The 46,006-nt window shown below is 62.8% G+C and carries 40 protein-coding genes, 1 tRNA gene and 1 pseudogene; 18 read left to right on the top strand and 24 right to left on the bottom strand.

Translation table 11 applies throughout. The features are described 5' to 3' along the window. The 3 genes from JC607_RS20840 to JC607_RS20835 all read right to left on the bottom strand — a co-directional run. On the bottom strand, positions 1 to 517 hold a 517-nt coding region (locus JC607_RS20840; RefSeq protein WP_198838744.1), incomplete at its 3' end, for a hypothetical protein. 193 nt (positions 518 to 710) lie between these two features. Further along, a complete protein-coding gene (locus JC607_RS25845; protein WP_255532626.1) occupies positions 711 to 842 on the bottom strand; it encodes a hypothetical protein in 132 nt (43 codons plus the stop codon). A 205-nt stretch (positions 843 to 1,047) separates the two neighbouring features. Next, on the bottom strand, positions 1,048 to 1,917 hold the full coding sequence (locus JC607_RS20835; RefSeq protein WP_198838743.1) for a neutral zinc metallopeptidase: 870 nt from the start codon (positions 1,915 to 1,917) through the stop codon (positions 1,048 to 1,050). A 248-nt stretch (positions 1,918 to 2,165) separates the two neighbouring features. Between JC607_RS20835 and JC607_RS20830 the strand changes: the two genes are divergently transcribed. After that, entirely contained in the window at positions 2,166 to 2,633 is a 468-nt protein-coding gene (locus JC607_RS20830; protein WP_198838742.1) for a disulfide bond formation protein B, read from the top strand. Positions 2,634 to 2,738: 105 nt separating this feature from the next. Here JC607_RS20830 and JC607_RS20825 read toward each other — a convergent pair whose 3' ends face one another. Next, a complete protein-coding gene (locus JC607_RS20825; protein ID WP_370584911.1) occupies positions 2,739 to 3,944 on the bottom strand; it encodes a deoxyguanosinetriphosphate triphosphohydrolase in 1,206 nt (401 codons plus the stop codon). 87 nt (positions 3,945 to 4,031) lie between these two features. Between JC607_RS20825 and JC607_RS20820 the strand changes: the two genes are divergently transcribed. The 4 genes from JC607_RS20820 to rarD all read left to right on the top strand — a co-directional run bounded on the left by JC607_RS20820 (position 4,032) and on the right by rarD (position 6,594). Further along, positions 4,032 to 4,394 carry an iron-sulfur cluster assembly accessory protein gene (locus tag JC607_RS20820; protein ID WP_233093056.1) on the top strand — a complete coding sequence of 121 codons (363 nt, stop codon included), beginning with the start codon at positions 4,032 to 4,034 and terminating at the stop codon, positions 4,392 to 4,394. 180 nt (positions 4,395 to 4,574) lie between these two features. Then, positions 4,575 to 5,120 carry a pseudouridine synthase gene (locus tag JC607_RS20815; RefSeq protein WP_198838746.1) on the top strand — a complete coding sequence of 182 codons (546 nt, stop codon included), beginning with the start codon at positions 4,575 to 4,577 and terminating at the stop codon, positions 5,118 to 5,120. A gap of 16 nt (positions 5,121 to 5,136) precedes the next feature. Continuing rightward, on the top strand, positions 5,137 to 5,565 hold the full coding sequence (locus tag JC607_RS20810) for a cupin domain-containing protein (protein ID WP_198838745.1): 429 nt from the start codon (positions 5,137 to 5,139) through the stop codon (positions 5,563 to 5,565). 96 nt (positions 5,566 to 5,661) lie between these two features. After that, the gene (gene rarD / locus JC607_RS20805; protein WP_198838741.1) at positions 5,662 to 6,594 is read left to right on the top strand and encodes an EamA family transporter RarD; all 933 of its coding nucleotides are present in this window, start codon (positions 5,662 to 5,664) and stop codon (positions 6,592 to 6,594) included. 77 nt (positions 6,595 to 6,671) lie between these two features. On the opposite strand, the gene JC607_RS20800 is transcribed toward rarD, so the two are convergent. Then, positions 6,672 to 7,643, bottom strand: a complete 972-nt coding sequence (locus JC607_RS20800; protein ID WP_198838740.1) for a DUF808 domain-containing protein — start codon at positions 7,641 to 7,643, stop codon at positions 6,672 to 6,674. A gap of 248 nt (positions 7,644 to 7,891) precedes the next feature. Between JC607_RS20800 and gap (JC607_RS20795) the strand changes: the two genes are divergently transcribed. The 3 genes from gap (JC607_RS20795) (at position 7,892) to gap (JC607_RS20785) (ending at position 10,209) form a co-directional block, all read left to right on the top strand. Next, positions 7,892 to 8,893, top strand: coding sequence for a type I glyceraldehyde-3-phosphate dehydrogenase (gap, locus tag JC607_RS20795; RefSeq protein ID WP_198838739.1), 1,002 nt, complete (start codon positions 7,892 to 7,894; stop codon positions 8,891 to 8,893). A gap of 38 nt (positions 8,894 to 8,931) precedes the next feature. Then, positions 8,932 to 9,075, top strand: a complete 144-nt coding sequence (locus JC607_RS20790) for a hypothetical protein (protein ID WP_092897589.1) — start codon at positions 8,932 to 8,934, stop codon at positions 9,073 to 9,075. Between the two features lie 132 nt (positions 9,076 to 9,207). Then, the gene (gene gap, locus JC607_RS20785; protein WP_198838738.1) at positions 9,208 to 10,209 is read left to right on the top strand and encodes a type I glyceraldehyde-3-phosphate dehydrogenase; all 1,002 of its coding nucleotides are present in this window, start codon (positions 9,208 to 9,210) and stop codon (positions 10,207 to 10,209) included. An 86-nt stretch (positions 10,210 to 10,295) separates the two neighbouring features. Here the strand turns inward: gap (JC607_RS20785) and coaD are convergent, their stop codons facing one another. The 3 genes from coaD to JC607_RS20770 all read right to left on the bottom strand — a co-directional run bounded on the left by coaD (position 10,296) and on the right by JC607_RS20770 (position 12,316). Continuing rightward, entirely contained in the window at positions 10,296 to 10,787 is a 492-nt protein-coding gene (coaD, locus tag JC607_RS20780) for a pantetheine-phosphate adenylyltransferase (protein WP_198838737.1), read from the bottom strand. Positions 10,788 to 10,900: 113 nt separating this feature from the next. After that, on the bottom strand, positions 10,901 to 11,332 hold the full coding sequence (locus JC607_RS20775; protein WP_198838736.1) for a CBS domain-containing protein: 432 nt from the start codon (positions 11,330 to 11,332) through the stop codon (positions 10,901 to 10,903). A 60-nt stretch (positions 11,333 to 11,392) separates the two neighbouring features. After that, positions 11,393 to 12,316 (bottom strand): LysR family transcriptional regulator, encoded by a 924-nt coding sequence (locus tag JC607_RS20770; protein ID WP_198838735.1) that lies wholly within the window; start codon positions 12,314 to 12,316, stop codon positions 11,393 to 11,395. A 123-nt stretch (positions 12,317 to 12,439) separates the two neighbouring features. Between JC607_RS20770 and JC607_RS20765 the strand changes: the two genes are divergently transcribed. Continuing rightward, positions 12,440 to 13,942: a CoA-acylating methylmalonate-semialdehyde dehydrogenase gene (locus JC607_RS20765; protein WP_198838734.1), complete on the top strand. Its 1,503-nt coding sequence runs from the start codon at positions 12,440 to 12,442 to the stop codon at positions 13,940 to 13,942. Positions 13,943 to 14,037: 95 nt separating this feature from the next. Here the strand turns inward: JC607_RS20765 and JC607_RS20760 are convergent, their stop codons facing one another. The 4 genes from JC607_RS20760 to recA all read right to left on the bottom strand — a co-directional run bounded on the left by JC607_RS20760 (position 14,038) and on the right by recA (position 21,833). Further along, complete coding sequence (locus JC607_RS20760; RefSeq protein WP_198838733.1) at positions 14,038 to 14,832, bottom strand: class II glutamine amidotransferase; 795 nt, start codon at positions 14,830 to 14,832, stop codon at positions 14,038 to 14,040. A gap of 142 nt (positions 14,833 to 14,974) precedes the next feature. Continuing rightward, entirely contained in the window at positions 14,975 to 15,265 is a 291-nt protein-coding gene (locus tag JC607_RS20755) for a DUF1330 domain-containing protein (protein WP_198838732.1), read from the bottom strand. A gap of 3 nt (positions 15,266 to 15,268) precedes the next feature. Continuing rightward, the gene (alaS, locus tag JC607_RS20750; protein WP_198838731.1) at positions 15,269 to 17,926 is read right to left on the bottom strand and encodes an alanine--tRNA ligase; all 2,658 of its coding nucleotides are present in this window, start codon (positions 17,924 to 17,926) and stop codon (positions 15,269 to 15,271) included. Between the two features lie 2,836 nt (positions 17,927 to 20,762). Next, entirely contained in the window at positions 20,763 to 21,833 is a 1,071-nt protein-coding gene (gene recA, locus JC607_RS20745) for a recombinase RecA (RefSeq protein ID WP_198838730.1), read from the bottom strand. Between the two features lie 246 nt (positions 21,834 to 22,079). On the opposite strand from recA, the gene JC607_RS20740 reads away from it, so the two are divergent. Further along, a complete protein-coding gene (locus JC607_RS20740; RefSeq protein WP_198838729.1) occupies positions 22,080 to 22,685 on the top strand; it encodes a hypothetical protein in 606 nt (201 codons plus the stop codon). Between the two features lie 36 nt (positions 22,686 to 22,721). Here the strand turns inward: JC607_RS20740 and JC607_RS20735 are convergent, their stop codons facing one another. From JC607_RS20735 to guaB, 4 genes are all read right to left on the bottom strand, one after another. Beyond that, positions 22,722 to 25,052, bottom strand: coding sequence for an ATP-binding protein (locus JC607_RS20735; protein ID WP_370584910.1), 2,331 nt, complete (start codon positions 25,050 to 25,052; stop codon positions 22,722 to 22,724). 154 nt (positions 25,053 to 25,206) lie between these two features. Beyond that, positions 25,207 to 26,376 (bottom strand): RsmB/NOP family class I SAM-dependent RNA methyltransferase, encoded by a 1,170-nt coding sequence (locus JC607_RS20730; RefSeq protein WP_198838727.1) that lies wholly within the window; start codon positions 26,374 to 26,376, stop codon positions 25,207 to 25,209. A gap of 85 nt (positions 26,377 to 26,461) precedes the next feature. Beyond that, positions 26,462 to 26,677 carry a hypothetical protein gene (locus JC607_RS20725; protein ID WP_198838726.1) on the bottom strand — a complete coding sequence of 72 codons (216 nt, stop codon included), beginning with the start codon at positions 26,675 to 26,677 and terminating at the stop codon, positions 26,462 to 26,464. 223 nt (positions 26,678 to 26,900) lie between these two features. Then, the gene (gene guaB, locus JC607_RS20720) at positions 26,901 to 28,349 is read right to left on the bottom strand and encodes an IMP dehydrogenase (RefSeq protein ID WP_198838725.1); all 1,449 of its coding nucleotides are present in this window, start codon (positions 28,347 to 28,349) and stop codon (positions 26,901 to 26,903) included. 187 nt (positions 28,350 to 28,536) lie between these two features. Here guaB and JC607_RS20715 point away from each other — a divergent pair, with 187 nt between their 5' ends. Continuing rightward, a complete protein-coding gene (locus JC607_RS20715; RefSeq protein ID WP_198838724.1) occupies positions 28,537 to 29,232 on the top strand; it encodes a type 1 glutamine amidotransferase in 696 nt (231 codons plus the stop codon). A gap of 4 nt (positions 29,233 to 29,236) precedes the next feature. On the opposite strand, the gene JC607_RS20710 is transcribed toward JC607_RS20715, so the two are convergent. Beyond that, positions 29,237 to 30,247 carry a hypothetical protein gene (locus tag JC607_RS20710; protein ID WP_198838723.1) on the bottom strand — a complete coding sequence of 337 codons (1,011 nt, stop codon included), beginning with the start codon at positions 30,245 to 30,247 and terminating at the stop codon, positions 29,237 to 29,239. A 122-nt stretch (positions 30,248 to 30,369) separates the two neighbouring features. Between JC607_RS20710 and speB the strand changes: the two genes are divergently transcribed. The 3 genes and pseudogenes from speB to JC607_RS20695 all read left to right on the top strand — a co-directional run. After that, entirely contained in the window at positions 30,370 to 31,332 is a 963-nt protein-coding gene (gene speB / locus JC607_RS20705) for an agmatinase (protein ID WP_198838722.1), read from the top strand. A 99-nt stretch (positions 31,333 to 31,431) separates the two neighbouring features. After that, positions 31,432 to 32,412 carry a glucokinase gene (locus tag JC607_RS20700; RefSeq protein ID WP_198838721.1) on the top strand — a complete coding sequence of 327 codons (981 nt, stop codon included), beginning with the start codon at positions 31,432 to 31,434 and terminating at the stop codon, positions 32,410 to 32,412. Between the two features lie 275 nt (positions 32,413 to 32,687). Beyond that, positions 32,688 to 32,894 (top strand): annotated as a pseudogene (locus JC607_RS20695) (transposase); the annotation flags it as partial. 403 nt (positions 32,895 to 33,297) lie between these two features. Here the strand turns inward: JC607_RS20695 and JC607_RS20690 are convergent. Together JC607_RS20690 and JC607_RS20685 are read right to left on the bottom strand one after the other, a co-directional pair. Then, a complete protein-coding gene (locus JC607_RS20690; protein WP_198838720.1) occupies positions 33,298 to 33,957 on the bottom strand; it encodes an alpha/beta hydrolase in 660 nt (219 codons plus the stop codon). Next, the gene (locus tag JC607_RS20685) at positions 33,954 to 34,589 is read right to left on the bottom strand and encodes a DNA-3-methyladenine glycosylase (protein WP_198838719.1); all 636 of its coding nucleotides are present in this window, start codon (positions 34,587 to 34,589) and stop codon (positions 33,954 to 33,956) included. The genes JC607_RS20690 and JC607_RS20685 overlap by 4 nt, the downstream gene beginning before the upstream one ends. Positions 34,590 to 34,692: 103 nt before the next feature. On the opposite strand from JC607_RS20685, the gene JC607_RS20680 reads away from it, so the two are divergent. After that, positions 34,693 to 35,910: an MFS transporter gene (locus JC607_RS20680; protein WP_198838718.1), complete on the top strand. Its 1,218-nt coding sequence runs from the start codon at positions 34,693 to 34,695 to the stop codon at positions 35,908 to 35,910. On the opposite strand, the gene JC607_RS20675 is transcribed toward JC607_RS20680, so the two are convergent. From JC607_RS20675 to JC607_RS20655, 5 genes are all read right to left on the bottom strand, one after another. Next, a complete protein-coding gene (locus JC607_RS20675; protein ID WP_198838717.1) occupies positions 35,911 to 36,678 on the bottom strand; it encodes a squalene/phytoene synthase family protein in 768 nt (255 codons plus the stop codon). Continuing rightward, positions 36,675 to 38,294, bottom strand: coding sequence for a citramalate synthase (cimA, locus tag JC607_RS20670; RefSeq protein ID WP_198838716.1), 1,620 nt, complete (start codon positions 38,292 to 38,294; stop codon positions 36,675 to 36,677). The genes JC607_RS20675 and cimA overlap by 4 nt, the downstream gene beginning before the upstream one ends. A 79-nt stretch (positions 38,295 to 38,373) precedes the next feature. Continuing rightward, positions 38,374 to 39,837 carry a cysteine--tRNA ligase gene (gene cysS / locus JC607_RS20665; RefSeq protein WP_198838715.1) on the bottom strand — a complete coding sequence of 488 codons (1,464 nt, stop codon included), beginning with the start codon at positions 39,835 to 39,837 and terminating at the stop codon, positions 38,374 to 38,376. A 317-nt stretch (positions 39,838 to 40,154) separates the two neighbouring features. Next, complete coding sequence (locus JC607_RS20660; protein WP_198838714.1) at positions 40,155 to 40,763, bottom strand: outer membrane protein; 609 nt, start codon at positions 40,761 to 40,763, stop codon at positions 40,155 to 40,157. A 343-nt stretch (positions 40,764 to 41,106) separates the two neighbouring features. Next, complete coding sequence (locus JC607_RS20655) at positions 41,107 to 42,927, bottom strand: ABC-F family ATP-binding cassette domain-containing protein (RefSeq protein WP_198838713.1); 1,821 nt, start codon at positions 42,925 to 42,927, stop codon at positions 41,107 to 41,109. A gap of 229 nt (positions 42,928 to 43,156) precedes the next feature. Between JC607_RS20655 and JC607_RS20650 the strand changes: the two genes are divergently transcribed. The 3 genes from JC607_RS20650 to JC607_RS25560 all read left to right on the top strand — a co-directional run bounded on the left by JC607_RS20650 (position 43,157) and on the right by JC607_RS25560 (position 45,954). After that, a complete protein-coding gene (locus JC607_RS20650; protein ID WP_198838712.1) occupies positions 43,157 to 45,193 on the top strand; it encodes an ASKHA domain-containing protein in 2,037 nt (678 codons plus the stop codon). Positions 45,194 to 45,265: 72 nt separating this feature from the next. Further along, positions 45,266 to 45,339: transfer RNA gene (locus tag JC607_RS20645), tRNA-Gly, on the top strand. A 459-nt stretch (positions 45,340 to 45,798) separates the two neighbouring features. Beyond that, entirely contained in the window at positions 45,799 to 45,954 is a 156-nt protein-coding gene (locus JC607_RS25560) for an SOS response-associated peptidase family protein (RefSeq protein ID WP_233093057.1), read from the top strand. Positions 45,955 to 46,006: the final 52 nt, after the last annotated feature.

The following is a 46,006-nucleotide window of genomic DNA, read 5'->3' as shown; positions in this document are numbered from 1 at the left end:
CTAGCGGGAAAGGGACACATGCGGCCTCAATCAGAATAGCGCAACAAAGCCGATCAGGATTAGAAACAACCCGAGGCGGCTCAAACGCCCCGGCAGCAGCACCGACGCGAACAGCCCGGCTGCCGAGAGGTGAAACGCCGCCAACAGCGTCCGCAGCCTTACCGGCTTGCAAACGCTCGATTTCAAGCTTTGCGAGATCAAGCTTGAGGTTTTCTTGCTGGCGACGACGATCAGCGTCACCGGAGGTTACATCCCCGATTTCGCGGAAGCCGTCAGAGATCATCTGAAATGACGCCAGCGGCGGGCCATTATTGGCAAGCCCGGTGCCGCCGGGCTGTCCGTATTGCAGCAGGGTCAGACGGTTAAACCCGTAAGCGTCAGCAGCTTCACTCACGCCAGCCGCTTGCGACATGATGTTGTCGCGAGGCGAAGGGTTTTTGCGCTTACTGCCGAAGAGACCGGCCACGCCACCCGCAAGGGAGCCAATGCCGGACATGATTGTGTAGGGATCAGACATCAGGACGCCTTAACTTGCGCCAAGAGTTCAACGTCACGCTGCACTTCACTGATTCTCTTATAAAAAAGACCAGCAAGAAGAGTGCAAGCCGCTTCAAAGGCGAGAGCATCAACGCCTTCATCAGCCCGAGCCGTTTGAACACCACGGGCAATCAAACGAAGCCCGTGACCGTAGCAAGGAACCGGGGCCGTCATCAGACGACCCGCGAGCAGAGAGCGGTGATTTCCGAGGGGTAGACCCCGACGAGAAAACCGCCGAAGGCGGTCAGAGCGGGTATCAACATCTTGCGCACGAGAGGCAAGACGAGCTTGAAGGCTTTCAGCATACGCTTATCCCATTATATCAAGGGGTTAAGCATTCCTTTGGCGCATAATCAGTATTATGTAACACCATCATCAACGCTGGCCAATTCCGAGAGCGCGTGCAAGGCATGGTGTGGATCGTCACAGCGGAGCTGTTTACAGCCCCTTTCACCGACAGAACTGTTGCCGGCGGTGATCCCATTTGCAATCAGCCTGTTCAGCTCTCGGTTACAGAACCTGATCGGTCAGTTTCAGGCATTCGCTGATCTTGCCGCCCCGCAACCCGGTGTTGAACCATTGAGCACGCTGGGCTGAACTGCCATGGGTGAAGGTATGCGGCATCGGGCGTTGGCCAGCATTTTTTTGCAGCGTATCATCGCCGATCTGGCGCGCGGCGTTCAGCGCCTCGTCGAAATCACCACGCTCGATGGTTCCAAGCGTCGTCGCGGCCTCATGCGCCCAGACGCCGGAGAGACAATCGGCCTGGAGCTCGATCAGCACCGAGACCTGGTTCGAGTCAGTCGTGCTCAGCTGGCTGCGCAGCGTATTGGCGCGGCCAAGAATGCCGAGCTCGTTCTGGACGTGATGGCCGACCTCATGCGCCACGACATAGGCTGCAGCGAAATCGCCCTTCGCGCCAAGCTGTTTTTCGAGTGTTACGAAGAAACCGGTATCAAGATAGACCTTGCGATCGGATGGGCAATAGTACGGCCCGGTGGCCTCGGAGGCGCCGCCACAGGGCGACTGGGTGCCTCCCTTAAACAGCACCAGCGTCGCGGGTTTATAGGTTTTCTTCAGCTGGCTGCGGAACAGATCGGCCCAGATCACCTCGGTATCGGCCAAAACGACCGAGACGAATTCGCCGGCCTCCTGGTCCTGGGCGGTCAGCGGCTCACCCGCGCGGCCGCTGTCCTGGCCTGCATCCAGCCCGACCTGGTTCAGCAACTGGCCTGGATCGACGCCCAGCACCAGCGCGATCACGAAGACCGCAACAAGGCCAAGGCCCCCGACCCCAGCCGCGCCGCCCGTACGGATGCCACCGCCCTGCGCGCGGCGGTCTTCGATATTGTTGCTGCCGCGGCGGCCTTTCCATTGCATTGCGGACGCTCCCCTGTCCTGCGGCCCTGTCAGTGATGAGGCCTCGCATCTGTGGCAATCTACCCTGCCCCGCTGTGCCAGAAAAGCCCTGTCGAAAGGCCCAGGCGGCTGGACTGCACCGCGGCTGATCGCGGGCTGATCGTGGGCTGATCGTGGGCTGATCGTGGACGCGCGAAGGCGTTACTTTCCCTTTCGTCACACCGGGCCTAAACCTGACGCCGTATCGCCTGGGAATCGGAGCCCGCCCTATGATCCTGAAAACACCGGCAATCCTGATCGCGGGCCTCGGATCCGCCGCAATGCTGGCTGCGGCCTTTGGGTTTCAGCTGATTGGCGGGCTGGCGCCCTGCCATTTGTGCCTGCTGCAACGCTGGCCGCATGCGGCTGCGGTGCTGTTTCTGGTGCTCTGGCTGGTGACCGGCTGGCGGATCTGGCCCTGGCTGGGGGCTGCGGCGGCGCTGAGCACCGCCGGGATCGGGCTTTTCCATGCGGGTGTCGAGCTGGGCTGGTGGGAGTATATCTCGACCTGCACGCAAGGGTCGATTGCGGGACTGTCAGCGTCTGATCTGATGAACCCGGCTACGGCGGCCCCTGCCCCGGTGCGCTGCGATGCGATCCCATGGTCTTTGTTCGGGATCTCTATGGCGGGGTGGAATGCGATTGTCTCGCTGGTTCTGGCGCTGTTCTGGGGTTTCGGCGCCAGCCGCCGGGACTGAAGCATCGGGAGGGATAAACGGGGAGTGATCCGCGCCTTGCAGGGCGCGCATGCCTCCGGCGGGAGTATTTTGGTCAGGGGAAATGGGGCCGGCCTGCGGGGGCGATCAGGCCCCGTCGGTAACCGGTGCGCAATTGAAGAGGCGCGCATGTTCCTGGATTGCGAAACGGTCGGTCATGCCTGCCACATAATCCGCAACAATGCGGGCAAGCGTGGTTTCATCCTGACCGGCATCACGGATGTCTTCCTGCCATTCAGCGGGCAAAAGCTCAGGCTGGTTCAAAAACAGCGGGAAGAGATCATCCATCACACCCGTCACCCGCGCCCGCACTTCCATCACCGAGGGCGCGCGATACATCCGGTGGAAGAGAAAGCTGCGCACCGCTTTCAGCTCCTGGTAAAGCGGCTTTGAGAAGCGGATGATCGTGGTGCCCATATGGCGGATCTCGTGCACCGATTGCGGCTGAGCGGCATCAAGCCGGTTCTGCGCCACATGGATCACGTCTTCGACCATGCGGCCAAAGACGCGGCGCAGCGCTTCATGGCGGCGGCGCATGCGGTCGAGCCCTGGGTAAAGCTCGTCGACCTTGCGGAAGGCGGGGCCGGCGACCGGCAGCTCCATCAGGTCATCCTCGGAAAAAAGCCCCGAGCGCAGCCCGTCATGCAGGTCGTGATGCGAATAGGCCACGTCATCGGCAATGGCCGCGACCTGGGCCTCGGCGCTGGCATGGGTGGAAAGCTCCAGATCCCAGGCGCGGTTCACCTCGTCCAGCGCATAGGGCAAGTGGTCGGGGTCATGCTTGTGTTTGTCATCGGCATTGGGGCCGATCACCGGGCCATTGTGTTTCGCAATGCCTTCCAGCGTCTCCCAGGTCAGGTTCAGGCCGTCAAAGCCCGCATAGTGACGTTCCAGCCGCGTCACGATGCGCAAAGCCTGGGCATTATGGTCAAAGCCGCCATAGGGCTGCATCAGCCGCGCCAGCGCATCCTCGCCGGTATGACCAAAGGGCGTATGACCAAGATCATGCGCCAGCGCGATGGCCTCGGCGAGATCGGTGTTCAGCCCCAGCACCGCCGAGATCGTGCGCGCCACCTGGGCCACTTCGATCGAATGGGTCAGACGGGTGCGGTAGTAATCGCCCTCATGTTCGACAAAGACCTGTGTCTTGTGTTTGAGGCGGCGAAAGGCCGAAGAGTGGATGATCCGGTCGCGATCACGCTGAAAGGGCGAGCGGAATGTGCTCATTCCCTCATCGAACAGCCTCCCACGCGACTCTTCTGGCTGGCAGGCAAAAGGGGCAAGCATCACGATCCGGTTCCCAATTGAGTAGCGGCGGCTTGTTCGGCGCGGCCCTGCCCCCTATATTCCGGGAAAGCGCTGAAAGATACCGGAACAGCCATGGAACTTATGCTTCCCCCCGATGCCGCCCCCTTTGCCGATGCGCTGCCGCGCGTCACCGACCGCGCCTTCGCGCGGTTGGCCGAAATTGCCGAGATCACCGGCGCGCCACAGCCTTTGCGCGTGGGTGTGCTGGGCGGCGGCTGTTCGGGCTTTCAATATGAGATCGTGCTGGGCGAGGCCGGCCCTGAGGATCTGGTTTTCGAGAAAGACGGCCAGCGTGTGCTGGTTGATCCCGTCTCGCTTCCGTTCCTGCAAAATGCTGTGATCGATTTCACCGAAGAGCTGATCGGGGCGCGGTTTGTGATCGAGAACCCGAATGCGTCGAGCTCCTGCGGCTGCGGCACCTCATTCTCGATCTGACGCTTAAGGGACGAAACTGACCGGGTGATATGCCGGCGGACGGAAGTTGCGAGCTTAGCGTTGCAACAGGCCTGCTCCGGACAAGCCCGGCTGCCTCATATTCGCGTCAGTCCCACATCTCATCGCTGTGCGATGCAACAGCCGCTTTTCGGCGTCACGGCTGCATGGCACTATGGCGCCATGTCCCGCATCATCCTTCTGAACAAACCCTTTGATATGCTCTGCCAGTTCACCGATCTGAAGAGCCCTTCGCCCCGCCCGACCCTCTCGGCGGTGCTGGACCAGCCAGGCGTCTATCCGGCGGGCCGGCTGGATCGCGATTCCGAGGGGCTGGTGGTGCTGACCGATGACGGGCGGCTGCAGGCGCGGATCTCGGATCCGAAGCACAAGACCGAAAAGACCTATTACACCCAGGTCGAGGGGGCGCCCGACGCGGCCGCGCTGGCGGCGCTGGAACGGGGTGTCATGCTCAATGACGGCCCTGCCCTGCCCGCGCGGGCCAGGCTGGTGCCGGCGCCTTACTGGCTCTGGCCGCGCGAGCCGCCAATCCGGGTTCGCAAATCGGTGCCCGATGCCTGGATCGAGCTGACCATCCGCGAGGGCCGCAACCGCCAGGTGCGCCGCATGACAGCGGCGGTCGGCCTGCCAACTTTGCGCCTGATCCGCTGGCGGGTGGGGGATTGGACATTGACAGGCCTCGCGCCCGGACAATGGAGAGATTTGTGAGGAGGAATTTGTGAACATTGCTGCACAAGACATCATCGCCCATCTCGATCTGAGGCCGCATCCCGAGGGCGGCTGGTATCGCGAGACCTGGCGCGGCCCCACCCGCGAGGCGCGCGCCTGCGGCACTGCGATCCTCTTCCTGCTCCAGGCGGGCGAGAGAAGCCACTGGCACCGGGTCGATGCCGATGAGATCTGGCACTGGCATGCGGGCGCGCCCCTCGACCTCGCAATGGGGGACCGCGCGGCGCGGCATTACACGCTCGGGCCGGATATCCTCGCGGGGCAGCACTGTCAGATGATTGTGCCCGCCGGCTGGTGGCAGGAAGCCGTGAGCACCGGCGACTGGACGCTTCTGTCCTGCACGGTCAGCCCGGGCTTTCGGTTCGAGGGCTATGAGCTGGCCCCGGCGGGCTGGAGCCTGCCTGTTGAGCCGGCCCGGACGTAAAACAGACATACCCCCCGCTGGACGGCCATAGCAAATCTTGTATCCATCACAAGATGCGCCCTCGCCGCCAGGGGCGCCCCTGGATAAACCGGTCCCATGGAACACAGCCCCGCCTCCAAACCACAGCCCGCCGGTTCGCAGGACGGAGACAGCCTCTCCGGGTTCCTCTACGCGCTTTCCGCCTATCTTCTCTGGGGATTTCTGCCGCTTTACATGAAGGCGCTGGATCATGTCTCGCCGATCGAAGTGGTGGCGCATCGGGTGATCTGGGCGCTGCCGGTCGCGCTGCTGATCCTTGCCCTGACGCGCCGGACCGCAGATCTGAAGGCGGCTTTGCGCAATCCGGCGATGCTCGGGATGACGCTGGTGACGGCAGGGCTGATCTCGGTCAACTGGGGGTTCTATGTCTATGCGATCACCTCCGGGCGGGCGCTGGATGCGGCGCTTGGCTATTACATCAACCCGCTGTTCTCGATCCTGCTGGGGGCGCTGCTGCTGGGCGAGCGGTTGCGCGGCGTGCAATGGCTCGCGATCCTTGCGGCAGCCATCGGGGTTGCGATCCTGACCTTCGAGGCGGGGCGTCTGCCGGTTCTCGCGCTGGTGCTGACGCTGACCTGGGGCTTTTACGCCTATTTCAAGAAGAGCCTGCCGATCGGTCCGAACCAGGGCTTCACTCTCGAGGTGATGGTGCTTCTGCTGCCGGCACTGGCGGTGATCGGCTGGCTGGCCGCATCGGGTGAGATGCAGTTCCTGCACGGGCCTGGCTGGCAAAGCGCAATGTTGTTCCTGCTGGGGCTGGTGACCGCTGGGCCGCTGATCCTCTATGCCAATGGTGCCAAGAAGCTGCGGCTGACGACCATCGCGATCATGCAATATATCGCCCCGACGATGATTTTCCTCACCGCGGTTTTTGTCTTTGACGAGCCGTTCAGCCGGCAAAAACTGATCGCTTTCGGCTTCATCTGGCTGGGGCTGGTGATCTATTCCCTCTCGATGCTCCGCCGGACAGGCGCAAAGCCGGAGTTTTGAAAACTCCGGTCCGGAGCCTTACTAAGGCTCCGGCGCGAAATCTGTGCAGATTTCGCCAGCGCCCGGTTGCCGAAGTCTCAATGAGCAGATCCTTCCTTGCCGCTGACAAGGCGCCAGAGCGGCGCGATCCCCCTTGTTGCCACCGGGATCAGCAGCGTGCCAAGGATCAGGCCGACCACCCCATCGAGCGCTGCCGTCACCAGCCATTCCACCAGCCCTGCCGCCTGGGAAACAGCTGATGCCGCAGAGGTCGCGATATGGTGGATGGTCTCATAGGGCCAGGCCCAGAGATGCGTCACCTCGAGCCCATGCACGACGATATTGCCCCCGACCCAGAGCATCGCGGCCGTTCCGACCACTGAAAGCACCCCAAGCAGCACCGGCATTCCCTTGACCAGCCCGCGCCCAAAGGCCCTGGTCACGCCAATCCGGCCGGTCGCCGCCATATGCAGCCCGATATCATCCATCTTCACGATCAGCGCCACCGCACCGTAAACCGCCACTGTAATCAGCGCGCCCACCACCGCAAGAACCACCGCTTTCATCCAGAAATCCGGGCTGTCGATCACCGAAAGCGCGATGGTCATGATCTCGGCCGAAAGGATGAAATCGGTCTTGATCGCCCCTGCGACCTTCGCCTCCTCAAGCTGCGTCTCATTCCCTGCCGCGTGATCCGCTTCCGCCGTATCCCCATGCGGGAACACCGCATGGAACAGCTTTTCCGCCCCCTCAAAACACAGATAGGCGCCCCCCAGCATCAGCAGCGGCGTGATCGCCACGGGCAGGAACGCCTCCAGCGCCAGCAAGACCGGCAGGAGGACCAGCAGCTTGTTGCGCATCGATCCGAGCGCGATCCGCCAGATGATCGGCAACTCGCGTTCCGGCTTGAACCCTGTCACATATTTCGGCGTCACCGCGGCATCGTCGATCACCACGCCCGCAGCCTTGGCCCCCGCCTTGGCGGCCGCCGCCGCAATATCGTCGACCGATGCGGCTGCCACTTTGGCAATCGCCGCGACATCATCCAGCAAAGCCAGCAAACCACTCATGTCTCACCCGTTTCAGCGCCTCTCTGCACAAAGACAGGGAATCACCCGGCCAAGGCAAGGGGGAGTTATGGCCGCCCTGGCCGCTTCTTGCTGCACGGGCCTGCTCCTGTTACCGCAAGCGCTAGCGCAAACAGTCGGGGTTTGCGCTAACACAATGAAAATACGTATCTTTTATGCTTTGAAAAGCCTCGGGGCAGCGCTAACCAGCCTGAGACCCGGGATAAATTCGTGCAGCGGAGACACAGGACATGACCATCACAGTCGGTATCAACGGATTTGGCCGCATCGGCCGCTGCACCCTCGCCCATATCGCGGAATCGAACCGCAATGATGTGCAGGTCGTGGCGATCAATGCGACCGGGCCCATCGAGACCAATGCGCATCTCCTGAAATACGACTCGGTCCATGGCCGCTTCCCGGGCACCGTGAAAGTCGAGGGGGGCGCGCTGGATCTCGGGCGCGGGCCGATCCGCGTGATGTCGACCTACAACCCGGAAGAGCTCGATTGGGAGGGCGTGGACGTCGTTCTGGAATGCACCGGAAATTTCAATGACCGCAGCAAGGCCGCCGTCCATCTCGGGCGCGGTGCGAAACGGGTGCTGATCTCGGCGCCGGCGAAGAATGCCGATCTGACGGTAGTTTACGGCGTCAATCACCGGTCGCTGCTCCCGGAGCATCTGGTCGTCTCGAACGGGTCCTGCACCACCAACTGTCTCGCGCCGCTGGCCAAGGTGCTGAATGACACGATCGGGATTGAATCGGGTATCATGACCACGATCCATTCCTATACCGGCGATCAGCCGACGCTGGACCGCCGTCATTCCGACCTCTACCGCGCGCGCTCGGCAGCGATGGCGATGATCCCGACCTCGACCGGCGCCGCGAAAGCGCTTGGCGAGGTCCTGCCCGAGCTGAAAGGCAAGCTCGATGGCTCGGCCATCCGGGTGCCGACCCCGAATGTCTCGGCGGTGGATCTGACCTTCATCGCCGCGAAATCGGTCACCGCAGACGAGGTGAACCAGATCGTACGCGAGGCCGCCAATGGCTATATGGGCATGGTCATGGCCTATGACCCCGAACCCAAGGTCTCGATCGATTTCAACCATACCCCGCAATCGTCGATCTTCGCACCGGATCAGACGCGAGTGGTTGGCCGTTCCGTCCGCGTTCTGGCATGGTATGACAATGAATGGGGCTTCTCCTGCCGCATGGCCGATGTGGCCGGCGCTATGGGGCGGCTCGCAGGCTGAGACCGGGCGCTCTCCCCGGCCAAACCCGGGGATTTCGCGTGACGGATCGTGTCGCTCTCTACATTGCTTTGACGCTTGCTGTGGCAATCGGGCTGGATCTGCTCCTCACTCAGGGGCAGATCCTGATGTTTCTTGCGAAAAAATTCCTCCATCTTGTCGACTGGGTTCAATTCTGGCGCTGATGCTGGCAGGATTCGATTGCATTTCCGCGCGTTCTGCGGTTGTTAGCGCTAGCAGACCGGCACTATCGCGCCGGCATGAGGGCGCTTTCAGCTTTGAAAGCGCGAAAGACACCGCAGCACCGGAGGAAGGTCATGGCTGTCAAGGTTGCAATCAATGGGTTCGGCCGTATCGGGCGCAATATCCTGCGCGCGATCATCGAATCGGGACGTACCGATATCGAAGTCGTGGCGCTGAACGATCTCGGCCCTGTCGAGACCAATGCGCATCTGCTGCGCTTCGACTCGGTCCATGGCCGCTTCCCGGCCGAAGTGACCACCGGTCCGGACTGGATCGATGTCGGGCGCGGCCCCATCCGGGTGACTGCGCTGCGCAACCCGGCCGAACTGCCCTGGTCGGATGTCGATGTCGTGCTGGAATGCACCGGCATCTTCACCTCGAAAGAGAAATGCCAGGCTCATCTGGAAAACGGATCAAAGCGCGTTCTGATTTCGGCCCCGGGCGAGAATGCCGACAAGACCATCGTTTTCGGCGTGAATGACGCTACGCTGACCGCAGAAGACCTGATCGTCTCGAACGCGAGCTGCACCACCAACTGCCTCTCGCCGGTCGCAAAAGTGCTGCATGATGCCATCGGCATCGAAAAAGGCATGATGACGACGATCCACTCCTATACCGGCGACCAGCCGACGCTGGACACGATGCATAAGGATCTCTACCGCGCCCGCGCGGCAGCGCTCTCGATGATCCCGACCTCGACCGGTGCGGCGAAGGCCGTGGGTCTGGTGCTGCCCGAGCTGAAGGGCAAGCTTGATGGCTTCGCGATCCGCGTGCCGACCCCGAATGTCTCGGTCGTGGACCTGAAATTCATCGCGAAACGCGCAACTACGGTGGAAGAGATCAATGATGCGATCATCGCGGCCGCAGACGGCCCGCTGAAAGGCATCCTTGGCTATACGAAGTACAAGAATGTGTCGTCGGATTTCAACCACGACCCGCATTCGTCGATCTTCCATATCGACCAGACCAAGGTGATGGACGGGACCATGGTTTCGGTCCTGAGCTGGTATGACAATGAATGGGGCTTCTCGAACCGGATGGCGGATACCGCCGTCGTGATGGGCAAGCTGATCTGACACAAGTCAGACATTCCCGGATTACAAAGGGTGCGGATTTTTTCAAAAAATCCGCGCCGATTTCTTTGAAGAAATCGGCTCCTTGTTCAGCCGTATTTCGCTTTCAGGGCCGTGGCGACCGGGGCCGGCACGAAGCGGCTCACATCGCCGCCCAGCCTGGCAATCTCTTTCACCAGTTTCGAGGCAATCGCTTGGCGGCGCGCATCGGCCATCAGGAAGACGGTCTCGACAGAATCGTCCAGCGCCCGGTTCATCCCGACCATCTGGAATTCATACTCGAAATCCGCCACAGCCCGGAGCCCGCGCACGATCACATTCGCGCCGACATCGCGGGCGCAGTCGATCAGCAGGTTCTCGAATGGATGCACCAGAATTTCCCCGCCGGTGATGTCAGTGATCGCGGCACATTCCGCGCGCAGCATCGCAACCCGGTCATCAAGGCTGAACAAAGGCCCCTTGTCCCGGTTGATCGCCACGCCAATCACCAGCCGGTCAACCAGCACCATCGCCCGCCGGATAATATCGGTATGCCCCAGCGTTACCGGATCAAAGGTGCCCGGATAAAGGCCGATGCGCATGGGTAAATCCTCCCTGATCCCTCCGCTGCAGGCGCACGCAACAATATTGCCTGCGCCTGCGCAAGATCAAAACCGCCGCAGCGCAGCAAAAGCCGGCGCCGCCGCACCTGCGGTCAATGGCCCATGATCATGCCTTCAAGGGCATCCTTCTCGGCGCTCAGCTCCTGCAACCGTGCCTTCACCACATCGCCCAGGGTGATGATCGCCAGCATCTCGCCATTTTCGATCACCGGCATATGGCGGAACCGGCCATCGGTCATGGTTTGCAGGATATCCATATTCAGATCGCCGCTGGTGCAGGAGACGATTTTGGCTGTCATCAGCTCGGTGACCTTTGCCGAAAGGCAGGTCACGCCGGTGCGCCCGAGCTCCCGGACGATATCGCGCTCGGAGAGAATCCCGAGGGCCGTCCTGCCGTCGGATGAGACGATGATCGCCCCGATCCGTTTCTCGGACAGCAATGCGGCAGCTTCGGCAACGGTAGCCTCAGGGGCAATCGTGATCACCCCTGCCGGTTTTGTCTTCAGGATCTGGCTGACAAGCATGGGCTGTTCCTCACTTTCCCGCGTCTGTCAGAGGAAGGGTCTTTGAGCCCAGGGATTCTGTCAAGCCCCGTGGCCGTAACCGCCGGGCGGAACAGTCTTTTCATGCCTGGCCATCTCGATCTTTGTCTCGCGCACAAGGCTTTGCGCAAAGCGGTTCAACCGCTGAACCCGCCCGTCATCGGCGTGACGGATCAGCCAGAACGACCGGGTCAGCCCTACCTTATCGGGCAGGAGCTGCCTGAGTTCAGGCGCGGCCGGCAGGGCGAAATCGTGAACAATGCCGATTCCCACCCCCTGGCGCAAAAAATTCAGCTGCACCGAGACCGAGTTAGAAGAAATCGCCACCTGGGGCGCGCCAAGCTCGGCCAGGTAGTCCAGTTCCTTGTCAAAAATCAGATCCGGGATATAGCCGACGAATCGCAGATCGCGCAGATCGGCCAGATCCTGCGGCTCGGGGTTGCGCGCGAGCCAGGCCTCGGACGCCGCCAGCACCAGTCGGTAATCGGTCAGCTTTTGTACCGTAAGCCGCCCCGTTTCAGGCCGCGAGACGCCGATCGCCATATCGGCCTCGCGTTTCGAGAGGTTGAAGACCCGTGGCAACGCCACCAGCTGCACTTCGAGCCCTGGATTCTGGTCGCAGATCCGCGCGATCACCGGCGGCAGCAGGTAATTGGCGCAGCCATCGGGGGCGCCAAGCCGGATCAGACCGGTCAGCCCCTGCCCCGGCCTGTCGCCGCTCAGCGCCTCGCCCGCCGCCAGCATCGCGGCCTCGGCGCGCTCGGCCGCCGGCAAAAGCCGCTCACCGGCCTGGCTCAGCTGATAGCCCTGGGGGCTGCGGGCAAAAAGCCGCTGGCCAAGCGCCTCTTCAAAGCGCTGCACCCGCCGCCCGACCGTCGCCGCATCGATCTTGAGCCGCTTGCCGGCGCCCGACAGGCTTTCATGCCGCGCAACTTCGAGAAATATCCTAAGATCGTCCCAATCCATGCCATCCCCGCCATCCCGCACCCTTTTGCGAAAATGCAAAACGCCTTTGGTCTATTGGCGCTTTGATCCGCGAATTCGCAAGGGTAAAAGCGGTATATGCAATTCCATATGGGAGGTTCTGCCATGGTCGCTGAAATCGGTCACTGGATCGACGGCAAGCTGGTGAAGGGCACGTCGGGCCGCTTCACCGATGTCTTCAACCCCGCCACCGGCGAAGTCCAGGCGCGGCTCGCGCTGGCCACGCCGGCTGAGCTTGACGCGGCCATCCAGTCGGCGGCTGCGGCGCAGCTGAAATGGCAGGCGGTCAACCCGCAGCGCCGCGCCCGTGTGATGATGGCCTTTGCGGCCCTGATCAACCGTGACATGGAAAAGCTCGCAGAACTGGTGTCGCGTGAGCATGGCAAGACCATTCCGGATGCGAAAGGCGATGTGCAGCGCGGTCTGGAAGTCGTCGAGGTCTGCATGGGGGCGCCTGCGCTTCTGAAAGGCGAATATACCGACAGCGCTGGCCCGGGGATCGATATTTATTCGATGCGTCAGGCGCTTGGCGTTGTGGCAGGCATCACGCCCTTCAACTTCCCCGCGATGATCCCCTTGTGGAAAATGGCCCCGGCGCTGGTTGCAGGCAATGCGATGATCCTGAAACCGTCGGAGCGCTGCCCCTCGACCGCGCTCTATCTTGCGGAACTGCTGAAAGAAGCAGGCCTGCCGGATGGCGTGTTGCAGGTGGTGAATGGTGACAAGGAAATCGTTGATGCGATCCTTGATCACGAGGTGATCCAGGCGGTCGGCTTCGTCGGCTCTACCCCGATTGCGCAATATATCTATGGCCGCGCGGCAACCAACGGGAAACGCGCGCAATGCTTTGGCGGCGCGAAGAACCATATGGTCATCATGCCCGATGCCGATCTCGACAAGGCGGCAGATGCGCTGATCGGGGCTGGTTTCGGCGCGGCGGGCGAACGCTGCATGGCGATTTCGGTCGCGGTGCCGGTGGGCAAGGAAACCGCCGATGCGCTGATCGAAAAGCTGGTGCCGCGCATCGAAAAGCTGAAAGTCGGCCCCTATACCGCCGGCAATGATGTCGATTTCGGGCCGGTCATCACGCAGGCTTCGGCGCAGCGGATCCGTGGCCTGATCGATTCCGGTGTGGAACAGGGCGCGAAACTGGTCGTCGATGGCCGCAATTTCAGCCTGCAGGGCTATGAGAACGGCTTCTTCGTCGGACCGTCGCTCTTTGACCATGCGACCCGCGATATGGAGATCTACAAGCAGGAGATCTTCGGGCCGGTGCTGACCCAGGTGCGCGCCGAGACCTATGAGGATGCGCTGCAACTGGTGATCGACAATGAATATGGCAATGGCACGGCGATCTTCACCGCCGATGGCGACACGGCGCGGGATTTCGCGAGCCGTGTCAATGTCGGCATGGTCGGCGTGAACTTCCCGATCCCGGTGCCGCTGAGCTACTACACCTTTGGCGGCTGGAAAAAGTCGTCCTTCGGTGACCTGAATCAATATGGCCCGGATGCGCTGCGCTTCTACACCAGGACGAAGACGGTGACGGCGCGCTGGTTCTCGGGGATCAAGGAAGGTGCCTCGCTGAATTTCAGGGCGATGGACTGATCAGGCTGGCGGCGGAGGTGGGGGTTTCACACCCCCACACCCCCGTGGAGTACTTCCATCAAGAGGAAAAGGGCGCCTGTTTCGGGCGCCCTTTTCTATGCGGCCTCTTTGAGACTGCAGGGCAGGAAGGGCTGTGTTCTGACATCGACCGCGCTGAAGGTGCAGAAGGAATTGGCCGGCACTTCGGTCCAGTCGCCCTCTCCGGCCTCGAGCGGCTCGGAGACCACGGCCATGCCTTTGCGGCTGTCGGACCAGCGATACCAGAGCGAGGGCGCCAGGTCGTCGCTGGCATAGCGCACCGCATAAAGCGTTTCGCCATCTGACAGTGCGGCGGTCATCCTGAGAAAGGGCGCTGCGCCTTTGCGACGGGCGAGGGAAATGAACCGGGCGCAGGCGCGTTCCAAGGCTGTGCGCGGATCGGTTTCGAGGCCTTCGGCGAGGGCGACAAGGAAGAGCGCCTCGCTGTCGGTTGCGCCCTTGCGTTGCGGGTAAAGCCCTTCAGGGATCAGCATTTCAGCATCGCGGCGAAAGGCATCATAGCCGCCGACCTGGCCGTTATGCATGAAGGTCCACCGTCCGGCGGTGAAGGGGTGGCAATTGTTGCGGCTGGTGGCGGTGCCGGTCGAGGCGCGGACATGGGCAAGGAAAAGGCCGGATTTCACCTGGGCGGTGAGGCTTTTCAGGTTCGTATCCGACCAGGCTGGCATGACATCGCGGTAAAGCCCGGGTTCAGACCGATCCCCATACCAGGCGATGCCGAAGCCGTCGGCATTGATCGCAGTGCGGCATTGGGTGGCGCCATGGCTTTGATGGATCAGCGAATGGCCGGGGCGTGAAACGATATCTTCGAGAAAAATCGGCTCGCCCGTATAGGCCGCCCAACGACACATGATCACTGACCTCTGCCCGATCGCGGGTTATTGCCCCACGCTGCCCTTTTTTGCCACAATAGCGAAAGGCCCGGGGCATGATAAGCCCCGGGCCGTTCACGAAAGATTACCAAAGGCAAAGAATTGCCTGGAAATGCGGCGGCTACTCTGCCGCTTCGACCACGACGAGATCACGGACCGCAGCACCACGGGCATGATCCAGCGCAGCCTGATATTCGGGCGAATTGTAGCAGGCGACCGCCGTTTCAAGATCGGGGAAGCGCGCCAGCACATTGCGCGCGCGGTCATTGCCTTCGAGCTGCACATAGCGCCCCCCCCTTACGAGGAAGCTGCCGCCATGTGCCTCGATGGCGGCGGTCGCGCCTTTGGCATAGCGCGCATAGGCCTCGGCATCGGTCACATGGACATGGGCGATCCAATAGGCTGCGGGCATGGCTCAGCCCCCCAGCACGGCTTCGGCCGCCTTAATAGCAGCCTCGGCGCCGGCAATGTCATTGCCGCCGGCCTGCGCCATATCCGGGCGACCACCGCCGCCTTTGCCGCCAAGCGCCGCTGCCGCCGCCTTGACGAGGTCTACCGCCGAGACCTTACCTGTCAGATCCTGGGTCACGCCCGCCGCCACCGCCGGTTTCGCGCCGGTATCGGCGATCAGCAGCACCGCGCCCGAACCGATCCGGGCTTTCATCTCGTCGATCAGCGCCGGAAGATCCCTGCCGGAAACGCCTTTCAGCACCTGAGCAATCAGCTTCACACCGTTGATTTCTTTGGCCTCAGGCCCGGCAGTGCCGCCCCCGCCCATCGCAAGCTCGCGCCGCAGGGTGGCGATTTCATTCGCAAGGTTCCGGCGCTCTTCGGCCAGCGCGCGCACCCTTTCCACCACCTCACCGAGAGGCGCTTTCAGAACCGAGGCGACCTCTGCGAGGCGCTGCTCCTGGGCGCGCAGATGTTGCAGTGCTGCTTCGCCGGTCAGCGCTTCGATCCGGCGCACGCCGGCCGAAGACGCGGAATCGCCCAGGAGCACGAAGGCGCCGATATCGCCGGTGCGTTTGACATGGGTGCCGCCGCAAAGCTCGAGACTATAGGTCGCCCCATCAGCCCCCTTGCCCGAAGCAGGAAGCTGGCCCATCGACACGACGCGGACCTCATCGCCATATTTCTCGCCAAAGAGCGCCTGGGCCCCGATGCTGCGCGCGTCATCCGGCGTCATGATCCGGGTCTCAACGGCGCTGTTCTGGCGGATATAGTCATTCACCTCGGTCTCGACCTGCGCCAGTTCGGGAGCGGTCAGTCCCTGGCCATGCGAAAAGTCAAACCGCAGCCGGTCGGGCGCATTGAGCGAGCCCTTCTGCGCCACGTGATCGCCAAGGGCCGCACGCAGCGCCTCATGCAGCAGGTGTGTTGCGGAATGGTTGGCGCGGATCGCCGAACGGCGGATATGCGAAACCTCGAGCCGCGCGGGCTGCCCCCGCGAGATGCCGCCCTCGACCACTTTGCCGATATGGATGAAGATGCCGGCGGCCTTTTTGGTATCCGTAACCTCGACCACACCGGTATCGGTGCGGATGAAGCCGGTATCGCCAACCTGACCGCCGCTTTCGGCGTAAAACGGGGTCTGGTTGACGACAACCTGCACGCTTTCACCGGTTTGCGCCGCGCCGATCTCGGCGCCATCGCGCACCAGCGCCTGAACGACAGCTTCGGCGGCCTCGGTCTCATAGCCGAGAAACTCGGTTACGCCTTTCGATTCAGCGAGTTCGAACCAGATCTTCGCATCCTTGGCCTCGCCGGTGCCGGACCAGGCGGCGCGCGCTTTCTGACGCTGTTCAGCCATGGCAGCCTCGAAACCGACGACATCGACATTGCGGCCCATCTCGCGCAGCGCGTCCTGGGTCAGGTCAAGCGGGAAGCCATAGGTGTCGTAAAGTTTAAACGCGGCGCCCCCGGGCAGATCAGTCCCTTCCGGGATACGGGCAAGTTCTTCGTCCAGCAGCTTCAGGCCGCGATCCAGCGTCTGGCCGAATTTGGTCTCTTCCAGCTTCAGCGTTTCCTCGATCAGGCTCTGGGCGCGGGTCAGTTCCGGATAGGCCGCCCCCATCTGCCGGACGAGCGCCGGCACGAGACGATGCATCACCGGATCCTTGGCGCCCAGCATATGCGCATGACGCGCCGCGCGGCGGAGGATACGGCGCAGCACATAGCCGCGACCCTCGTTCGACGGCATCACGCCATCGGCGATCAGGAAGGAAACCGAGCGCAGGTGGTCTGCAATCACCCGGTGATGTACCTTGCCGGTGCCATCGGGATCCGATGAGGTCACATGCGCCGAAGCCTCGATCAGCGAGCGCATCAGATCGGTGTCATAATTGTCGTGCTTGCCCTGCAACAGCGCGCCGATCCGTTCCAGCCCCATGCCGGTATCGATCGACTGCATGTCGAGCGGACGCATCGAACCATCCTCGAACTGCTCGTTTTGCATGAAAACGTTGTTCCAGATCTCGATGAAGCGGTCGCCATCCTCATCCGCCGAGCCGGGCGGGCCACCCCAGATCGAGGGGCCATGGTCGTAGAAAATCTCGGTGCAGGGGCCGCAGGGGCCGGTTGGCCCCATGCGCCAGAAGTTATCATCCGACGCGATACGGATGATGCGGTCATCCGACAGGCCCGAGACCTTTTTCCAGATCGCCGCCGCCTCGTCATCGGTATGGTAGATCGTGACCAGCAACTTGTCTTTCGCAAGGCCGAAATCTTTGGTCAGCAGCTCCCAGGCGAAGGCAATGGCCTGATCCTTGAAATAATCGCCAAAGGAGAAATTCCCCAGCATTTCAAAGAAGGTATGGTGGCGCGCGGTATAGCCGACATTGTCGAGATCATTGTGTTTCCCGCCGGCGCGCACACATTTCTGCGCGGTGGTGGCGCGGGTGTAATCGCGATGCTCGGTGCCGGTGAACAGGTTTTTAAACTGCACCATGCCCGAATTGGTGAACATCAGCGTCGGGTCGTTTCGCGGAACCAGCGGCGAGCTTTCCACAACGCGGTGCCCGTTCTTCTTAAAGAAGTCGAGATAGGTGGTGCGGATGTCATTCAGCGACGCCATGGCCGGGCCTCTTCATGGAGGATGATCAGTTTTCGGCCTTCCATGTAACGGCGCCTTCCCCCCCTGTCCACGGTGGGATGCATCGGGACCGAAAAAAGGCCGGACGTGAGCGGCTGCCGGTTTCGTGGACAGCAGGTTGAGCTGGCATATCGCGGGCCTCAGCCTCCATTGCGCCGGGCGCGACCGGTGCGGGTAGCGCCTGAGCGGTTTGCCGAAGCGTTCAAAGCAATCACAGACGTCGGCACGGATTCCTTTCGGATCTGACAGTGCCTGCTGGCTGTCCGGTCGGTCTTCAGCGTTGAGAAGACGCTCTCCATCGCCGGCCCCGTCATGGTCTTACGGGTCAGAGGGGCCGCTATGGCCCGATCCCGGACCTTTCGCGCGCGGCTCATCTGGCAGTGATCCCGTTCTCGCAAATCAGCCGTCGAAACTCATCGCCTGTATATAGAGCCAGCGGATTAAACTGGTTGTCGCAACATCCGGGCAGTGGGGGTGGAGATTGCGACGGGACGGCGCAGATGACGGCGAGAATTGTGCGCGCGAGGACGGCCGTCTTTCTGGCCGCGTGAGACCCCGAATGCCGGATCCGGCGGGGGCCGCCACAGACCTTTCCGGCACACAGGCTCTCGAGGCCCGGGGGAATATTGCCCTGGAATGCACGGGCGAGACCGGGGTGCGGGTATTGCCCGCAAGTCGGGGCCTTCCCCCGCCGCGATCTCGCGGGTGATCAGGCGCAGATTCGTGCGGCTTAGTGGCGATTTCGATCGCCGCGCCGTGGCATGCGGGACCGTGCAACCCGGCGCCCTGATGCCAGCAGGCTCGTGCAAAATCCTGCCTTGCATGGCGATGTGCAGGGCCGGCGCACAGGTCTGATCGCCACGCCGGCCAGCATCGCTTGCGCCGGATCTGTCCTGATATGGAAGAAGCGCCGGCCAGCTTACCGGCAAAGCCGACGCTGGTCCCGCGCGTGGCGCCCAGATCAGATTGCGCAGCGACAGAACGCAGCCTTCCCCGGGGAGCCGGCCCAGAGCACCGGCCCGGAGCACCAGCCCCGAGGCGACTTTTCAGGTGTTCGGCATTCAGGATTCGACGTTCGGGCGCGCGGTGCGCAGGGGCGTGGTGATCTGAAGCGCGGGCTTTCCGTCTGCCTGCATTCGGGCCTGGTGTCGCGCCTCGCCCGCGAGCCTGCGCGGAACAGAGGCAGGTCATTTGCCGGGGCGGCACCGATGATCGGCGATCGACCGGCGGAGGTTGACGACAGGGCAATGCCTGGCCGCCGGAGAGAAGATCGCATTCCCGGCCCCGACAGTTCAGCGATCAGAACCCTGGTCGCACGCCCCACCTGCGTTACGATGCCGCTGCACCTGCCGCAGATTGAAAATAATGGAAATGCCGGGCCGATCAGCAATGGCCCGGCTCTCGCTGGTCCCGGCATCTGCGTTTGTAACCCGCATAGCTCCTGGCTGCGAGGCAGCAGCGAGAACAACATTGGCCAGGGAAACGCAGCTAAGTCCGCATGGCGCTGACGCACTGAATGCGGCTGCCCTCGCCCTGAAGATGCTGCCACGCAAGACACCCGGCAGGCGAGCAGCGACGGAAGCGCTCGACCAGTTGCCCGGACAGGGCATGAGCGAACGTGTCGCGACGACCGGCTGACCCCGGCTTGCGATCCTTTGTCCCAATGATGCATCAGGCCTTCGGCTGCCCCGCCTCGCCAGGGCGCCGTCATCTGCGCCTCTGTGAGCCGTGACACATGCTGATCCGCCTTCATACACCAGCCTGCAGCGCGCCATGGTGAGGACAGGGATTTGGAGGAGGCTCCGAAAACAATCTGCGGGATAATCCTCCCGACGAACGGTCAGGCACGACCGCGACGCAGAGGCAGCCTTCCGCAGTCCAGATGCTGGTGAAGCCGGCCGGCCATTTCTGGTTCGGCCGGTCCGCCTGGAAATCCCGGGCGAAGCCTCGCCGGTTCACCCGAACCGGCGGCGATTCCCGGCTCGATGCCGGCAGCGACCGGGCGTTTTCCATCGTCCCCGGGCCGTCTCCGACACCTGGGCCGCGCCCGGGACGGCATTGAACCATATCTACCGTTCGATCCGGGGAAGCCCGCATCCCCCTCCTTCATCCCGGATATGCCCCCCGGTTCAGGTCCAATGGCCTGCCGTGCGACCCAGGTCTGGGAGCTGGCTCTGAAACAGATCTCACGTCCTGTGGCGCGCCGGGCGTCACGGATCTCGCGGGTGCTGAGCGGGCGGTTGAGCCAGCTGTGAAATCCGGCACAGGAGACGCCCAGGACTTCGCTGCGCCGGCTGACGGGCCGGATGTGGCGGGGCCCGGCATTGGAGCCGAACCTCATATTCTCACGGATGATCGCTCGGACCGGTGGCGCAATCAGCCTCAAATGCACATGAAAAAAGCTGTGGCCCACTTTCGAGGCATGTCATTTTTCGAGGCATGTCATTTTCAGCATGCAGCCAGACCATCGCATATCTGCCCGTATCTCTGGCGCAGACGCGCTCCGTCAGGCTGCAGCCCCCAGATACTGGTCAGATCTTCCTGCATCTTCCCGTTCCCGGACGAAGCTGCGGCTGGCCTGACTGTCAGCACTTGCATCGACTCTGGCTGCGCGGCCTGCGCCTAAGCGATATCGCCGCATATCGCCAGCCTGACGCATCGATCCTGATTTCACGCCCTAACTTCCGTTTCGTCATAACCACGCGCCGGTTTCCTGGTCACGATCTCATCCTCGTGTCCAAGAAACCGGCAGCAGCTGAGAAGCCGGGCGTCCGGCCATGTCCTTATGATCAAACCCAGGCCCTCTCTCAGGCCCGGATCAGGCATCGTCCTCGACAACGCTCTCCTCGGGGGACATGTGAAAATCGAGCCCATTGGCCGCCCGGATCTTTTCCTCAATCGCATGGGCGGTGGCCGGGTTGTTCTTCAGGAAGGTTTTGGCGTTTTCACGCCCCTGGCCGATCCGCTCATCGCCGTAAGAATACCAGGCGCCCGACTTCTCGACCACGCCGGCCTTGACGCCGATATCCACCAGCTCACCGGTTTTCGAGATCCCCTCACCATACATGATGTCGAATTCGACCTGCTTGAACGGCGGCGCCACCTTGTTCTTGACCACTTTCACGCGGGTCGAGTTGCCGACCACCTCTTCGCGGTCCTTGATCGCGCCGATGCGGCGGATGTCGAGCCGGACAGAGGCGTAGAATTTCAGCGCATTGCCGCCGGTGGTGGTCTCGGGCGAGCCGAACATCACGCCGATCTTCATGCGGATCTGGTTGATGAAGATCACCATGCAATTCGATTTGCCGATCGAGGCGGTGAGTTTGCGCATCGCCTGGCTCATCAGACGGGCCTGGGCGCCGACCGTCGCGTCGCCCATATCGCCCTCAAGTTCCGCCTTCGGCGTCAGCGCGGCGACCGAGTCCACGACAATCATCGAGACCGCGCCGGATCGCACCAGCGTGTCAACGATTTCAAGCGCCTGTTCGCCGGTATCGGGCTGCGAGATCAGGAGTTCATCAAGATTGACGCCGAGCTTTTTGGCATAGCTCGGGTCCAGCGCATGCTCTGCATCCACAAAGGCACAGACGCCGCCCTTCTTCTGTTCTTCCGCAACCGCATGCAGGGTCAGCGTGGTCTTGCCCGAGCTTTCCGGCCCGTAGATCTCGACAATCCGCCCTTTCGGCAGCCCACCGATCCCAAGCGCGATATCCAGCCCCAGCGAGCCGGTCGAGGTCGCCTCGATCTCCATCGCCGGGCTGTCCGCGCCGAGCTTCATGATCGAGCCCTTGCCGAATTGCCGTTCGATCTGCTGGAGGGCGCTTTCCAGCGCCTTTTGCTTATCCATGTCTTTCTTGCTCCCGAAGTCCAGCAGACTGGCTGTCGCCATGGCTCTTTTCCTTTATTTCACAGCCGCGCCGGAGCGGCAATCCCGAGGCATGTTTATTATTTGTTCTTGTCGCTTATGAGAACAAACAGAGAAAATATCAACACATTTCTTTAAACGATCCTGATCGCGGAAAGCTTAATGTCCGGTTTACAACGGAAGGGGAATTTTGCCCCGCGAGGCTGTTTTCAGCGCCCCAATCCGCGCTAGAAGCGAAAAAGCCGCCAAAAACCGAAGAGGTATCCGCAGGTGCTGGTATTCTGGGACCAAAAGCTCGTTCTGCTCGCCACGCCAAAGACCGGCTCGACCTCGCTTGCGACGGCGCTCGAATCGCTTGCCTCGGTCTCGGTCCAGCGTCCGCCGGTGCTGAAACACACCACCGTCCATCGCTATCGCCGCTTTGTCGGCCCCTATCTCGAGGCCACATCAAAGACCGGCTGGACGGTTGTGGCGCTGATGCGCGAGCCGCGTGACTGGCTGAATTCCTGGTATCGGTTTCGCTCGCGCGAGGATCAGACCGATCCGGTGAAATCGACCAAAGGCATGAGCTTCGATGATTTCGTGCGCGCCTGGTGTTCCGACCCGCGCCCCGCCTTCGCCGATGTCGGCGCCCAGGAGAAATTCCTGCGCCCGCGTCAGGGTCAGGGCGTTGACCGGCTGTTCCGCTATGACGAGATTGATGTCTTCGTCGATTTTCTCGAAGACCGGCTTGGATGTGAAATCATCTTGCCACATGTGAATGTCTCTCCCCCCGGGGAAACCCATCTGACGCCGGAAACCGAAGCGCTGCTGCATCGGGTCGCCAGCGCCGATTTCGCGCTTTATGAGACGCTGAAACATCCCGAACAGGCCTGACACCTGCACCGGGCCATCGATCCGGTCCGGCCAGCGTCAATGCAGCTGGCCCTGAACCGTCGCCGTCAGATCATTGAGCGAGAACGGTTTCGGCAGGAAGACCGAGTTCGGGATCTGTGACTGATCGGCGGCGAGGTGATCTTCGGTATAGCCCGAAACGAAGACCACCCTCGCATCGGGGCGGTCCTCCAGCGCGCGTTTCACCCAGGTCGGGCCGTCAAGGCCAGGCATCACCACATCGGTCACGAAAATATCGACCACCAGCGAAGGATCCTGCAAAAGATCCAGCGCTTCTTCGGCATTGGCGGCCTCGATCACGGTATAGCCGCGCATTTTCAGCGCACGGCTGGCAAAGGCGCGCACCGCAGCCTCATCCTCGACCAGCAGCACAACACCGGCGCCGTTGCGCAGCATCAGCGGGCGCACGGGCTCCTCGGCCTGGATTTCCCCGGCGGTCTGGCCCTCGCGGACGGGGAACAGAATCTCGAATGTGGTGCCCTGATCCGGCGCGCTGTCGACAAAGACATAGCCGCCGGATTGTTTGACGATGCCGTAAACCGTCGAGAGGCCGAGCCCGGTGCCCTCGCCCGGGCGTTTGGTGGTGAAGAAGGGCTCGAAAATCTTGCCGATCCGGTCGGGCGGGATGCCGCAGCCGCTATCTGTGACCCGGATCACCGCCCAGCGACCCGCCGGAACCGTCGCGCCGTCGCGGCTGACCGGCTGCGAGAGGCTGATATCTTCGGTCTCGATCAGGATCGTGCCCTTGCCGGACATCGCATCGCGCGCATTGACGACGAGGTTCATCAGCACCTGTTCCAGCCGCCGTCTGTCGGCCCGCACCTCACCCAGACCGGGGTCGTTTTTCAGGCTCAGCGTGATGCGCTCGCCGACCAGCCGGTTCAGGAGATGCGCGACTTCACTCAGCACATCCGAGAGGTCCAGCCGCTCTGGCTTCAGCGTCTGTTTGCGCGAAAAGGCCAGCAGCTGGCTGACGAGTGCCGCGGCGCGATTGGCATTCTGGCGGATCTGTTCCAGGTCCGAGAAATCGGTGTCCTCATGGCCGTGGCGGAGCAAAAGCAGGTCGCAATGGCCCGAGATCGCAGTCAGCAAATTGTTGAAATCATGCGCAATACCGCCGGTAAGCTGGCCGATCGCCTGCATTTTCTGGCTTTGATCGAACTGCGCCTCCATTTTCTTCAGCGCCGTCACATCCGAGAGGATCGCGAGCGCCTGCGCCCTGCCCTTTTCAACGAACCGGCTCAGCTGGACCTGAACGAAATTCTCCTCGTCCCCGCCCCCCGATATGCTGCCGGAACTGCCCCGCAGCCGCAACATTTCGGCCCCGGCCGGCAGGCGCTGTTCGATCACATCGGCCAGCCAGTCATTCACAGGACGGCCGAGATCCTCGAATAAATCATGCAGGGTCATCGTCTCGACCGAGCGTTCGCCAAGGAGATCGCGCGCCGCCCGGTTCGCCAGCCGCAGCCCGCCATCAAGGCCGAATTTCATCAGCGCGACCGGCACGTTTTCAAAATCGACCTGCACCGTGTCATCTTCGCGCTGCGCGGGCGCGGGAAGCAGGAATATCTCGCGCCGGTCCCCCGGCCCGTCCAGCTCGGCCACGATGGCACGCATCGAGCCGGTGGCCGTCGCAACCTCGACCTCTTCGCCGCTGGTCACCCTGGGTTGCAGGAAGATGCGGTCCAGCCGTTTCGGGCGCTCGCCCAGCACCCGGCGCATCGCCTCGTTGGAAAACAGCACCACTCCGGCGCGGTTTGCGACCACCATCGGCAGGCTCAGCCCCTCGGCGCCGCGCCCGGCGGGACTGCGATCTTCGAATTCCTCGATCCGCCACAGGAATTTATCGCTGGCAATCCGATGGACCGAGAGCCGCAAATGCCCGCGCCGGGTCACGATATCCTCATGCACGCCGCCATGCTGGGCCGCCCGCGATTGCAGCCGGTACATGACCGCCGAAGGCGAGGCGATCTGTTCATGCAGTTGTGCCGCGAGGGTCGCCGGCGTCTGTTCGCCAAACCGCGCAATCGCGGCGCGGTTGCGAAACAGGATCTGCCCCATGATATCAGTGGAAAAACAGGGGGCTACATCCTCGCCGATCAGCAGGGATAACCGGGCATTCATCTGCTCTTCCTCGCGCCGCGCGATCCGCGCCATCGCCCAGAGCACGAAGGTCAGCAGCAAAAGCGCCAGCCCCGTCACCGCGAGCGTAAAGCGGAAGCCGCTTGCCCCCACCAGGATCGCCAGCGCCAGGCAGACGGCGGCGACCGCAACCAGCCAGCCGGCACGAACCGCAAGGCTGCGTGCGCCGTTCAGGATCCCGCCGCCTTCATACCCCGGAGTTTGCACCCATTCCTCCGCTGCCGCGCCATTCCACCTGGGCGAGCAAAGACCGGAATTCGTTAACGCCACCTTAACCTCGATGACGTGAGCGAAACTTTCCGGGCAGGATGCAGCCCTGGCACCACCTTTTAAGGCGGGCAAAAATGACCGGAGCGGCGGATCAGGCCCGCGACAACAGCGCCGAGAAGAACCCGTCACCGCCCTCAAGCGGGCCATAGCGGCGACTGGAGGCCCTGGTCCAGCCGGCATGGCGGGCCAGAAAGGCCTCGACCTGGTCCTCATTTTCCGCGCGCAGGAAAGAACAGGTCGCATAGGCGAGCCATCCGCCGCGGGCGGTCATCGCCGCCGCACGGTCAAGAATTTCCGCCTGGAGGTGGGTCAGCGCGGCGAGGCGCTCCGGCGTCAATTGCCATTTCCCTTCCGGGTCGCGCCGCCAGCTGCCCGAGCCGGAACAGGGCACATCGGTCAGCACCAGATCATAGGGCGCCGCGTCCTCGGGCCTTGCGCTGAGCCGGACCTGCAGGCCCGCACGGGCGGCACGGGTTTTCAGATCCTCCATCCGGCGCGGGCTGGCGTCATGGGCGGTCAGCGACAACCGCGCCATCGCCCCCATCGCCAGGGTTTTGCCGCCGCCGCCGGCACAAAGATCCAGAACCTTCATCCCGTCTTTCAGTGGCAGCCCCAGCACCACCGCCTGCGACGCGGCATCCTGCAATTCGACCAGCCCATCGGCAAAGACCCTGCCCGATGCGATCAGCCGCTGGCCGGAGCGCGCCTCCAATGCGGTTGCGGCAAGCGGATGCGGCACGGTCTCGATCCCTTCCGCCGCAAGCGCCGCGATGGCGGCCTCGCGGCTGATCCGGGCGGTGTTAACGCGCAGGATCACCGGGGCACGCAACCGCATCGCCGCCATGACCGGCACGAAATCGGCCCCGAGCGCCTCGCGCAACGGGGGCTCAAGCCAGTCGGGAATGTCGAAGGCCTCGGCCCCTTCGGCGGAACGCGGCGTCTCGGACTCGCTCAGAGGCGCCGGCGCGTGGTCCGAGCCGTCAAACCAGAGCCCGATATCTTCGCCCCTGAGCCGTAAAACGCCCAGAACCAGCGCCCGGCCCATACCGCCCCCCATACCGCCCCCCGTTCCAGCCATCGCCAGCGCCGAACGCCGCTGGCGCAGCGCATCGAAGACAAGATCACGCACTGCCGCGCGGTCTTTCGACCCGGCAAAGCGCGAGGCCCTGCCCCAGGCGAGCAGTGCTTTTTCAGCCGGGGCTCCGGCCAGGATCTGATCAAGGATCTCGATTGCTGCGGCGGCGCGGCCCGGGGAACGCATGTCGGTTTCCTTCCTGTGAACGGAGGGCAATGTGACGGGGATCACATCATAAGTCTGGCCTGGCCCTGATCGGATGAAACCGCGCTTAAGGCAAGACCATCGCCTTAAATGGATCGCCCTGCCGCGCGACAGCCTTGATGCGGCGGGGCGTTATGGTCAGATCCGATGCCGGTTCAGGCCTGCCCAGCCAGGCATCAAACGCCGCCTTTGGCCTGCCGCCGCTGCCTCTGATCCGGATAGTGCCGCCGCTGTTGATCATGCCGATAGCGATTAAGACGATGGCGCTGTAACGCAGATTCACCCCGAGCCCGGGCCATGTTTGCAGTTTCGCCAGCGCCGCTCCTCTCGCTTCAGGCTTGCTTCTCGCAGGTGGATCTGGGGGCCAATTTCCCAAAAATGATAAAATAATTATTAACATTCAATAATTTGTTAAAATACCCCAAGGCGCCTGGAGGCTGACCTGATCCACGGATGTGAAAAAGGCGGCCCCGCGGGACCGCCTTTGCCATTTGTCTGCATCCGGCTCAGCCGACGCGGTAATTCGGGCTTTCGCGGGTGATCTGCACATCATGGACATGGCTTTCTTTAAGCCCTGCCCCGGTGATACGGACAAATTCGCAGCCATTGCGCATATCGGCCACCGTGGCATTGCCGGTATAGCCCATCGCAGCGCGCAGCCCCCCCACCATCTGATGCAGCACCGTTGCAACCGGGCCCTTATAGGGCACCTGGCCTTCGATCCCTTCCGGCACCAGCTTGTCCGAGGCCGCATCCTTCTGGAAATAACGATCCGCCGAGCCGCGCGCCATGGCGCCAAGGCTGCCCATACCGCGATAGCTTTTATATGAGCGACCGTTCCACAGGATCACCTCGCCGGGGCTCTCGTCGGTGCCGGCAATGGCCGATCCGACCATGGCGCAGCTGGCGCCCGCCGCGATGGCTTTCGCGAAATCGCCCGAGAATTTGATGCCACCATCGGCGATCACCGGCACGTCTCCGGCAGCGGCTGCCGATTCCATGATTGCGGTCAGTTGCGGCACGCCCACACCCGCGACGATCCGCGTGGTGCAGATCGAGCCCGGGCCGATCCCCACCTTGACTGCATCCGCGCCCGCCCTGATCAGCGCGGCAGTCGCCTTGCCGGTCGCCACATTGCCCGCGACCACCTGGACCGCGTTCGAGAAGTTCTTGATCCGCTCCACCGCCATCGCGACGCCTTCCGAATGGCCATGCGCGGTGTCGATCACCACCATATCCACCCCGGCCTCGATCAGCGCCTTTGACCGCTCGAACCCCTCATTGCCCACGGTCGAGGCCGCAGCGACCCGAAGCCGCCCCAGCTCATCCTTGCAGGCCTGCGGGTTCAGGACCGATTGCTCGGTGTCTTTCAGGGTCAGAAGGCCGGTCAGCTTACCGGTGCCATCGGTGACCATCAGTTTCTCGATGCGGCGTGCCTTCATCAGGCTGATCGCCGCGTCGCGATCGACCGGCTCGTGCAGCAGCGCGAGATTGTCCGACGACATCATCACCGAGACCGGCGTTTTGTCATCCGAGGCAAAGCGCATATCGCGATTGGTCACAATGCCAACGACGCGGTTATCGCCGTCCACCACCGGGAAGCCGGTGATATTGTAGCGCTCCATCAGCTCTTTGGCGTCTGCCAGCGTCTGATCGGCGCGCAGCGTGATCGGCGCATAGACCACGCCGGATTCGAACCGCTTCACCCGGCGCACTTCACGGGCCTGGGTCTCGATATCGAGATTGCGGTGGATCACCCCGATGCCACCGGACTGGGCCATGGCAATCGCCATCCGCCCCTCGGTCACCGTATCCATCGCGCTGGACAGAAGCGGGATGTTCATCCGGATGGATTTTGTCACAAAGGTCGAGGTATCTGCCGTGTTTGGCAGAACCGAGCTTGCTGCGGGAACAAGCAGGACATCGTCGAAGGTGAGAGCCTCGCGAATCTCCATAGGAATCTCCTCAGGGATCGTCGTTTGGCGGTTCCCCTTTTCACTTCCCCGCCGGTTGCGCAAGGGGGTCTGCCCGGCTTTTGTGAAACAGATCCGTGAAATACGTCTTTCACCCGCTTTGCCCCCTTGCCTGTTCGCGGGTGCCCTGACGATATGGCAGGAATAATTCTTTCCCAGGGACCGGCCCATGCGCGTCACTATCGTCGAAAACACCCCCAGCACCCAGCACGGCCAGGTCGGCATCGCGCTGCATGAGGCGGGTGCCGCGATCAACCTGATCAAGCCGCGCAATGGCGAGGCTCTGCCGCTTTCGCCCGATACCGATGCGCTGGTGGTGTTTGGCGGCGAACAATATGCCGATGATGTCGAGACGCATCCCTATCTCGACCCGCTGGCCGATCTGATGCGCGCCTATAGCCTGGCCGACAAGCCGGTTCTGGGGATCTGCCTCGGCTCGCAGATCCTTGCACGCGCCTTTGGCGGGCAGAATCTGCGCGGCGTCGCGGTCGAGGCCGGCTGGTGCGAGGTCATGCCCTTGCCCGAGGCGGCGGAGGACGCGGTGATGCAGGCAGCGGCCACGCCATTCCGCATCTATCAGATGCATACCGACACCTTTACCCTGCCCGAAAATGCGGTGCGTCTGGCCAGTTCTCCGGTCGCTGAGAACCAGTGTTTCCGGATCGGGCGCGCCACTTACGGCATGCAGTTCCATTTCGAAGCGAACCGCAATGTCGCCGCCGCCTGGAACCGCGAATTCCCCGATGTGATCGAAGCCACCCGTAAGGGATGGGTGAAGGACATGCCGGCCGAGGCCGAAAAATGGGGCGCGGCTGCCGATGAAACCGGCCTCGCCCTGGCCCGCGCCTGGGTCGCCCTGATCTGAGCGGTCAGGCCTCGCCGGTATTGGTCATATCGGCGAGCCTTCCCTTTGGCCAAAGCCTGAAAATCCGCCAGCAAACCACTGCTGCAAATACAGAAACGGCCAGCAAGACGGCAGCGGATGTCCCTGTGGCACCGCCCTGTGCCAGGCTGTCTGCCACCAGAACGATTGGCCAGATCGCACTGCCCCAAATCGGCGTGAACCCCGCCCGTGACAGCCAGCCGACGGCTGCGACCATCACGAACAGCATGAGAAGAGCGGTCAGTCCCAGAACCGCAGCCAGGGTTTCCTGACCAAAGTCCAGCGCCACAATGGCACAGAGCGCAACCGGCGCCAGATGCAGCACCAGCATCGGGCGCAGAGGTGCCGGGGTCTGCTCGCGCAGCAGCGCGACCAGCCCTGCCAGCAAGGCAAGGCTCGCCGGCACCAGGCAAAGCGCGCTCAGACCAAGCGCTGCGCCGGTCCAGCCTTGCCCAATCAGTGCAGGCACCGCCACCAATGGCCCGGCACAGATCAACTGCATCCCCGGATCTTGCCAGGCCCAGGAATGAGGCCTGGCTTCGCGCCGGTTGCGCCAGGCCAGGGTGAAAAAGACCAGCGCCAGACCCAGATGCGCCACCAGCGCGACCAGGGTCAGCCCCAATGAGATCGCAGGCCAGAGAGGCCGGATCAGCTGGCCCGCAATCATCCCAGAAATCATCGCCGAAAACAGCCCGTTGCGGGAAACGATAACCCGAAAATCATCTGTAATTACAGAAGGTAGCTGAACGATCCTCACAGTCAGCGCGAAGGTACAGAACAGCCAGAATGCCAGTAAGATCCCCGCCGCCATATCAGCCGCCGCCACCGGCAGATCGGTGGCAATCAGCACCTCGCGCAGAACCAGAGGCACCGACATCAGCCCGGCCAGCGCGGTAAAAATCACCGGCGGCGTCCGGGCAAAAAGCCGGGTCTGGCGCGGCGGAAATTCCGGCGCCGGAAAGCGTTTGGGGCGAAACCCTGCGGGATCCTGGGACATGGTCACCTCCTCGGCGCAGCAAAGCCGGGAATTGCGGTCGCCTCAAGGCGATCTGATGTCGCGGGTGGGCTTGCCATTCCGCAACGTCAGCACCAATGTCGCGCGAAACGGGGAGAGACCTTATGACTTCGAACACCACAAAGCCCGCCCGGCTGAACCTGCCCTTCGTGGGAATTTCCACTTTCGGCAAAAACGCTTACCAGCCGGACTGGGACAAGATTGACGCCGATGTGGCGGTGATGGGCGCACCTTTCGACTTCGGCACCCAGTTCCGCGCCGGCGCCCGTTTCGGACCGCGCGCGATCCGCGAAGCCTCGACGCTGTTTTCCTTCGGGCTGGGCGGCGCCTATGATCACGAGGATGACGCGACCTATCTGGCCGAGGATGTGCGGATCGTCGATATCGGCGATGCGGATATCGTCCATACCGATACCGAAACCAGCCACGCCAATATCGAGGCGGGCGTGCGCGCCATGCTTGATGCCGGCGCCCTGCCGGTGGTGCTGGGCGGCGATCATTCGATCAATATCCCCTGTATCCGCGCCTTTGAGGGCCGTGGCCCGATTCATATCCTGCAAATCGATGCCCATCTCGATTTCGTCGATATCCGGCATGGCGTGCGTCACGGCCATGGCAACCCGATGCGCCGCGCCGCCGAAAAGGACTATGTCACCGGCATCACCGCGCTCGGGATCCGCAATGTGTCTTCGACCGCGAAAGACGGCTATGACGCAGCGCGCAAGATGGGCGATGACATCATCTCGGTGCGCCAGGCCCGCAAACTGGGCACCGAGGGTGTTCTGGCCCGCATCCCGGCAGATGCCCGCGTCTATGTGACGATCGACATTGACGGCTTCTGCCCCTCGATCGCCCCGGGCACCGGCACGCCCTCGCATGGCGGCTTCCTCTATTATGAAGTGCTCGAGGTGCTGCAGGCCGTCGCCAACCGCCATGAGGTGGTCGGCATGGACCTGGTCGAGGTGGCGCCGGATTATGATCACTCCGGCTCGACGCAGATCCTTGCCGCCCAGGTGCTGCTGAATTTCCTCGGTTTCATCCTCCATGCGCGCGGGAAACGCGGCTGAGGCTTGCCGTGACCGGGTCTGACCCGGTATCAATCGGCAAATGATAGCGATAACGGCAGCGGGAATACCCCGCTGCCCGGCCTTGTGATGGAGTGACCTATGGCTCTGGCGATCCTTGCCGATATCGGCGGCACCAATACGCGGGTCGCCCTCGCTGATGGGGCACAGGTGGTCGAAGGGTCGATCCGGCGCTTTCCGAATGCGGAATACAAGGCGCGCGGCCAGGATATTGCCGCGATCCTGCGCGACTATCTCGCGGAGGCCGGCGTGACGGTTGAGGGCGTCTGTGTCGCGGCCGCCGGCCCGGTGCAGGACGGGGTCGCGACCATGACCAATCTCGACTGGGCAATGGATGAGACCAAACTGCGCGGCGCCACCGGCGCGCACCGGGTCTCGATCCTGAACGACCTCCAGGCCCAGGGCCACGCGCTTGGCCATATCGCGCCCGATTGCCTGAGGCCGCTGATCGACGGTGCGGCGGTTCCGGGCCAGACCATGCTGGTTGTGGGTCTCGGGACCGGGGTCAATGCCGCGCCGGTCTATGGTCACGGGGCTGATCGCGTGGTGCCGCCCTCGGAAAGCGGCCATATGAACATGCCGGTCCGCAGTGAGGAGGACCTCGCGCTTCTGCGGTTCATCGAGACGCTGTTGCAGGATCGCGGTGAGGTCGCGCATTGCGGGGTCGAGGAAGTCCTCGCCGGGCGCGGCCTTGCCAATCTCTACAGTTTCGCAAGCCATCAGGCCGGCAGCCAGGACGGGAAATCCTCGGCCGAAATCCTCGGGCTCCTGACGGCAGGAGACCTGGTCGCCGCGGAAGCCGCGCGGCTCTACAGCCATATCCTGGCCGGTTTCCTCTCTGATCTGGCGCTGAGCTATCTGCCCTGGGGCGGCATCTATCTGATCGGCGGCATGGCCCGGGCGATGACGCCCTGGTTCGAACAGCATCACCTCGCCGCACAGTTCCGCGAACCGCGCCGGGTCGATCTGCTGACCCATGCCTTCCGCGTCTCGGTTGTGGAAGACGATTACGCCGCCCTGACCGGCTGCGCCGCCTGGCTTGAAGCGCTGCGCGCGCATTGAACCCGCCTGTTTATGACCTGTTGCGGAAGCCTCCGGCGGGGAGAGTTGAAGGCCGTCGCGCCGGTTTGGGATTTGGGGTCAATGGAAAGGGTCAGGGATTGATCCCGGGGTGACACACAGAGGTGTCACACATCACCAATCCCAGGCTGTGCGGCCCGCGCCTGACGGGGGCAATCAGGGGTAAGAATTCTCATCTTTTCCGGCGCGGCAGCGCCTTCTGCCGGCGCCGTCGCGTGCCGGGGGTATCCATATCTGTGGACATGCTGCAGCTGTCTTTGCAGACCGGGTTGCGGGCGGAACGCGCCGGTATGTCGAAGCACACCCCCGTCGCCAGGGCGATCAACGACATGTTCGGGGAAGACGGTCGCCGGGAAGCCTTCACCTGCTTCCCCGATGACGGCCGGATTTGCCTGACGAAGAATGCACCCGAACGCGCGCTGCGCGGTGTCGCCCCAGGCAGGACGGCCTGGCTCTTCGCCGGATGATTACCTTTTAAATCCGTATGTTATATAGAGAAAGGCAAGAATAGACCGGTTTATTGACGCGCAGAAAAAGAAACGTAAAAATCCACATTCAAACTTCAGAAAGGAAAACGAAAAAAATATAATCTCGAACGCCTTAAGCCCATATCTGCATTTGCCGACGAGGCGGCCATAAGAGTTAATCGCTGTGCCTCACCCGACGCATAAAGCTGTCACACAGCGCGCTGCATCCGCGGATTTGGCGTAAATGGTTTCAAGGCCTTACGGACATGCTTCTGCCATCTCCATCGGGGATATTCAGCGACAGGTAAACCACATCAGCGCGATCTTCCTCCATCTCTGAATATCCCGGGGGAATCCCGGAACGGGACGGGGGCAGCGCCCTCCGCCCGGCCAGTGACAATCATCCCGGCAGCCGTTCCCTGAGGAAGCCGAGCGCGGCGCCGAGGCCGTCGGGCGCGATGCCGTGACCGGTCCCCTGCATCACATGCGCAAAGGTCTCGAACCCGGCGCTGACCAGCGCGTCTCCTGCAAGGGACATATCCTCGAAGGGGACCACAGGATCCTGATCGCCATGGATCAGCAGCACCGGGGGCTTCACCTTCGCCTCAGATGCGAGCAAGTCCGGCGCGAGCAGCCGCCCGGAAATTGCGACAATTCCTGCCAGCGGCAGGCTGCGGCGCGGGGCGACATGCAGGCTCATCATCGCGCCTTGCGAGAACCCGATCAGCGCCAGAGCGGAGGGCTCCAGCCCCTCTTGTTTCAGCTGCGCATCCAGAAAACCGTTCAGGTCGTCTGCCGCCGCAAGCAATCCCTGGCGCGCCGCCTCTTCGGACGAGCCATCGAGCCATGGAATCGGGAACCACTGCCGGCCAAAGGGCGTGCCGGCGCAGGGTTCCGGCGCGTCGGGCGCGGCAAAAGCCGTATCCGGCAAATGCGGCGCCAGCGCATCGGCAAGGCCCAGCAGGTCATTTCCGTCGGCGCCGTAACCATGCAGGAACACGATCAGCGATTTCGCCCGTCCCTGCGCTGCACCCTTGCGTCCGAATTTCAGCTCTCTCATCCCATGATCCCTTCACGGCCCCTGTCCACCCGGTAGTAGGACCACAAAAGCCGTGCCGCAACCGATCTCCAGGGCGCCCAGGCCAGCGACATGGTGCGGAGATCCTTCTCGGAGGGGCGTTCGTCGAGGCCAAACAGCCGGCGCGCGGATTCCTGCAAGGCCAGATCGCCGGGTGCGAAGACATCGGCATGGCCAAGCGCGAACATCGCATAGATCTCGGCGGTCCAGCGCCCGATCCCGGGCAGCGCCACCAGCGTTGCAATCACCCCATCGGTCGGCGCCTGCCTGAGCCCCGCATAATCCAGCCGCGCCGCCGCCAGCGCCCTGGCATAGCGCGCCTTCTGTCGCGACAGCCCGGCTGCGCGCAGATCCTCTTCGCTGGCCGCGTCAATGCGGTCCTCATCGAGATAGCCCGCCGCTGCCATCCGTGCCCGGATCGCTGTGGCCGAAGCGACCGAGACCTGCTGCGAGATGATCGCATCCAGCAGCGCTTCGAACCCATCCGGGCGCAGCCGCAATGGCGGCATTCCGGTCAGCCCGGCGGCATGGGCAAAGCGCGGATCGAGGCGCGAGAGCCAGTCAATCCCTTCGGCGAGACAGGGCTCGCCCAGAATGATGCGGGGCATGGTCATGGGCGCATCCTGATCATGTGCCGCCGCCAATGGCAATCCGCCGCAGTGCCACGGTGCTGGCGGCCCCTTGACCCTGCCCCCCGGGAAGCCCTTACCTCAGGCCATGACCGCGACTCATCCCTCTCCCGCTTCCGACGCGCTGGCCAGGCGCAATGTGATGATCCTGATCATCGCCCAGGCACTCCTGGGCGTGCAGATGCCGCTGATCTTCACCGTGGCGGGGCTGGCGGGGCAAAGCCTTGCCTCAAACATCTGCTGGGCGACGCTTCCGATCACGCTCACGGTGCTGGGATCGATGCTGAGCGCCACGCCGATATCGGCCTTCATGCAGCGCTACGGGCGGGCGGCAGGGTTTATCCTCGGTGCGCTTGGCGGCGCGCTCGGCGGGGTCTTCGGCGCCTGGGGCCTCTGGGTGGGCAGTTTCACCCTCTTTTGCATCGGAGCCTTCTGTTCCGGCATCTATATGAGCGCGCAGGGCTTCTACCGTTTCGCCGCGGCGGATACCGCATCAGACAGCTTCCGCCCACGCGCCATTTCCTGGGTCATGGGGGGCGGGCTGCTTTCCGCGATGCTGGCGCCGCTGATCTTCCGCGCGACCTCGGATGCGCTGGTCATCACCTTTACCGGCAGCTATCTCGCCATCATCGCAATCAACCTGATCGGCCTTTTCCTGTTCTTCGCGCTGAAAATCCCGCGCCCTGTTGCGCGTGTCGTCACTGGCCAGGGCCGCAGCCGGGGCGAGCTGATCCGCACCCCCGTGATCGCGGTCGCGATGATCTGCGCCACGGTGTCTTACGCGCTGATGAACCTCGTCATGACCTCGTCACCGCTGGCGGTGGTGGGCTGCGGCTTTGAGAAATCCGATGCCTCGAACATCGTCTCGGCCCATGTGCTGGCCATGTATCTGCCGAGCTTCTTCACCGGCCATCTGATCTCCCGTTTCGGGGTCGAGAAAATCATTGCCATCGGGCTGATGATCCTCGCCGGCGCCGGAGCGGTCGCGATGACCGGCGTCCAGCTTGAGCATTTCTACGCCGCGCTGATCCTGCTGGGCCTTGGCTGGAATTTCGGCTTCATCGGCGCGACCACGATGCTGACCGCCGCACAGCGCCCGGAAGAGCGTGGCCGCCTGCAGGGGCTGAACGATCTGGTCGTGTTCGGGGGCGTGACGCTGGCTTCGCTGTCCTCAGGCGGGCTGATGAACTGCTCGGGGGGATCGCCCCAGACCGGCTGGCAGATGGTCAATCTTGCGATGCTGCCTTTCCTCGTGCTGGCCGGCGGGGCGCTGATCTGGCTCTGGCTGCGCCCGAAAGAGGCGTGATCAGAACCGCCCGCTGAGGGCCTGCCATAACAACCCGCCGCGCCGGCTGAATTCCGCAAGTGTCAGCCGGCCCTCGGCGATCGCAGCCGGATCCGCCAAAGCGCGCGCCAGAACCGCCCCGGCCTGCCAGCCCGGCAAAAGTGCCGCCCTTGCCGCCCGTGGGATGCTGCGTCGCCCTGCCCTTGCCGCCTGCAACCACCCGAGCCCCTCGCGCGCCAGCGCCTCCGGCGCGGCCTCGGGCAAGGGGTGACGGCCCCGCGCGGTCAGTTCCGGCACCGCGAGGAAATAGCCCGCCATCGCCGAGGCCCGGCCATAAAGCCGCACCGGCTCCTCTGCCGCAGGCCCTGCCCCAAGCGCCAGCGCCGAAAGCCACATCAGCCCGCCGCCGGTCGCGCCCAGATAGTCGTAAAAGGCGGTCTCCGAGGTGAAAACCCCACCCCAGGCGTCATGGCGGCGCGCCTCGATCATCTGGTCAAAGGCCTCGAAAGGCAGCGATTTCTCACGGATCAGCGCGTTCAGCGGCCCCGCCACCTCATGCGCACGCGCGGGCTCTCCGGCAATCGCGGCCTCGACCACCTCGCGCCACCATTGCAGCCGCATCTCGGCGATCATCGGCTCTTTTGTGGCCCAGGGGATGCGCGCGAGTTCCAGATTGAACGCGTAAAGCGGCAAAAGAACAGCCCGCGCCTGAACCGGCGCCGCCATCAGCGCCTGCCAGCGGTCGGGATCACCGCGCGCAACCAGCGCGGCACAGGCGTCAAGGCTCACGACGCCGCCTCCGTATCGCGGGTCAGCTTCCAGCGCACCGCGTCAAGCAGCGCCTCGAAAGACGCATCGACGATGTTGGGCGAGACCCCAACCGTCGACCAGCGCCGCCCCTTGCCATCCTCACTGTCGATGATCACCCGGGTAACCGCCTCGGTGCCGCCCTGCGTGATCCGGACCTTGAAATCCACGAGCCGCATATCCCCGATCAGCGCCTGCCAGGGGCCCAGATCCTTGGCCAGCGCCTTCCACAAGGCATTGACCGGGCCGCGGTCATTCCCCGCCCCGTCCTGGCTTTCCGAAACCGAGAGCATCCGCTCGCCCCCGGCATCGACCACCACCACCGCTTCCGAGAGGGTCCGGCGACTGCCATCGGGCTCATCACGCCGCTCGACCGTCACCCGGTAGCGCAGCACTTCGAAGAAATGCGCCGCCAGCCCCAGCTCGCGCCGCGCCACCATCTCGAACGAGGCCTGGGCGCCATCATAGGCATAGCCCTGATCTTCGCGCCGTTTCACCTCTTCAAGGATCAGCGCAAGGCGCGGGTCTTTCGGATCGACCATGATCCCCGCTGCCGCCAGCTGCGCCCGCAGATTCGACTGCCCGGCCTGGTTCGACATCGGGATCTGCCGGGTATTGCCGACAAGCCCCGGATCCATATGCTCATAGGTCGAGGGATCCTTGAGGATCGCACTGGCATGCAGCCCTGCCTTATGGGCAAAAGCCGAGGCCCCGACATAGGGCGCCGAGCGCAACGGAACCCGGTTCAGAATATCGTCAAGCATCCGGCTGGTCTTTACCAGCGTGGCCATCGCCTGATCGGTGACCCCGGTTTCAAGCGCCTCGGCAAAGGGCGCTTTCAACTTCAGCGTCGGGATCAGCGTCACCAGATTGGCATTGCCGCAGCGCTCGCCCAGCCCATTCAGCGTGCCCTGGATCTGACGGCACCCCGCCTCGACCGCCGCAAGCGAATTGGCGACCGCATTGCCGGTATCGTCATGGCAATGGATGCCAAGCCTCGTCCCCGGAATGCCCGCCGCGATCACCTCGCGGACCACCTGCCCGACCTCACCCGGCAGCGTTCCGCCATTGGTGTCGCAAAGCACGATCCAGCGCGCGCCCGCCGCTTCGGCTGCGCGCAGACAATCCAGCGCATAGATCGGATTGGCGCGGTAGCCATCAAAGAAATGCTCGGCATCAAACAAAGCCTCGCGCCCTTTCGCCACGACATGGCGCAAAGACGCCGAAATCGCCTCGAGGTTTTCCTCCAGCGTCACACCAAGCGCGGTTGTGACATGAAACTCATGCGTCTTCCCCACCAGGCAAACCGCAGGCGTTCCCGCATCCAGCACCGCCGCCAGCACATCGTCATTCTCCGCCGAACGCCCGACCCGCTTCGTCATGCCAAAAGCGGTCATCACCGCCCTGGTCTGCGGCGCCTCGCGGAAGAAATCGCTGTCGGTCGGGTTCGCGCCCGGCCAGCCGCCCTCAATATAATCCACCCCAAGCCGGTCCAGCGCCCGCGCAATCGCCATTTTCTCTGCGGCCGAGAATTGCACGCCCTGGGTCTGCTGCCCGTCGCGCAAAGTGGTGTCAAAGAGATAAAGACGCTCCTTCATCGCAGGCTCCCTTCCTCCTGACGAAAATACTCTCGGGGGGTGTGGGGGGCAGACAGCCCTCCATCGCCTGCCAGTGCCATCAGTCCAGCGCCTCCAGCTTGCTTGCATCGAAACCAGGGCCCGGCATCAGCTCGACCCCCGCTTTCGACATCCGCACCTCAACGCCTGCCGCCAGCAGCGCGGTCTTCATCGCGTCCACCTTAGAAAAATCCTTAGTTTCCATCGCGCTTAGGCGAAGTGTGTCAAGGCGGATGCCCAACTCCTCTATCCGTTGGAGATTGACTTCCGAGCTGCCCCAAGAGCTCAGGCTTGTTTTTTTGGCGAAACCATTGTCTGCAATGCCAAAAGAAAAAGACAAAAACTTCTCGCGGATAATCTCTGGGTTCAGGCCCAAAAGCGTCAGCGACCCAACAAGAGCCAACTCGTTGCGCTCTTTTAGGTATTTGTGAATATAAGTCAGGGCCAGGGAGGTGTTCAGATCGTTTGAAAGGGCTTCAACGACGTCATCGGTTGGCCTCGCATACCTCCAGTCAACCATCGGCTTCGTCAACATGTCCTCATTGAGGAACAGGGCAATCTTGCGCAATGTCCCCTCGGCCTGAACCGCCTTCTCATGCGTCCAGTCCATCGGCTTGCCGTAATGGGTGCCCAGATAGACCATCCGGATCACCTCGCCCGGATAGCCCTGCTCCAGCAGATCGCGCACAGTGAAAAAATTGCCCAGAGATTTGGACATTTTCTTCCCTTCGACCTGGAGCATCTCATTATGCATCCAGACCCGTGCGAAAGACCCATGCGGATGGGCGCAGCAGCTTTGCGCGATCTCATTCTCATGATGCGGGAATTGCAGATCAAGCCCGCCGCCATGAATGTCGAAGCTCTCGCCGAGCAATTCATAGGACATGGCCGAGCATTCGATATGCCAGCCGGGCCGCCCGTACCCCCAGGGGCTGTCCCAGCCCGGAACGCCTTCGTCCGAAGGCTTCCAGAGCACGAAATCCATCGGGTCTTCCTTATAGGGCGCGACCTCGACCCGGGCGCCCGCGATCATATCATCGACCGAACGCCCCGACAGCGCGCCGTAATCCTGATAGCTGCGCACCCGGAACAGCACATGACCTGCGGCCGCATAGGCATGGCCGCTTTCGATCAGCCCCTCGATCATCGTGATCATCGCGCCGATATATTCGGTCGCGCGCGGCTCATGCGTCGGGCGCAGCGCGCCGAGCGCATCCATATCCTCGTGATACCAGCGGATGGTTTCATCGGTGATGTCGCGGATCGGGCGGCCGGTCTCGGCGGCGCGGGCGTTGATCTTGTCGTCAACATCCGTGAAGTTTCGCGCGTAAACCACCGAATCTGCACCATAAACATGCCGCATCAACCGGAAGAGCGTGTCAAAAACCACCACCGGGCGGGCATTGCCGATATGGGCGCGGTCATAGACGGTCGGGCCACAGACATAGATCTGCACCCGATCCCTGTTGATCGGCTCAAACACTTCCTTGCGACGCGTCTTCGTATTGGTCAGCCGGATGGTCACCCGTTATGCTCCTCGCGCGATGCTTCTCCCCCGCGCGGGGCTTACCGGTTCTGTCTGGGATAAGACGAAGCCGCCCGCGCGATCCTGGATCAGCGGGTAATGCAGCAGATGAAGGTCATGCGCAATCTTGTCATTCGACCGGCCCCTTCACTTTGGGGTCCTGCGCCCCGTTTCACTTTCTGTCGTCGTGTTGCTCTGTGCCATGGCTGCGCGGCGAGGCCAAGACCTTTCCTGTGCCCTGAGCCACGGCGCCGGACAAAAAAAGGCGCCGCCAATGGCTGGCGGCGCCCGGATTGCAGTTGGGTCAGTGCCCCGGATCAGAAGCGGTAGTTCGCCCGGATCGCGAAAGTGCTGCCGTCAAGATCGACGTTTGAATTGTCGAAATTGTCGTATTTGTTGTAGAGGTATTCGGCACCCACGATCCAGTTATTGCCGAGGTCATAGTCATAGCCGAGACCGGCGACCCAGCCATTGTCCGAATAATCGGTGCCAGCGATGCTGGCCTTGGCCCAGGACGCACCGGCGGTCGCATAGATCAGCGACTGGCCGAGATCATAGCCGAGCTGCAGCTTGAGGTCGGTTTTGTTCTTCAGCTTGGCGTCGACCGCATCATCCTTGATGTTCGAGCCTGCGAAAGCCCCTTCAACACCGATCACGGTATTGCCGAGGTCCCAGCGGTAGCCGAGCTGCACGCCGCCGATTGCGCCATCGCCATCCAGCACTTTCACGCCGGCGGTTTCGCCATCGAAATTGCCATAGCCAAGGCTGGCACCACCGTAAAAGCCAGCCCAGTTGCCCTGCGGGGCCGAGACCACGACCGGGGCCGGGGCGATCACCACTGGCTCATCCACCACGACGGCCGGGCCGCCGGCAAAAGCAGGGGCTGCCACTGCACTGAAAGCGAGGATCGCTGCGATACGTTTCATTCGTTAACTCCTTTGTTCCGCATCCCCCCGATCGGGCTCCGGACAGTGCCTTCAGAGAAAGGCGCCGCGCTGATCCATGAGGAACAGGAGGGCCCTTCCCTCGTCACTTGCCAGACGGCATCCGGTTTTCAGGACGCCGCCTCCGCCGGGGATGTGCTGCGACAGACATCGGAGCCTTTGAGCGCCTGCGCAACCCGACCTCACCATGGCGTGAGCACTGCGCGATCAATTGTGAACAGATCGGTTTACCTCTGGCCAAAAGCTGCTTGGGCCAAATCGAAAACCGGCTGCATTCCGCCCGTATCGCCGGGCGGAATGCCAGTCAGAGCAGGTTGGAGTGCGCTCAGCCCTGGCCTTCGGCCCGTTCCGCGAGGCCGAGCCATTCTGCTTCCGCCGCAGCCAGAGCGGCCTCACGTTCGGCCAGCATCTCACTGGCCTTGCGGAATTTGACCGGCTCACGCTCGAACAGATCGGCCTGGGCAAGAAGGTCACTGAGACGGTTGATCTCTGCCTCCAGCTTTTCCATCTGCGACGGCAGGTCCGCGAGCCGCTTTTTTTCTGTGAAAGACAGAGCAGAACCGTTTGATGTGACTGCGGTTTCTTTCTCGACAGCTTTTGGCGTGGCCTTTGGGGCTGCGATCATTTGCGCCTGCCGGTCAGGCCTTTGGCGCACATAATCCGACCAGCCGCCGGGATAGGCCGTCACCTGGCCATCCCCCTCCATCGCCACGGTCGCGGTCGCCACCCGGTCAATGAAATCACGGTCATGGCTGACCAGCAGCACCGTTCCGTCAAATTCGCCGAGGATATCCTGCAACAAATCGAGCGTTTCGACATCAAGGTCATTGGTCGGCTCGTCCAGGATCAGAAGATTTGACGGCAAGGCCATGATTTTAGCCAACAAAAGCCGCGCCTTTTCGCCCCCCGACAACGAGCGCACCGGCGCCCGCGCCTGCCCCTCATCAAAGAGAAAATCCTTCAGATAGCCGACCACATGTTTCGGCACCCCCCGCACCATGACCTGATCCGACGCCCCCGAAACCGCCATCAGCGGATCCCCGGTCAGGTTTTCCCAAAGGCTCGCCTCGGGATCGAGGCGCGAACGCGTCTGGTCGAAAACCGCGATCTCAAGGCTGGTCCCAAGCGTGACCGTCCCGGCATCGGGGGCAATCTCGCCGGTCAGCAGTTTCAGCAGCGTGGTCTTGCCAACCCCGTTCGGGCCGACAAAAGCCACACGGTCACCGCGCTGCACCCGCAGGTCAAAATCCCTGACAATCGTCTTATCGCCAAAGCCCTTGGTCAGCCCGACCGCCTCGATCACCCGTTTGCCCGAGACCGGCCCGCTTTCCAGCGCCATCGCCGCCGTGCCCTGGCGGCGGATCTGCGAGGACCGCTCCTCGCGCAGAGCCGCGAGCGCCCGGACCCGGCCCTGGTTGCGCTTGCGGCGGGCAGAAATGCCCTCGACCGCCCATTTCGCCTCGGCCTTGATCTTGCGATCCAGCTTGTGACGCGCCTCGTCTTCTTCGGCCCAGATCGTCTCGCGCCAGTCCTCGAAACCGTCGAACCCGGATTCGCGCCGCCGCACCTCGCCGCGATCTATCCACAAAGTGGCGCGCGTCAGGGTCTTCAGAAACGCGCGGTCATGGCTGATCAGCACGAAAGCCGCCCGCGTGTCGCGCAGCTCATTTTCCAGCCATTCAATGGCCTGAATGTCCAGATGGTTGGTCGGCTCATCGAGGAGCATAAGTTCCGGCGCCTCGGCGAGCAGTTTCGCCAGAGCCGCCCGGCGTTTCTCGCCGCCCGACGCCGTCGCCACCGGCACATCCGGGTCGAATTTCAACCCATCCGCCACGGTCGAGAGCCGCCATGCCTCATCCTCGGGCAATTTCGAGGCCGCGAATTCACCCAGAGTCGCAAAGCCGGACAGATCCGGATCCTGCTCCATATAGCCGACCGTGACGCCTGCAGGCACCACGACCTGGCCCTTATCCGCCTCAACAAGGCCGGCCATCACTTTCATAAGTGTGGATTTTCCGGTGCCATTGCGCCCGACCAGCGCCACCCGGTCACCCGGCTGAACGGTCAGCGAAAGATCATCGAATACCGGATTGCCGCCGAAAGTCAGCGAAATCCCCGAAAGCTGAAGAAGAGGTGCGCGTGCCATGCGCCTCCGCTATGCGCAGCCTTGCATGCCGTCAACTCCTCCTTTTCCTCCTGATAAAAATACTCCGGGGGTTCGGGGGCTGGCCCCCGACTGCGCCGTTGCAGCCACGCGGCACCGTTCCTGTCGCGATCACGCCGCGAACAGGGCGCAACCTGACGCTTCCCGCCCTTGCCCCGCCGCCCATTCCCGCTAGAACCAGGGTTGCGCGAGAGGACCAGAGGCCAAACCCATGTCAGAAGACGCACTCGTCATTTTCACCCCATCGGGCAAACGCGGACGTTTCGCCCATGGCACCCCGGTCCTCCAGGCCGCGCGCAGCCTCGGCGTCGATCTCGATTCTGTGTGCGGCGGCCGCGGCATCTGTTCGAAATGCCAGATCACCCCGGGCTATGGCGAATTCCCGAAACATGGCGTCACCGTCGAACCCGGCGCGCTTTCCGAATGGAACGCGGTCGAGGATCGCTACAACCGCATCCGCGGGCTGAAAGAGGGCCGCCGCCTTGGCTGCCAGGCCAAGGTGATGGGCGATATCGTCATCGACGTGCCGCCCGAGAGCCAGGTCCATAAGCAGGTGATCCGCAAATCCGCCACAGAGCGCGACATCGCGATGGATCCCGCCACCCGCAGCTTCTATGTCGAGGTCGAAGAGCCCGACATGCATATCCCGACCGGCGATTTCGAACGCCTGAAGCGGGCCTTGCAGGATCAGTGGAATATCAAAGATGTAACGGCAGATCTTACCATCCTGCGCAAACTCCAGACCGTGCTGCGCAAGGGGGAATGGAAGGTCACCGCGATCCTGAATCAGGGCAATCACGACGAGGCGCATCGCATTCTCGACCTCTTCCCCGGCTATTCTGACGCGCCGCTATTCGGCCTCGCCGTCGATCTCGGCTCCACCACCATCGCGGCGCATCTTTGCGACCTTTCGACCGGCAAGGTGCTGGCCTCCTCTGGCCTGATGAACCCGCAGATCCGCTTCGGCGAAGACCTGATGAGCCGGGTCTCCTACGCGATGATGAACCCCGGCGGCGATGTCGAGATGACCAAAGCCGTGCGCGAGGCGATCAATAATCTGGTGCTGTCGATCTCGGAGGAAGCCGGCATTTCGCCCTCGCAGATCTATGAAATGGTGATTGTTTTCAATCCGGTGATGCATCACCTCTTCCTCGGGATTGATCCGGTGGAACTCGGCCAGGCGCCTTTCGCGCTGGCGACCTCGGATTCGCTCTCGCTTGATGCGCGCGCGCTGGATCTGACGGCGATGAACCACAATGCCCGGGTCTATGTCCTGCCCTGTATCGCAGGCCATGTCGGCGCCGATGCCGCAGCCGTGGCACTTTCCGAAGAGCCCAATAAATCCAAAGACATGGTGCTCATTGTTGATGTTGGCACCAATGCCGAGATCCTGCTCGGGAATGAAAGCCGTGTCCTGGCCTGTTCCTCTCCCACCGGTCCCGCCTTTGAAGGGGCGCAGATTTCCTCCGGCCAGCGCGCGGCCCCTGGTGCGATCGAGCGCCTCACCATCGACCCGATCACGAAAGAGCCGCGCTTCCGGGTGATCGGATCCGAACTCTGGTCGGATGAGCCGGGCTTCACCGAAGCCACCGCAACAACCGGCATCACCGGCATCTGCGGCTCCGGCATCATCGAAGCCGTGGCCGAGATGCGGATGGCGGGCCTCGTCGATGCGAGTGGATTGATCGGCGGCCCAGACCAGACCGGCACGCCGCGCGCCGAGCCGCATGGCCGTACCTTCTCTTATCTGATCCATGATGGCAGCGCAGAGGGCGGTCCCCGGATCACTGTAACACAGGGCGATATCCGCGCGATTCAACTGGCAAAATCGGCACTCTATGCCGGGGCAAAGCTTCTGATGGATGCGATGGGCATCGATCATGTCGACCGCGTGACGCTGGCCGGCGCGTTTGGCGCGCATATCTCGCCGAAACACGCGATGGTGCTGGGGATGATCCCGGATGTGCCGCTGGATCACGTCACCTCGGCCGGCAATGCCGCCGGCACCGGCGCACGGATCGCGCTCCTGAACCGTGCGGCCCGCGATCAGATCGAGGCGACCGTGCACGAGATTCACAAAGTCGAGACCGCGATCGAGCCGCGCTTCCAGGAGCATTTCGTCAACGCAAGCGCAATCCCCAATGCGGTCGATCTCTTTCCCGAACTCGCGAAAGTGGTCACGCTTCCCGACGTCTCCTTCAACACCGGAGGATCCGGCGGTGGAGAAGGCCGCCGACGCCGGCGCTGAGCCCCGAAAACCGCAATCCGCCGCAGCGCCCCGCTTGACCTTGCCTCGCCACTCGCTTAGCTGAACAGCTATGCGGGTGTAGCTCAATGGCAGAGCAGCAGCTTCCCAAGCTGAATACGAGGGTTCGATTCCCTTCACCCGCTCCAATCAATTCACTAATTCATTGTTTTTATTGACAAATTTTCGATCTCGCTTGTTGTGCTATCCAACAATCTATCCATTCTCCGTGATACTACCAGTAGCCCTTTGAAATGGATTGATTCCGGTCTTGGCTCCAATTTGAGCGAGCGAATGCCGCGTCGGTGAGGCTGCGGACTAACGGAGAGCGTCAGGATGTGCGGACGTGTTGTCGATCCGAACCTGAGATCCGAGGGGCTGCACACGAGCTGTGCTCAAGATCAATCCGGTTCAACGTCAAGCCCACTTAGCCGGTCCTGGTCCTCGGCAAGTGACCGCTTGAGGCCATGGTCGCGCGCTGGTGGCTGATCCCGTCATGGTTCGGCGGGCCGGAGGCGAGGGACTGGAAGGCAACCAACTTCAACGGCTGGATCTAGGGGGCGCGGGAGAAGCCCGCCTTCCGCCGCGTCTGGCGGCACGGGTGCTGCCTGATCCCGGTAGGCGGCTTCTATGAATGGACCGGGGCGAAGGGCCGGCGGCAGCCGCACTTCATCCGCTCGGCGGGGAACGAGGAAACCCTGTTCCTCGCCGGCCTGGCGAGCCGCTGGCGCAACCTGTTGACCTGCACGATCCAGACCCTTTGAATAGCCCCGAGTTTCTTAGACGCCTTCACGTCTCATCATCTGCTCTCGTTCA

Origin of the sequence: Paracoccus sp. IB05, from assembly GCF_016405985.1 — a bacterium.
GTDB lineage: Bacteria > Pseudomonadota > Alphaproteobacteria > Rhodobacterales > Rhodobacteraceae > Pseudogemmobacter.
This window is presented reverse-complemented; position numbering and strand designations above follow the sequence as displayed.

What these genes read in the sequence shown, in the direction of transcription:
- JC607_RS20715 (WP_198838724.1), top strand. Translation starts at nt 28,537, where the DNA reads ATGCGCGTCACTATCGTCGAAAACACCCCCAGCACCCAGCACGGCCAG.
- JC607_RS20800 (WP_198838740.1), bottom strand. Translation starts at nt 7,643, where the DNA reads ATGAGTGGTTTGCTGGCTTTGCTGGATGATGTCGCGGCGATTGCCAAA.
- JC607_RS20760 (WP_198838733.1), bottom strand. Translation starts at nt 14,832, where the DNA reads ATGTGTCGTTGGGCGGCCTATACGGGCGAGCCGATTTTTCTCGAAGAT.
- JC607_RS20835 (WP_198838743.1), bottom strand. Translation starts at nt 1,917, where the DNA reads ATGCAATGGAAAGGCCGCCGCGGCAGCAACAATATCGAAGACCGCCGC.
- gap (WP_198838739.1), top strand. Translation starts at nt 7,892, where the DNA reads ATGACCATCACAGTCGGTATCAACGGATTTGGCCGCATCGGCCGCTGC.
- guaB (WP_198838725.1), bottom strand. Translation starts at nt 28,349, where the DNA reads ATGGAGATTCGCGAGGCTCTCACCTTCGACGATGTCCTGCTTGTTCCC.
- speB (WP_198838722.1), top strand. Translation starts at nt 30,370, where the DNA reads ATGACTTCGAACACCACAAAGCCCGCCCGGCTGAACCTGCCCTTCGTG.
- JC607_RS20700 (WP_198838721.1), top strand. Translation starts at nt 31,432, where the DNA reads ATGGCTCTGGCGATCCTTGCCGATATCGGCGGCACCAATACGCGGGTC.
- cimA (WP_198838716.1), bottom strand. Translation starts at nt 38,294, where the DNA reads ATGAAGGAGCGTCTTTATCTCTTTGACACCACTTTGCGCGACGGGCAG.
- JC607_RS20815 (WP_198838746.1), top strand. Translation starts at nt 4,575, where the DNA reads ATGTCCCGCATCATCCTTCTGAACAAACCCTTTGATATGCTCTGCCAG.
- JC607_RS25845 (WP_255532626.1), bottom strand. Translation starts at nt 842, where the DNA reads ATGCTGAAAGCCTTCAAGCTCGTCTTGCCTCTCGTGCGCAAGATGTTG.
- JC607_RS20680 (WP_198838718.1), top strand. Translation starts at nt 34,693, where the DNA reads ATGACCGCGACTCATCCCTCTCCCGCTTCCGACGCGCTGGCCAGGCGC.
- coaD (WP_198838737.1), bottom strand. Translation starts at nt 10,787, where the DNA reads ATGCGCATCGGCCTTTATCCGGGCACCTTTGATCCGGTAACGCTGGGG.
- recA (WP_198838730.1), bottom strand. Translation starts at nt 21,833, where the DNA reads ATGGCGACAGCCAGTCTGCTGGACTTCGGGAGCAAGAAAGACATGGAT.
- JC607_RS20770 (WP_198838735.1), bottom strand. Translation starts at nt 12,316, where the DNA reads ATGGATTGGGACGATCTTAGGATATTTCTCGAAGTTGCGCGGCATGAA.
- JC607_RS20710 (WP_198838723.1), bottom strand. Translation starts at nt 30,247, where the DNA reads ATGTCCCAGGATCCCGCAGGGTTTCGCCCCAAACGCTTTCCGGCGCCG.
- JC607_RS20690 (WP_198838720.1), bottom strand. Translation starts at nt 33,957, where the DNA reads ATGAGAGAGCTGAAATTCGGACGCAAGGGTGCAGCGCAGGGACGGGCG.
- JC607_RS20775 (WP_198838736.1), bottom strand. Translation starts at nt 11,332, where the DNA reads ATGCTTGTCAGCCAGATCCTGAAGACAAAACCGGCAGGGGTGATCACG.
- JC607_RS20660 (WP_198838714.1), bottom strand. Translation starts at nt 40,763, where the DNA reads ATGAAACGTATCGCAGCGATCCTCGCTTTCAGTGCAGTGGCAGCCCCT.
- JC607_RS20765 (WP_198838734.1), top strand. Translation starts at nt 12,440, where the DNA reads ATGGTCGCTGAAATCGGTCACTGGATCGACGGCAAGCTGGTGAAGGGC.
- rarD (WP_198838741.1), top strand. Translation starts at nt 5,662, where the DNA reads ATGGAACACAGCCCCGCCTCCAAACCACAGCCCGCCGGTTCGCAGGAC.
- JC607_RS20730 (WP_198838727.1), bottom strand. Translation starts at nt 26,376, where the DNA reads ATGCGTTCCCCGGGCCGCGCCGCCGCAGCAATCGAGATCCTTGATCAG.
- alaS (WP_198838731.1), bottom strand. Translation starts at nt 17,926, where the DNA reads ATGGCGTCGCTGAATGACATCCGCACCACCTATCTCGACTTCTTTAAG.
- JC607_RS20685 (WP_198838719.1), bottom strand. Translation starts at nt 34,589, where the DNA reads ATGACCATGCCCCGCATCATTCTGGGCGAGCCCTGTCTCGCCGAAGGG.
- JC607_RS20830 (WP_198838742.1), top strand. Translation starts at nt 2,166, where the DNA reads ATGATCCTGAAAACACCGGCAATCCTGATCGCGGGCCTCGGATCCGCC.
- JC607_RS20755 (WP_198838732.1), bottom strand. Translation starts at nt 15,265, where the DNA reads ATGCCCGCAGCCTATTGGATCGCCCATGTCCATGTGACCGATGCCGAG.
- JC607_RS20655 (WP_198838713.1), bottom strand. Translation starts at nt 42,927, where the DNA reads ATGGCACGCGCACCTCTTCTTCAGCTTTCGGGGATTTCGCTGACTTTC.
- JC607_RS20650 (WP_198838712.1), top strand. Translation starts at nt 43,157, where the DNA reads ATGTCAGAAGACGCACTCGTCATTTTCACCCCATCGGGCAAACGCGGA.
- gap (WP_198838738.1), top strand. Translation starts at nt 9,208, where the DNA reads ATGGCTGTCAAGGTTGCAATCAATGGGTTCGGCCGTATCGGGCGCAAT.
- JC607_RS20820 (WP_233093056.1), top strand. Translation starts at nt 4,032, where the DNA reads ATGGAACTTATGCTTCCCCCCGATGCCGCCCCCTTTGCCGATGCGCTG.